The 56596-nt window shown below is 43.2% G+C and carries 62 protein-coding genes and 1 pseudogene (2 of these 63 cut by a window edge); 52 read left to right on the plus strand and 11 right to left on the minus strand.

All coding sequences use genetic code 11. The annotated features are described in order from the left end of the window. The 3 genes in view from ACED59_RS07175 to ACED59_RS07185 are tightly spaced (at most 2 nt apart) and all read left to right on the plus strand, a layout consistent with a single transcriptional unit that may run on beyond the window. Positions 1-497, plus strand: the final stretch of a protein-coding gene (locus ACED59_RS07175) for a hypothetical protein (protein WP_017097454.1). The gene continues 1063 nt to the left of window position 1, outside the view; only the last 497 of its 1560 coding nucleotides appear in the window; the start codon falls outside the window, past its left edge; it ends in the stop codon at positions 495-497. Between the two features lie 2 nt (positions 498-499). Beyond that, positions 500-1210 (plus strand): OmpA family protein, encoded by a 711-nt coding sequence (locus ACED59_RS07180; protein WP_009846879.1) that lies wholly within the window; start codon positions 500-502, stop codon positions 1208-1210. Then, the gene (locus tag ACED59_RS07185) at positions 1210-2058 is read left to right on the plus strand and encodes an HNH endonuclease (protein ID WP_009846878.1); all 849 of its coding nucleotides are present in this window, start codon (positions 1210-1212) and stop codon (positions 2056-2058) included. The genes ACED59_RS07180 and ACED59_RS07185 overlap by 1 nt, the downstream gene beginning before the upstream one ends. Before the next feature lie 212 nt (positions 2059-2270). Here ACED59_RS07185 and ACED59_RS07190 read toward each other — a convergent pair whose 3' ends face one another. Next, positions 2271-3530 (minus strand): adenylosuccinate synthase, encoded by a 1260-nt coding sequence (locus ACED59_RS07190; RefSeq protein WP_009846877.1) that lies wholly within the window; start codon positions 3528-3530, stop codon positions 2271-2273. Positions 3531-3649: 119 nt separating this feature from the next. On the opposite strand from ACED59_RS07190, the gene ACED59_RS07195 reads away from it, so the two are divergent. Beyond that, positions 3650-4561 carry a LysR family transcriptional regulator gene (locus tag ACED59_RS07195; RefSeq protein WP_017097453.1) on the plus strand — a complete coding sequence of 304 codons (912 nt, stop codon included), beginning with the start codon at positions 3650-3652 and terminating at the stop codon, positions 4559-4561. 193 nt (positions 4562-4754) lie between these two features. After that, complete coding sequence (locus ACED59_RS07200) at positions 4755-5669, plus strand: LysR family transcriptional regulator (RefSeq protein WP_017097452.1); 915 nt, start codon at positions 4755-4757, stop codon at positions 5667-5669. A 67-nt stretch (positions 5670-5736) separates the two neighbouring features. Here the strand turns inward: ACED59_RS07200 and ACED59_RS07205 are convergent, their stop codons facing one another. Further along, entirely contained in the window at positions 5737-7254 is a 1518-nt protein-coding gene (locus tag ACED59_RS07205; protein WP_032499727.1) for an arylsulfatase, read from the minus strand. 373 nt (positions 7255-7627) lie between these two features. Between ACED59_RS07205 and dmeF the strand changes: the two genes are divergently transcribed. From dmeF to ACED59_RS07235, 6 genes are all read left to right on the plus strand, one after another. Then, positions 7628-8554, plus strand: a complete 927-nt coding sequence (gene dmeF / locus ACED59_RS07210) for a CDF family Co(II)/Ni(II) efflux transporter DmeF (RefSeq protein ID WP_017097450.1) — start codon at positions 7628-7630, stop codon at positions 8552-8554. Then, a complete protein-coding gene (locus ACED59_RS07215) occupies positions 8532-8948 on the plus strand; it encodes a MarR family winged helix-turn-helix transcriptional regulator (protein WP_017097449.1) in 417 nt (138 codons plus the stop codon). The genes dmeF and ACED59_RS07215 overlap by 23 nt, the downstream gene beginning before the upstream one ends. Positions 8949-9561: 613 nt before the next feature. Next, on the plus strand, positions 9562-11286 hold the full coding sequence (locus tag ACED59_RS07220) for a methyl-accepting chemotaxis protein (RefSeq protein ID WP_032499726.1): 1725 nt from the start codon (positions 9562-9564) through the stop codon (positions 11284-11286). A 259-nt stretch (positions 11287-11545) separates the two neighbouring features. Next, the gene (locus ACED59_RS07225) at positions 11546-12544 is read left to right on the plus strand and encodes a hypothetical protein (protein ID WP_017097447.1); all 999 of its coding nucleotides are present in this window, start codon (positions 11546-11548) and stop codon (positions 12542-12544) included. A gap of 219 nt (positions 12545-12763) precedes the next feature. After that, positions 12764-13684 (plus strand): LysR family transcriptional regulator, encoded by a 921-nt coding sequence (locus ACED59_RS07230; protein WP_029223872.1) that lies wholly within the window; start codon positions 12764-12766, stop codon positions 13682-13684. A 253-nt stretch (positions 13685-13937) separates the two neighbouring features. Further along, positions 13938-15932 carry a TonB-dependent receptor domain-containing protein gene (locus tag ACED59_RS07235; RefSeq protein WP_050546543.1) on the plus strand — a complete coding sequence of 665 codons (1995 nt, stop codon included), beginning with the start codon at positions 13938-13940 and terminating at the stop codon, positions 15930-15932. Positions 15933-16072: 140 nt separating this feature from the next. On the opposite strand, the gene ACED59_RS07240 is transcribed toward ACED59_RS07235, so the two are convergent. Next, positions 16073-16816 (minus strand): class I SAM-dependent methyltransferase, encoded by a 744-nt coding sequence (locus tag ACED59_RS07240; protein WP_102248871.1) that lies wholly within the window; start codon positions 16814-16816, stop codon positions 16073-16075. 126 nt (positions 16817-16942) lie between these two features. Continuing rightward, positions 16943-18268, minus strand: a complete 1326-nt coding sequence (locus ACED59_RS07245) for a sensor domain-containing diguanylate cyclase (protein ID WP_017097443.1) — start codon at positions 18266-18268, stop codon at positions 16943-16945. A gap of 226 nt (positions 18269-18494) precedes the next feature. Between ACED59_RS07245 and ACED59_RS07250 the strand changes: the two genes are divergently transcribed. From ACED59_RS07250 to ACED59_RS07280, 7 genes are all read left to right on the plus strand, one after another. Further along, positions 18495-18953: a GNAT family N-acetyltransferase gene (locus ACED59_RS07250; protein WP_017097442.1), complete on the plus strand. Its 459-nt coding sequence runs from the start codon at positions 18495-18497 to the stop codon at positions 18951-18953. Positions 18954-18967: 14 nt separating this feature from the next. Beyond that, positions 18968-19564, plus strand: coding sequence for a LysE/ArgO family amino acid transporter (locus ACED59_RS07255; protein WP_029223870.1), 597 nt, complete (start codon positions 18968-18970; stop codon positions 19562-19564). Positions 19565-19856: 292 nt separating this feature from the next. Further along, positions 19857-20513 carry a glutathione S-transferase family protein gene (locus tag ACED59_RS07260; protein ID WP_017097440.1) on the plus strand — a complete coding sequence of 219 codons (657 nt, stop codon included), beginning with the start codon at positions 19857-19859 and terminating at the stop codon, positions 20511-20513. Between the two features lie 238 nt (positions 20514-20751). Then, positions 20752-22005: an exonuclease subunit SbcD gene (gene sbcD, locus ACED59_RS07265; protein WP_004733922.1), complete on the plus strand. Its 1254-nt coding sequence runs from the start codon at positions 20752-20754 to the stop codon at positions 22003-22005. Between the two features lie 5 nt (positions 22006-22010). Then, the gene (locus ACED59_RS07270) at positions 22011-25727 is read left to right on the plus strand and encodes an AAA family ATPase (protein ID WP_017097439.1); all 3717 of its coding nucleotides are present in this window, start codon (positions 22011-22013) and stop codon (positions 25725-25727) included. Positions 25728-26121: 394 nt separating this feature from the next. Further along, positions 26122-26265 (plus strand): DUF2256 domain-containing protein, encoded by a 144-nt coding sequence (locus tag ACED59_RS07275; protein ID WP_017078065.1) that lies wholly within the window; start codon positions 26122-26124, stop codon positions 26263-26265. 93 nt (positions 26266-26358) lie between these two features. Next, a complete protein-coding gene (locus ACED59_RS07280; RefSeq protein WP_029221996.1) occupies positions 26359-27243 on the plus strand; it encodes a PA4780 family RIO1-like protein kinase in 885 nt (294 codons plus the stop codon). 148 nt (positions 27244-27391) lie between these two features. On the opposite strand, the gene ACED59_RS07285 is transcribed toward ACED59_RS07280, so the two are convergent. The 4 genes from ACED59_RS07285 to ACED59_RS07300 all read right to left on the minus strand — a co-directional run bounded on the left by ACED59_RS07285 (position 27392) and on the right by ACED59_RS07300 (position 31730). Continuing rightward, entirely contained in the window at positions 27392-28132 is a 741-nt protein-coding gene (locus ACED59_RS07285; RefSeq protein WP_017097438.1) for an SDR family oxidoreductase, read from the minus strand. Further along, on the minus strand, positions 28132-29691 hold the full coding sequence (locus tag ACED59_RS07290) for a cryptochrome/photolyase family protein (RefSeq protein ID WP_017097437.1): 1560 nt from the start codon (positions 29689-29691) through the stop codon (positions 28132-28134). Before ACED59_RS07290 ends, ACED59_RS07285 begins: the two co-directional genes overlap by 1 nt. Next, the gene (locus ACED59_RS07295) at positions 29688-31070 is read right to left on the minus strand and encodes a DASH family cryptochrome (RefSeq protein ID WP_017097436.1); all 1383 of its coding nucleotides are present in this window, start codon (positions 31068-31070) and stop codon (positions 29688-29690) included. Before ACED59_RS07295 ends, ACED59_RS07290 begins: the two co-directional genes overlap by 4 nt. Before the next feature lie 237 nt (positions 31071-31307). Beyond that, complete coding sequence (locus ACED59_RS07300; protein ID WP_017097435.1) at positions 31308-31730, minus strand: universal stress protein; 423 nt, start codon at positions 31728-31730, stop codon at positions 31308-31310. 243 nt (positions 31731-31973) lie between these two features. On the opposite strand from ACED59_RS07300, the gene ACED59_RS07305 reads away from it, so the two are divergent. The 4 genes from ACED59_RS07305 (at position 31974) to ACED59_RS07320 (ending at position 34284) form a co-directional block, all read left to right on the plus strand. Beyond that, positions 31974-33104 carry a PcfJ domain-containing protein gene (locus tag ACED59_RS07305; protein ID WP_017097434.1) on the plus strand — a complete coding sequence of 377 codons (1131 nt, stop codon included), beginning with the start codon at positions 31974-31976 and terminating at the stop codon, positions 33102-33104. A 24-nt stretch (positions 33105-33128) separates the two neighbouring features. Next, positions 33129-33263, plus strand: a complete 135-nt coding sequence (locus ACED59_RS07310; RefSeq protein ID WP_009846853.1) for a hypothetical protein — start codon at positions 33129-33131, stop codon at positions 33261-33263. Between the two features lie 64 nt (positions 33264-33327). Beyond that, positions 33328-33786, plus strand: a complete 459-nt coding sequence (locus ACED59_RS07315) for a GNAT family N-acetyltransferase (protein WP_029223869.1) — start codon at positions 33328-33330, stop codon at positions 33784-33786. Between the two features lie 243 nt (positions 33787-34029). Further along, on the plus strand, positions 34030-34284 hold the full coding sequence (locus tag ACED59_RS07320) for a DUF3297 family protein (RefSeq protein WP_029223190.1): 255 nt from the start codon (positions 34030-34032) through the stop codon (positions 34282-34284). Positions 34285-34389: 105 nt separating this feature from the next. Here ACED59_RS07320 and ACED59_RS07325 read toward each other — a convergent pair whose 3' ends face one another. Together ACED59_RS07325 and ACED59_RS07330 are read right to left on the minus strand one after the other, a co-directional pair. Beyond that, on the minus strand, positions 34390-34890 hold the full coding sequence (locus ACED59_RS07325) for a hypothetical protein (protein ID WP_017097433.1): 501 nt from the start codon (positions 34888-34890) through the stop codon (positions 34390-34392). A gap of 177 nt (positions 34891-35067) precedes the next feature. After that, on the minus strand, positions 35068-35787 hold the full coding sequence (locus ACED59_RS07330; RefSeq protein ID WP_029223868.1) for a membrane lipoprotein lipid attachment site-containing protein: 720 nt from the start codon (positions 35785-35787) through the stop codon (positions 35068-35070). Positions 35788-36341: 554 nt separating this feature from the next. Here ACED59_RS07330 and glpT point away from each other — a divergent pair. From glpT to ACED59_RS07380, 10 genes are all read left to right on the plus strand, one after another. Next, positions 36342-37715, plus strand: a complete 1374-nt coding sequence (gene glpT / locus ACED59_RS07335) for a glycerol-3-phosphate transporter (RefSeq protein WP_017097431.1) — start codon at positions 36342-36344, stop codon at positions 37713-37715. A gap of 78 nt (positions 37716-37793) precedes the next feature. After that, positions 37794-38849 (plus strand): glycerophosphodiester phosphodiesterase, encoded by a 1056-nt coding sequence (gene glpQ / locus ACED59_RS07340; RefSeq protein WP_017097430.1) that lies wholly within the window; start codon positions 37794-37796, stop codon positions 38847-38849. 262 nt (positions 38850-39111) lie between these two features. Continuing rightward, on the plus strand, positions 39112-39576 hold the full coding sequence (locus ACED59_RS07345; protein ID WP_017097428.1) for an ASCH domain-containing protein: 465 nt from the start codon (positions 39112-39114) through the stop codon (positions 39574-39576). A 96-nt stretch (positions 39577-39672) separates the two neighbouring features. Further along, the gene (locus tag ACED59_RS07350) at positions 39673-40617 is read left to right on the plus strand and encodes a D-2-hydroxyacid dehydrogenase family protein (protein ID WP_029223866.1); all 945 of its coding nucleotides are present in this window, start codon (positions 39673-39675) and stop codon (positions 40615-40617) included. Between the two features lie 38 nt (positions 40618-40655). After that, a complete protein-coding gene (locus ACED59_RS07355) occupies positions 40656-41156 on the plus strand; it encodes an N-acetyltransferase family protein (RefSeq protein WP_371704825.1) in 501 nt (166 codons plus the stop codon). Between the two features lie 43 nt (positions 41157-41199). Then, positions 41200-41706 (plus strand): HAD family hydrolase, encoded by a 507-nt coding sequence (locus ACED59_RS07360; RefSeq protein WP_017097426.1) that lies wholly within the window; start codon positions 41200-41202, stop codon positions 41704-41706. Next, positions 41699-42295, plus strand: coding sequence for a class I SAM-dependent methyltransferase (locus ACED59_RS07365; protein WP_012604039.1), 597 nt, complete (start codon positions 41699-41701; stop codon positions 42293-42295). The genes ACED59_RS07360 and ACED59_RS07365 overlap by 8 nt, the downstream gene beginning before the upstream one ends. A 113-nt stretch (positions 42296-42408) precedes the next feature. Continuing rightward, positions 42409-42789 carry an STAS/SEC14 domain-containing protein gene (locus ACED59_RS07370; RefSeq protein ID WP_017097425.1) on the plus strand — a complete coding sequence of 127 codons (381 nt, stop codon included), beginning with the start codon at positions 42409-42411 and terminating at the stop codon, positions 42787-42789. A 164-nt stretch (positions 42790-42953) separates the two neighbouring features. Next, a complete protein-coding gene (locus tag ACED59_RS07375; RefSeq protein ID WP_017097424.1) occupies positions 42954-43547 on the plus strand; it encodes a hypothetical protein in 594 nt (197 codons plus the stop codon). 165 nt (positions 43548-43712) lie between these two features. Continuing rightward, on the plus strand, positions 43713-44114 hold the full coding sequence (locus ACED59_RS07380; protein WP_017097423.1) for an NUDIX domain-containing protein: 402 nt from the start codon (positions 43713-43715) through the stop codon (positions 44112-44114). A gap of 53 nt (positions 44115-44167) precedes the next feature. Here the strand turns inward: ACED59_RS07380 and ACED59_RS07385 are convergent, their stop codons facing one another. Continuing rightward, complete coding sequence (locus ACED59_RS07385; RefSeq protein ID WP_004733901.1) at positions 44168-44569, minus strand: YkgJ family cysteine cluster protein; 402 nt, start codon at positions 44567-44569, stop codon at positions 44168-44170. A 208-nt stretch (positions 44570-44777) separates the two neighbouring features. On the opposite strand from ACED59_RS07385, the gene ACED59_RS07390 reads away from it, so the two are divergent. From ACED59_RS07390 to ACED59_RS07485, 20 genes and pseudogenes are all read left to right on the plus strand, one after another. Beyond that, the gene (locus tag ACED59_RS07390; RefSeq protein WP_012604036.1) at positions 44778-44939 is read left to right on the plus strand and encodes a hypothetical protein; all 162 of its coding nucleotides are present in this window, start codon (positions 44778-44780) and stop codon (positions 44937-44939) included. Further along, positions 44912-45637, plus strand: a complete 726-nt coding sequence (locus tag ACED59_RS07395) for a pseudouridine synthase (RefSeq protein WP_017097422.1) — start codon at positions 44912-44914, stop codon at positions 45635-45637. Before ACED59_RS07390 ends, ACED59_RS07395 begins: the two co-directional genes overlap by 28 nt. A 65-nt stretch (positions 45638-45702) precedes the next feature. After that, the gene (locus tag ACED59_RS07400; RefSeq protein ID WP_017097421.1) at positions 45703-46077 is read left to right on the plus strand and encodes a VOC family protein; all 375 of its coding nucleotides are present in this window, start codon (positions 45703-45705) and stop codon (positions 46075-46077) included. 307 nt (positions 46078-46384) lie between these two features. Beyond that, positions 46385-46798 (plus strand): GFA family protein, encoded by a 414-nt coding sequence (locus ACED59_RS07405; RefSeq protein ID WP_009846835.1) that lies wholly within the window; start codon positions 46385-46387, stop codon positions 46796-46798. Between the two features lie 229 nt (positions 46799-47027). After that, positions 47028-47279 (plus strand): hypothetical protein, encoded by a 252-nt coding sequence (locus tag ACED59_RS07410; protein WP_009846834.1) that lies wholly within the window; start codon positions 47028-47030, stop codon positions 47277-47279. A gap of 323 nt (positions 47280-47602) precedes the next feature. Next, positions 47603-48349 (plus strand): hypothetical protein, encoded by a 747-nt coding sequence (locus tag ACED59_RS07415; protein ID WP_017061792.1) that lies wholly within the window; start codon positions 47603-47605, stop codon positions 48347-48349. A gap of 118 nt (positions 48350-48467) precedes the next feature. Continuing rightward, complete coding sequence (locus tag ACED59_RS07420; protein WP_017097420.1) at positions 48468-49328, plus strand: NAD(P)-dependent oxidoreductase; 861 nt, start codon at positions 48468-48470, stop codon at positions 49326-49328. 263 nt (positions 49329-49591) lie between these two features. Next, positions 49592-50210 (plus strand): annotated as a pseudogene (locus tag ACED59_RS07425) (RraA family protein). Between the two features lie 80 nt (positions 50211-50290). Then, entirely contained in the window at positions 50291-50779 is a 489-nt protein-coding gene (locus ACED59_RS07430) for a GNAT family N-acetyltransferase (RefSeq protein WP_017097419.1), read from the plus strand. Between the two features lie 18 nt (positions 50780-50797). Continuing rightward, a complete protein-coding gene (locus tag ACED59_RS07435) occupies positions 50798-51643 on the plus strand; it encodes an MBL fold metallo-hydrolase (RefSeq protein ID WP_371704826.1) in 846 nt (281 codons plus the stop codon). Between the two features lie 56 nt (positions 51644-51699). After that, the gene (locus tag ACED59_RS07440) at positions 51700-52113 is read left to right on the plus strand and encodes an NUDIX hydrolase (RefSeq protein WP_017097417.1); all 414 of its coding nucleotides are present in this window, start codon (positions 51700-51702) and stop codon (positions 52111-52113) included. Between the two features lie 49 nt (positions 52114-52162). Then, entirely contained in the window at positions 52163-52570 is a 408-nt protein-coding gene (locus ACED59_RS07445; protein WP_017104348.1) for a VOC family protein, read from the plus strand. A gap of 77 nt (positions 52571-52647) precedes the next feature. Next, positions 52648-53082: a GNAT family N-acetyltransferase gene (locus ACED59_RS07450; RefSeq protein WP_017097416.1), complete on the plus strand. Its 435-nt coding sequence runs from the start codon at positions 52648-52650 to the stop codon at positions 53080-53082. An 89-nt stretch (positions 53083-53171) separates the two neighbouring features. Beyond that, a complete protein-coding gene (locus ACED59_RS07455) occupies positions 53172-53528 on the plus strand; it encodes a hypothetical protein (protein ID WP_029223863.1) in 357 nt (118 codons plus the stop codon). A gap of 36 nt (positions 53529-53564) precedes the next feature. Then, positions 53565-54035, plus strand: a complete 471-nt coding sequence (locus ACED59_RS07460; RefSeq protein ID WP_017097414.1) for a GNAT family N-acetyltransferase — start codon at positions 53565-53567, stop codon at positions 54033-54035. Between the two features lie 49 nt (positions 54036-54084). After that, on the plus strand, positions 54085-54699 hold the full coding sequence (locus ACED59_RS07465) for a LysE family translocator (protein WP_012604019.1): 615 nt from the start codon (positions 54085-54087) through the stop codon (positions 54697-54699). 110 nt (positions 54700-54809) lie between these two features. After that, positions 54810-55226, plus strand: a complete 417-nt coding sequence (locus tag ACED59_RS07470) for a VOC family protein (protein ID WP_017061801.1) — start codon at positions 54810-54812, stop codon at positions 55224-55226. A gap of 53 nt (positions 55227-55279) precedes the next feature. After that, a complete protein-coding gene (locus ACED59_RS07475; RefSeq protein WP_017097412.1) occupies positions 55280-55861 on the plus strand; it encodes an HD domain-containing protein in 582 nt (193 codons plus the stop codon). Between the two features lie 121 nt (positions 55862-55982). Continuing rightward, a complete protein-coding gene (locus tag ACED59_RS07480) occupies positions 55983-56375 on the plus strand; it encodes a hypothetical protein (protein WP_017097411.1) in 393 nt (130 codons plus the stop codon). Positions 56376-56562: 187 nt separating this feature from the next. Beyond that, positions 56563-56596 carry the start of a hypothetical protein gene (locus ACED59_RS07485; RefSeq protein WP_009846818.1) on the plus strand. 224 nt of this gene lie beyond the right edge of the window, so only the first 34 of its 258 coding nucleotides appear in the window; the start codon lies at positions 56563-56565; its stop codon lies beyond the right edge, outside the window.

A 56596-nucleotide genomic window follows, 5' to 3' on the forward strand; every position in this document is an offset into this window, starting at 1 on the left:
TTAACGATGCGCATAGGCAAGTAGCGACGATTAGTCACGAGTTCTCTTCAGCTGCTGAGTCGATTAAGAATACGCTAAAAGATTCGGTTGATGATCTAAATAGCCAGCTGAGTTCATTAGTTAAAGGTACAAAGAGTGATGTTAAGAACATTGGTGACACATTAGTACACGTTGACAAAGAACTTATGAAAAAGCATCGAGAACAGCTTTCCAAAAGTAGCGACTTTGCAAGTGAGCATCACGAGTTGTTAATTGAGCAAATCAAACAGTTAGTGGAGATGCAAACCAAATCTGCGTTAAAAGTGGGTGAGCACATCAATCAAAGTTTGCTTGATAACTCAAAGGAGTTTGAGCAAGGGATTCAGGATAAGCTGAGTCGAGTGTTGACGGATTTAGGTAGTGGTTTGGTTCAAATTACTCAGCAATTTTCTGAAAACTATCGCCAATATGAGCAAGAATTCACTCGTAAAAGTATTGAACATGAAGAGATGGTATAGCCATGCATCAAGATTTATTTAGTCCAGACGCAGAAAGTTCAGAATCGAGTCATTGGCTCTCGGTATCTGATCTAATGGCAGGTTTGATGGTGATCTTCTTGCTTATTAGTGTCGCCTTGATGAATCGTATTGATGTGGAAAAACGCGTGATAAAGGCAATGGACATAACTATTAGTGAAGCCCAAGTTCGTATTCACCAAGCTCTAGAAAAGGAATTCACGCAAGATTTCGATAAATGGCAAGTGGAGCTTGCGGCGGATAAATCGCTTAGTATTGATTTTTATGCTAAACCCTATCACTTTGTATCTTCAGAATCCGAATTATCTCCCGCGTTACTGAGTACTCTGAAAGTGTTCTTCCCTCGTTACATTAATGTGCTAGAGCAATACCAAGATGATATTCAAGCAATTCAGATTGAAGGACATACTTCTTCTTATTGGGAGGGTTTGAACTCATTTGAGGCATACAAACAGAATATGATGTTATCTCAGAATAGAGCGAGTGCTGTATTCGAAAAGGTAGTGAACTTTGACGGGATATTGGAGCAGCATGGCAGTTGGGTGATGAAAAAGCTCGCGGCATTAGGTTATGGGCCTGCTCAACTGCGTTTTCATGCAACTGGTAAAGAAGATTCAAGTCGTTCTCGAAGAGTGTCATTTAAGGTCATAACTAAATCGGAAATCAAAGCCAAAGAGATTTTGGAGAAGCTATAATGCTGGATTTGGATTTGAGAGAGTTTAGTGCCCTCGTTGAAGGAATTACTTCTTCACCGCCCAAAAAGTTAGTATCGATAAGCTTTGAGCCTGTCGATTATTCGAGAGTATTAGAAAACTATCAGCACGCGCGAGTGATCGGAGAATTTGATAAAGAGGTTTCCGTTTACAACGACTTATTTCATTACGATGGACATGGAGTAATTGTTTATATAAAGGAGCATGTTGATCTGGAACTTGTAACTAAAGACCCCTATACGCATGGAAAAAAATACCATTTAACTAATTGCTCTACAGTCCAAATCGAAAAAAAACAGAATCGATTTGGTCGATTTGTTGCGTTGCAATATACCAACGAGCTTATGCCAATTTCTGATAGTAAGGGGAAACAAGCTGAAGCCATGCTTTGCGTGTGTAAGTCGTGTATGAGGGAGTTAAAATTCAGACCTTATTTGTTAGCGAAAGGTGAGAGTGAAAAGGAACGTATTTGTCGCGAGTTTGATCTTGTTGAGTTTTTAAAAAAGCGTGATTGCTACTTTCCCGATGAATATCTACCGATAAGGCTCGCTGAATACAGTTCATTCTCTTATGCGGGGAATTGGCGCGAGATGAGCATTAGCTATAGAGCGAGCCAGCAATACTGCTGTGAGCAATGTAGAGTCTCTTTAGTAACGCGTAAAACGTTGCTGCATACCCATCATATCGATGGTGTGAAGTCGAATAATTCTGTTAGAAATCTGATGGCACTTTGCAAGGAGTGCCACAGTAAACAACCTAACCACGGCAATATAAAGCTTTCAGAGGAAGAGTTGTCTGACCTGAAAGAACTAAGGTGCGCAAGTACTTAGGCCTTTCTAGTTGGTTTTATAAGAGGGTTGATGCGGACTTTTTAGTGAGGAAGTGCAAACTCTATGAATGCAGTGCCTATTTCGGCGACGTGTATAAAAAACTGTTAAATCGAGCTTTATCGTTCAGAAAAGTTAAAATTGGTGATACTTGATTTTTATCAATGAGTATTTCAGCCTAAACAACCGCTTTAGCTGAAATACTCGATAGAGCTCTAACCTCGAATGATCATTTGTTCGCGCTCTGGACCTACTGATACCATCACGATTGGCACGCCCATCAACTCTTCGATACGCGTAACGTAATCTTGTGCTGCTTGAGGAAGGCTCTCAAACGTGCGGCAGCCAGTGATGTCTTCATCCCAGCCAGCCATATCTTCATATACAGGCTTTAGTTCAGCCGTTTGTGGCCAAATCGGGTTTTCAGTGTGCTCACCAGAGTAAGCGGTACAGATCTTAAGTTCAGACAAACCAGACAGGCAATCAATCTTAGTCAGTGCGATTTCCGTTGCAGCTTGCAGGTCAACACCGTTGCGAGTTGCTACTGCGTCGAAGTAACCCATATCACGTGGGCGGCCTGTTGTTGCGCCGTATTCGTTAGAGCTTTCGCGGAAGCTATCTTGCTCTTCCATTGCAGTCACTAGCGTACCAGTACCTACAGATGAGCTGAACGATTTAGCCACAGCAATAACGCGCTCAGGGCGAAGGGCAGGTAAACCACTACCGATGCCTGCGTATGCAGCGGTTACATTTGAAGATGTCGTCCAAGGATATTCACCGTAAACAAGGTCGCGACCTGCCCCTAACTGAGCTTCGAACAGTAAGTTCGCGTCTTGCGATTGCAGTGCTTTAAGCGGCTCAGTTACGTTGCAAATGAATGGGCGCCAAGCTTTAGTCACTTCAAGTAACCATTCTGTCATTTCAGAAGCAGTCTGAGAGAAGTCACATTGTGGGTATAGCGCTTTAAGTTGAGGCATCTTCCAATCAAGTAAGAATTGAATGCGTTGCTCCAAAATTTCAGGTTGATTCAACCAGCCAACAAGAATGCCTTTCTTCATCACACGATCGCCGTAAGCGGGTGCAATACCTTGACGTGTTGAACCGTAAGCACCATCGCCTAAACGTTCTTCTTCAAGTGTGTCTTCAAGCGCGTGTAAAGGTAGACAAAGTGTCGCACGGTCTGAAATCGCCATTTTCACTTTGATGCCAGCTGCTTGTACTTCTGCAATCTCTTGAGTTAGCGCAGCAGGGCTGATCACCATGCCAGGGCCAAGAACTGCCGTACAATCAGGATTAAAAATACCACTAGGCAGTTGATGCAGTTTGAATGTACCGAAGTCGTTTACTACGGTATGGCCGGCATTGTTTCCGCCTTGAAAGCGAATGCTAGCAGAAGCTTGGTCTGCTAAAAAATCAACGATACGGCCTTTGCCTTCGTCGCCCCAGTTTGCGCCTACAACAACAATAGATGGCATAATTTTTCTCCTGACTGATTGAGAAATCATGTTAGGCCTACACAGTGGATAAGAGAAATTAATTATCTTTATTATCTTGATAAGGATTTCATATATCATGTAAAAAACCTGGGAGGGATATGATGCTCGATATTAATTTGTTGAAGACGTTTGTGACGCTAGCGGAATATAAGCATTTCGGAAAAGCAGCCAACGCACTGCATATGACACAACCCAATGTGAGTTTGCACCTAAAACAACTGGAACAACAAACACGCATCAAGTTGATAGAGCGAAGTCCGTTTCAACTGACTCAAGCAGGTGAAAGGTTACTAGAGACAAGTCAAAGAACATTACTCGAACTGCAGATTTGTCAGGCCGATCTCAACGCCATTAACGACCTTAAAATAGGCACGTTAACTATTGCCGTGAGCGACATCATCTCTCGATTCTTGCTAATTCGCCCGTTCCAGAATTTCAAAGCGCAGTATCCGGGTATCGACCTAACGCTACTGAACACTACGTCATCTCAAGCATCGAGTTTAGTTAAGAACGCTCAGGCGGATCTTGGTTTTGTGATTGCGAAAGAGCAACACAACGAGTCGCTCTATTTTACTAAGCTTCAAGAGCTTTCATGGTGTGCGTTAGGCGATGGCCTAGACATGCAATACTCTGATAGCAAGACAGGAAACGAGGTTAAAGGTGACGATATAGAGACAGAACTCACCTTGATTCTACTTGGCCACGATACGAGAACCCGTGACTTCATTGATGAAGGTTTACCAAGCCTTAATCTACCCAATCATAGAGTCATGGAAGTAGGGAGTGTCGATGCTCAAATCGACTGGGCAGAAGCTGGGTTTGGTGTCGCCATCATTCCTGAGTTTGCGATATCCACTAAGCAGCATTTGAAATCAAAAGTGACTCCATTAACCAACTTCTCTAGCACCAGCCTTGGCTATATCGTGAGGCAGAACCAAGTCTTGTCTAAAGCGACCAAGCAGTTATTAGGCTGGGTGAATGATGAGATTACTCTGTTACAAAACAAATAAACGCCATCACTGACTTTGAGTTACCTGAGCCTGCCAAGTCTGGGCTTTTTGTGTTCTGTTAATCATCGTTTCTAGCATGTTAATTTGTAGGTGACTTCCCCAAATAAAAGGGTCGCTAATGAAGTGCTTGGTTGATACGGTATAATTCAATGATATGAAAGTTAATTTAGTACGCTAGTTTGGTAAATAGAACATGAAAAACACTGATTTTAGTCTGATCCCGTATTTTGTTGTCATGATGGAAGAGCTCTCTATCTCGAATACCGCGAAACGTTTTGGCGTTACTCAACCCGCAATTAGTAAGGCGCTTAACCGACTAAAAGAAACCTATGATGATCCGTTGTTTGTGAAAACAAAGGAAGGTTATAGACCGAGCAGTTTTTGTTATGACATCTACCCTCAGATAAAACAGGCCTACGACGCCTTTGAATCGACTTTCCCGAGTAAGCGAAAGTTCGACCCAACAAAAATTGAAAGGTCGTTTAATGTCGCTTGTATTAGTGGGGCAACTTATTCATTGATGAAGCGTGTATCCGATATCCTCTATGCGGAAACGCCAGATATCGGTCTTCATATTGACCCTTACTATACCGCAGACATCGTTCTAGACCTTCGCCAACACCGATATGATTTGTGTATAGTCCATACGCCTATCAACGATCCGGCAATGGAATGTATTCAGCTCTCTAACGAACCTATGGTGGTTGCTTATGATAAAAACCACCCTAGATTAGCGGACGAGATTACGTTGGAAGAATACCTTGAAGAGAAGCATGTTCTTCATAGTATGTGGGATACCAAAGAATCGCCGTTAACCAAAACCAGTAAGTATGCGAAAAGTAGAAAGGTTGCACGAAAGGCGCCTGGCCCATTTGAAATGCTTGATATGGTAAGAGGGACGGATTGGCTTTGTATTAGTCAGAAATCGATACTTGAAAGGTATGGCTTGCTGGATGATTTTAAGCTGTCGCCTTTACCGTTTGAATCGGATCTTGGTACTGAATATCTGGTGTGGCACAAGAGTCGTAATGCAGATATGGCGCATTCATGGTTTAGAAAAAAGATTGTTGATGCCTCACAAAAAAAGCCCCAGTGGGGCTTTAATTAGTCAGTTATCTTTAATGGTCGTTAGCCGGGTTATCTAGCTGTTGCTCCGCTGTTTAACCCTTGCTCCGCTATTTGGCGTTTTGTGCTTGCATTTGCTGAATTAGCTTTTGCATTTTTAGCGTGTTGTAATTGATCTCTGCGGCACTGAAGCCTTGGCCTTGTTGCATTGGGTAATCGTTTAGAGAGCCCATGAACTTAATCACTTCTTGAGACATTGGTACGAATAACCACATGTTGTCTACCATCCAACGAGTGTACATACCAGATTCTTTCGCTGCGGTTTCAAACGGGTCCATACGTAGGTTTGTAATTGAAGCCCAAGCAGGAGCTTGACGGATAGCCGATTGCATTGTGCCTTCCATCATCGCGAAGCTTGCTTTCCAATCGTTCCAACGAAGCGCATTGAAGTCACCGTTTGCAGAGAAGTAGAAAATAGTTTCACGAGGTGATTTTTCTGCCTCTCCTTCAAAGTATGGCATGAAGTTCGAGCCATCTAGGTGAACACGCCAATCTTTATTATTTAAAGAAACACCTTCTTTAAGGTCTTCAACGATAGAGTCATTACCGGCCGCTGCCGCTAGTGTCGGTAACCAGTCTTCTTGAGACATTAGCGCATTAACCGCAGAGCCAGGTTCGATTACACCAGGCCATTTCACGATTTGTGGAACACGCATGCCGCCTTCGTAAGTTGTGCCTTTCTCACCGTGGAAAGGAGATGTACCGCCGTCAGGCCATGTAAACTTTTCTGCACCGTTATCGGTAGAAAGGATAACAATCGTGTTGTCTGCAACTTCTAAGCGTTCAAGAGTATCAAGCAACGCGCCGACGTTGTCGTCTAATTGAGCCATACCATCAGCGTAGATGCCTTGACCTGAAATGCCGCTGTAATGCTCGTTCAGACGAGTCCAAACGTGCATACGAGTCGAGTTGTACCAGATAAAGAACGGCTTATCTTCTTTTACAGATTTCTCCATGAACGTGATAGCCGCTTCGGTAAAGTCCTCATCGATGTTTTCCATACGAGCACGAGTCAGTGGACCTGTATCTTCGATTTTGCCATCAGAGGTTGCTTTGATAACGCCGCGAGGCCCGTAGTTCTTTCTGAATTCTGGGTCTTTTGGGTAAAAGTAGGTTTCAGGCTCTTCTTCCGCGTTTAAGTGGTAAAGGTTACCAAAGAACTCATCAAAACCATGGTTTGTAGGAAGGTGTTTGTCTTGATCGCCTAAGTGATTTTTACCGAATTGCGCAGTCGCGTAGCCTTCTTCTTTAAGAGCATCACCAATGGTAGGAGCCCAGTCAGGAATTCCGTGTGCAGAACCTGGCATACCGATAGTAAGTAGGCCGGTACGGAATGGGTGTTGCCCCGTCACGAACGAAGCACGGCCAGCCGTACAAGATTGTTGTGCGTACATATCCGTAAAAATAGCACCCTCGTTGGCAATACGGTCGATGTTCGGCGTTTCGTAGCCCATCATTCCACGGTTGTATGCGCTCGTGTTGTAGTAACCAAGATCATCTGCCCAGATAGCAAGAATGTTCGGTTGGTCTGCCGCAGCGACGCCTTGAGCAACGCTGAGTGCGCTCATTGCTAACACGGTTTTGGTTAATTTAGTCAAGGTAATGTCCTTTCTTTAGTTTCTATTTGTTTAGAAAGAAAATACCAATTTTGTATTAACTCAGAGGACTACTGGGTATGAATTCTAGTTACTTAGAAGAATAGTGGAGCCGTGATTAGGGCTAGTGTTTTACTCAAAATCAGAGACCTGCTCAGAGTTTATTTCTTGATTAAGTGAGCCTTATTGATTTTCGTCCCATTTCGAAAATCAAATTCGCCGTTGACAAAGTTTGATGATCAAACTAAATTTCAACCAATTGCTTTGATTGTCAAATTACTTGTCAATCAAAGGGCTTTTATTAACAACGATCATCTAACCGCAAACACCAGCTAAGGACGCCATTTTGAGTTTTCCAACACGTCATCAACACAACTTCTCTTCACACAATCAGCAAGGTGAAAAGCGTACTTTCTACGTTCTCTTGTTAACTATAATCACCATGGTTGTCGAGATCGTTGCGGGTACTATTTACGGCTCTATGGCGTTACTTGCCGATGGTTGGCACATGGGGACGCATGCTGCGGCGTTTGGCATCACCTTATTTGCATACCGATATGCGAAGAAACATGCCGAGAGCGAACGTTTCTCTTTTGGTACTGGCAAAGTCAGCGTGCTAGGGGGCTATACCAGCGCGATTGCGTTGGGGATTGTGGCATTGTTGATGCTGGTGGAATCGGTACATCGCTTGTTTAACCCACAAGCGATTCAGTTCAATGAAGCGATCATCGTTGCTTGTATTGGTTTAACCGTGAATGTAGTGAGTATGTTTTTACTCGGCGATCACCATCATGATCACGACAGCGACCATAATCATATGCATGGTGAGCACCATCATGACCATAACCTACGCGCAGCCTACATGCATGTGTTGGCGGATACGTTGACTTCACTGTTGGCCATTGTTGCGCTGCTGTTTGGTAAGTTTTACGGTTGGAACTGGTTAGATGCAGCAATGGGAATGGTTGGCGCATTTGTGATTGCTAAGTGGACGATGAACCTTATGAAACAAACCAGTCCAATCCTGCTTGATGAGAATATCCACCAAGATTATCGCGACTCAGTGACCGAAACCTTAACGCCTTATGCGTCGGTCACCGATTTCCATATGTGGAAGGTGAGTGGGCATCACTATTCAGCAGCAATTACTCTTGAATCAAACAGTGATAAAACCGTGTCTGAATATAAACAAATGCTCTCCAAGTTTGATAAGATTAATCATCTTACTCTTGAAGTGCATTCAAACGACCATGCGAAATATAGAACAGCTTAACCAAATACTGACTGAGTTCTACGATAAAATGTCTTCGTGGGAACAGTTTGTAGTCAAAGATACGGGTTACTCCCTGGCTCAAGTACACACTATTGAAGTACTTGGTATGCATGGCGCGTTAAGAATGAAAGAGCTCGCTGAAAAGCTGGGCATCACCACGGGTACATTGACCGTTCAAATCGAAAAGCTGGTTAAAGCCGAATTGATTGAACGCCATGAACATCCAACGGACCGTCGTGCAATCGTGGTTGCTCTAACTGATGAAGGGCAGAAGATTCACGTTCACCACAATCAGCTTCACTTGAACCTAGTTAATGAATTAACGCAAGACATCGAAGAAGATGAGAAAGCGGTATTACTAAAGTGCCTATCTAAGATGGTAAAAGCGTTTTAGTCAGCCTTAAGTTCGAACCCTAACTTATTAGCTGCAAAGCGATTGATTAAGAAATCTAAAAATGGGCCTGACTCGAATTGAGTAGGTTCATTTTTTCGCCGTTTTCTCTCGACTATACAATCACTAATCGATGGACTCACCGTTTCAAAAACAAGTCAAAACCTCCCAATATTGCTCTTCGTTCTTGCTCCGCTGATGAGCCAAAAAAATGTCATTCACAGCCATCAGATCAATGATTGCCCAAACTGTTTTAATTCAAAGCCTTAATAGCAAGGCGTTCGGCTATTTATACCCCGTCAAATATCTGTCTCTCAGTTTTATAATTCTATTAATGTACATGTAGCGAAAATGTGTTATTGATTGATCTGTCGTTAATGGGTTGGGTCTTCTTTGTTTGAATGTATTGATGATGTCACTACTGGCGGGCAGGGCCGCTGCAAAAACTCAACCCCATTACTGATAAAAAATCATAACAATAACTCGATCGCACTAGCCGTATATCCATGCTTTGATGCGATCAATTAGACACTTATAGTTAATTTAGTAAAGACGAGCCATGTATATGAATATAAAGAAAAAGCTCTATTCGTTGGGGGTGTTCTCCATCTTCGGCATGATTTCATTGTTGTTTACCACCTCTCAATTTGCGGACACCACCGCTAAAATGAGCGAAGCCAAACAAATTACCAAAGAACTTGAAGTGCGACTGCTCAACCTTCGTCGTAACGAGAAAGATTTCTTACTTCGCAGTGATCTGAAATACCTCGACAAGTTCGACGTAAATTACAAAAAATTCTTAGCGTCTGAATCTGAGCTTAATGCTGTGCTGAATGATCTGGGTTTGGCCAACAGTACGCATTTGCGTGAAGATATCGAAACGTACCACACAAGCTTTGTTAACCTTGTTAAAGCCAGCCAAGTGTATGGACTAGCACGAGACAAAGGCTTGTTAGGGGAATTTCATGCTGTACTCGATAACATCAGTGCCACCGCGAGTGCTGAACAAAAAATTGAGCTGTATCTCTTCAATGATCTGATCGAGAAGGGTGAGTTCGACCCAAGTGTTCTGTCTATTACTTCTAATGCGGGTGGCTCAGCTGCTTTGATAGAAGCAGCTCGTCAAGTCGTAGATCAGAAACGAGTGATAGGGTTAAAACATAACGAAGGGTTACTAGGGCAAGCGCGCACAGGTTCGCACGTTATCGAGACTCAATTCAAAGAATTCTCGGCCGTGTTAGATCAACAGGCACAGCAAGAGATGGATAAACTATCGCTGATCAACAACACCCTTTGCGTCACACTGTTAGTGGCGATCATTCTATTCAGCTGGTTAATCGTACGTTCAATCATCGGTAAGATTGAATCTCTACTTACTGTGATCCGTAATATTGTCGACTCGAACGACGTGTCTATTCGTGCGACGGAGAATGGCAAAGACGAACTCGGTAAGCTAGGCGAATACTTCAATCAACTGCTAGATCAGCTTGAAGGGTTGATAGCAACGTCTCAATCTAAGTCGCATCAGTTGACACAAAGTACGTCGAGCATGCATGACGAGCTTGAATCGGTCATCAAACAGTTCGAAGTTCAAGCAAACCACACCTCAACAATGACAACTTCAGTGCAAGAGATGGTACTGACTATTGGGGAGATATCAGAAAGTACATCGGTTGCCGCTGAAGGCGTTCATCAAGCGAAAGTGAATGCCGACAAAGGTCGTGAAGTGGTGGTTGATACCATCAATAACATTACCCAGTTGTCTGAACGCCTTTCAAGTAGCCAAGATTCGATTAGTTCTTTGAATCACCATGTCGATCAAATTGGTAGTGCCGTTAACATTATCCAAGGTATTGCGGAACAGACTAATTTATTGGCATTAAACGCAGCCATTGAAGCCGCTCGTGCTGGTGAGCAAGGTCGTGGCTTTGCCGTTGTTGCGGATGAAGTCCGAGCGTTAGCAAGCAGAACGCACCAATCAACCACTGAAATCACCAGTGTAGTCACTGCAATCCAGAGCCAAATGAATGCTTCTATGACAGAGATTGGCGAGTGTAATCAACAAGGCCAGCTGACACTTAAAGATTCAGAAGAACTGGATGCAAGCTTGCAACTGATCTTGAGTGATATGGAAAGCATTCAAGGCAACTCAGAACGTATTGCTTCAGCGATTGAAGAGCAGGGTGCCGTAATGACACAAGTGAGTGACTCAATTACTGAGTTGAATACCATCTCGAATGATAACAACGCTTCGGCGCAGCATTGCTTGGTCGAAGTCGATAAAGTAGCCGAGCAAGCGAACGATATGGACCAAGCGGTAGCGCAGTTCAAGACGTCATAAGACTTCTAGAGCAAGTTATAAACCAAATACGTTAAGTATTTGAAACCCAAGGCGTGAATTATTCGCGCCTTTTTTGTGCCTGAAGAATAGGCAAGTGCCTGAATCGATAGAAATAAGAATAAGGCATTACAAAATAGACTTAAGTATCTGTGGAATAAAACTAAAATAATGACAGACTAACGATGAACGAACGCATTGACGTGAGCCATATCTTTGGCGCGTTTCAAATAAACGTTAAATCTTACGGAAGAGGAACAGCATGCACTACGACGTATTCAATGGAGACGCAGACGGCATCATCGCGTTGCTACAACTGCGATTAAGTGAACCAAGAAAAAGCGTACTCGTTACCGGTGTAAAGCGTGATATTAAGTTGGTTTCTCAAGTTGCCAGTCAAATCATAGAGCCGGGCAATCCAAATGATGTCTCTTCCGTTACCGTTCTTGATGTGTCGATGGAGAAGAACCTGCCAGCATTGCACTCACTGTTAGATGCCAACATCGATGTGTTTTACTGCGATCACCATCGAACAGGGGACGTGCCAACCTCTGAGCATTTAGACACTCTGATAGACACCTCGGCAGAGAGTTGCACGAGTTTATTGATTAACCGGAAGCTAAATGGTGCACACGTAGCTTGGGCAATCGCGGCGGCCTTTGGTGATAATTTAAAAGTAGTGGCCGCACAGTTAGCTGATGAAAATGGATTCGAACAATCACAAATTGAGTTCTTAGAAGAGCTAGGCACCTTGGTTAATTACAACGGCTACGGCACATCATTGAGCGATCTACATTTCACGCCAGTTGAGCTCTACCAAACCCTTTATCAATATCCGAATCCGTTCGATCTTATGGATGACACAGACTCGGTGTTTTATCGACTACGAGCTGCTTACCAAAATGACCGCCAGCAACTATCAAACCTTGCCGCTGTTTATGAAAGTAAAGTCGCACGTGTGTTTGAACTGCCCGGTGAGACTTGGGCAAGACGTATCAGCGGTGTATTTGGCAATGAGATCGTGAATCAAGATCCAAACCGAGCGCAAGCAGTATTAACGAAAAACCAAGATGGCGAATCTTATACTGTTAGCCTAAGAGCACCACTATCCAATAGAACAGGCGCAGATGAAATTTGCTCTAGCTTTGTAACTGGTGGAGGAAGAAAAGCAGCGGCTGGCATTAATCAACTTAGCGAACTTGATAGAGGGAATTTCATTTCACTGTTGGACGCTTATTATTCGCCGAGTGTTGAGCGCTAACTAAAATAGTAGCGAGAGTGAATAGGGTAAAGAGAGGCCATTTGGCTTCTTTTTTTGTGTCTAAAGTCACCAAAATAAGCCTTTCAAAAACTTAGTTAGCATCAAATTCGGCACTTCACATTGTATGACATCAAAGTAAGAGTGATTATCAATTGTATTAATTTGGGGGAAACTGCACTATACGCATATTGAATCTTCAGTATATTGAATATCCTTATAATGAATCTTGCCCAGGTCGACCTTAACCTACTCGTTATTCTTAAACACCTTCTTGAAGAGAAGCACGTATCAAACACAGCCTTGGCGTTGGACATGAGCCAACCGACGGTGAGTCGTTCACTACAAAAACTACGAACGGTATTCAACGATGACTTGTTAGTCCGCGCAGCCTATGGTTATGAGTTAACCCCGAAAGCAGAAGTCATTAAGCAAGACCTCAACTCTGTGCTCACACGCCTTGAGAAATTGGTCCATGGAGACGTATTTGAACCGCAGACGAGTAATAGTACCGTTCGGTTCTTTGGCTTGGTTCCTCAGGTTTCACACCTTTTGCCAAAAGTCGTGGCACAAATCCGCCAACAAGCGCCGAATATGGTTGTCGATATCGACTCGATTCCTAAACGACACTTTGAACCTCTGTTATCAGGTGATGCGCACTTTGTATTGTCGACGCATGAACCATTAAGTTCTGAACAAAACCTGTATCGAATGTTCGTAATCAGTCGCGATTATCGGTTATTAATGAGCAAAGACCACCCTCTGGCGGATAAAGAGATCACCGTTGATGATTTATTGAGTAGCCAACTCGGCCAGATCTCACTGCAAGGGGATAAGAAGCTCTCGATTGAAAGTCGTTTCAAAGATTTGGGCTTGATCGATAAGCAGCGTCAGCTATCGATACCGATTCAACTGTCTAACTTTAACGTCGCTCCAGATATGGCTGAAGCGACCGATATCATCTTTCACCTGCCGACACCTTTTGCTCAACAAGCAGCAAAACAGAGAAACCTTGTTTGTAAACGCGTACCCAAAGCGATCAGGAGCCCATCAGAAGACGTATATCTCTACTGGCATAAACGTTTCCACAATGACCCTATGTGTCGTTGGATTCGTGAACTATTTAAAGAGACATACTCCTAAATTATCTGGCACATGAATGTTACTGGCTTAATGCTAATGAATTGAATATATGTTGCCTGCATTATTTGATAGGTGAATAATCATAATGAATTTTCAGCATGAAACTTTCGTTGATTGGAGTGATAACTGGTTGTTTAATGCAAACCATTATCATTACTAATTACATATAAGAATAAATATCATGTCTGAGAAATCTCTGTTGATTCGCAAGCCTCTTTTGGCTCGCAAGCACCTTATAGTTCGCAAACCTCTTATGATTCGTAAACCCCTTTCGGTCGCAGTAGCTGTTATTTGCACCTCACTATCGGCTAACGTGTTAGCGCAAAAAGAAGCGCAAGCGACAGATGAGCAAATGGTTGTTACGGCAACTCGTACTGAAATGGCTCTAAAACAAGTGCCAGCTTCAATGTCGGTTATCACCGCTCAAGACATCGAAGACAGCCCTGGAATCACTTTGGCTGACATCGTTGCAGAATCAACGAGTGTGGAATCTGATTTTGATAGCACACGTGCTGGCCGTCAGATGATCTCTATTCGTGGTATGGATTCAGACTATACGCTTATCATGGTGAATGGCCGTCGCTTAAGCTCTGCAAGTGCCATCATTCGTGGTAACGATTTCGATCTCTCGACTATTCCAGCTGAGTCAATCGAACGTGTTGAAATCATCCGCGGCCCAATGTCTGCACTTTACGGTTCAGATGGTATGGGTGGCACAATCAACATCATCACCAAAGCTCCAGAAAATGATTGGAGCTCAACGATTAACATGGACACTTCATCTCCATTAGACGGAGATGGTGGCGAAGAATATTCTGTTGGTTTTACTACGTCCGGTGCATTGATTGATGATGAGTTGTTTGCGCGTTTTTCTTTAAATCAAACCTCGCGTGACGCATGGCAACCATATACAGGTAATGGTCGTGAAAATATTACCGCTCTAGAGGAACGCGACACTTTAAGTTTGCTTGCCAACCTGACATGGAATATGACAGACAATCAGACGATTGATTTAGACCTTGGCTATAGTGACGATAAACGTGATGGTTTAGCAGAACATGCTACAGGTTCGAACCTAGTGGATAGTAATGTTGTACGTAACAGTCAAGCGATTACACACAGCGGTTTTTGGAACTGGGGTGACACACAAGTTCGTTACTCTCGTGAAAACGTGACAGACAACGATGCCGCTGATCTAGGTAACAATTACAGTAGCGATGTAGAAGAGCTAACTCAAATAGTAGAAACGTCAGCAACGACTTATCTCGGTGATAGTCACACCGTAACTTTTGGTATGGACTACCAGTTGAGCGAATTAACCAACAAAGAAAACTTGATCAACGGTACATCAGAAGCGTATCAAGGTGCTTTGTTTGTTCAAGACCAGTGGTTGATGACTGAACAACTCACCGCAACCATTGGTGGACGTTTAGATAAGCACGAATTGTACGGTGAAGAATTCAGCCCGCGTGTGTACTTAGTTCACCAAACGACTAATGACCTCATCATCAAAGGTGGTGTGGGTAAGGCGTTTAAAGCGCCTTCGTTAACTCAAAACCAAGCTGACTACACTGTTAATAGCTGCAAAGGGAAGTGTGATTTGTATGGCAATGAAAACCTGAAGCCTGAAACGAGCTTGAACTATGAAATTGCAGCAATATACAACCAACCACGTTGGAATGTTGAAGGTGCCTTGTTCCGCAACGAAATCAATGACCTTATTGATCGCGATGAAACGTACTGCGAGAACGGCGGAGTGTTTGAATCGGGTAAAGGGTGCGCAGACAGTTCTAGCTCTACTGGCTATGTGAAAGGGAAGCGTACTTATACCAATGTATCTGAGGCGGTGGTTCAAGGTGCCGAACTTACGGGTCAATTTCAGATTACCGATGAGTGGGGCGTGTCTGGTAACTACACGTTCTTAGACACAGAAGATAAGTCAACGGGTGAAGAACTGCTTGAGCGTTACAAGCATTCAGGTTTAGTTAAACTGAACTGGAGCCCAACTTTCGATCTGAATACCTTTATTAGTGCGCGTTACCGTGGTGAACGTAATATCGAAACTGATTTGACTCAAGATGCATACACTACTTTAAACATTGGTGGCGTATACAACATTAATGATTCGGTTAGAGTACGTGCAGGCATTACTAACTTGACTGATGAAGCTGTATCACAAGAGCTAGAGAGTATGGGTTATGTTGAAGAGCCACGTACTTACTACGTAGGTATGACAGCGGACTTCTAATCAATCTGTGTTTGATTTGGTAGCAAGATACATATAGAAACGAAGAACCCACATTGGCTCGATACTCTATAAAGAGAACGGCGAGTGTGGGTTCTTTTTTGTGTGCTTGTATCGGTTTAATTCGTTTGGAATTGGCTTACCTAGATTTTTACACAAGTGACCAAAGCATTACCTGATTTGGTATCCCAAGGCAGCAGCTTGTCATAATCGTGCTCAAAAATATGAACCTCAAAGTAGGGCTTCAATATCTCGATCAATTCCTTAAACGAGAATGCCACCATAGGGTGTTCGTCATTCCATACTTGAGTTTCACCCGCAGTCGTTTTTTCGATACTTAGCTTTAACATTTGCTTACTACCTTCGCCGGAGTAGTACCAACCTGAACGAAAGGTAAAGTCATCATGTTCTTTGTTGGCTGTATGTCGAACAAACAAGTCATTGCTTATCTTCTCTTTATCAACCACGTTGAAGCAGAAGACACCTTCGTGTTTCAAAGCTCGGTGCACGCTTGCAATGCACTCTTTTAGTCTCTCAATACCGTCGTTGTAATGGATGGAATACAAGAAACAAGTGATAAGATCGAGCGGTTCTGAGACCTCAAAGTTACTCATGTTTTGTACTGAAAAGTTAGCTTCAGGGCAACGAACTTGAGCAATGTCGAGCATTGGTTTATTCAGATCAAGGCCACTACTTTGATAGCCGTAATCAATAAAATGGCGAACGTGTGGTCCAGTGCCACATCCAAGGTCGAGGTGTGTTTTTCCTTCATTTCCAAAAATCTGATGTAACCTACGAACGCAGTCACTCTGCGCTTGGTAGTCAATATCGACACACATTAAATCATAGTAACCGGATAGGTCGGTATAGAGTGCGTTGGCGGACATGTTTGCCTGCAGCATTTGCTGAAAAAATTGGGGTGGCGCATAGTAAACTAGAACTTAAAAATAACAAGAAAATCTTGGGTCAACTTATAGGCTTAAATGACCTTTTCTTGATGCTTAGCAATTGTTTCACGAGCCACACTCTATACATGCACCTTCGTGGTTTACTGAGACTCTATTTTTTCCGTTGGATTTAGCACGATAGAGCGCGTCGTCTGTAACTCGAATCAACGTATCTAGGGAGTTGTTGGTACGAACGATGCAGCTGTCGGTAATGCCAATACTGACGCTTGATTGAAACTTGGTGCGATTAAATCCCAAGAATTGATGGGTTCGAAATTCTTCGCAAATACGTTGACCAACAATTTTTGCTTGTGAGTATGCCGTGTTGAGAATGGTTCCATGAGTCGTTCGGTTTTTTGGAAAGAAGACGATAAACTCTTCACCTCCCCAGCGGCCAACCACGCCGTTCAAGGCTTTGACGTGCTTCTTAATGGTATTCGCGAGAGTGCGAATCACATCGTCACCAACACTGTGTCCAAATTGGTCATTAATCTTTTTGAAGTCATCAATATCCAATAGTAAACAAGACATCTCAGTTTGTTCTTTTAACGGCTTTTTTAACCAATCGTAAATGGCACTGCGGCTGAACACTTGTGTTAGATCGTCGTGAAGTGCGCGGTGCAGTAGCTCTTGTTCTAATATCACCTTGTCGGAAACGTCTTCTATCACCACTTGAATCGCTTTCTCGCCTTCCCAATTAATGATGTTGTCGTAGATGTTGAAGTGTTTTTTACTCCCGTCAAAGCATTGGTTTTCAACCACAGAACTGAAGCTTGGTGTATCACCGGCAAGAATACTCTGGCTGCGTCTCATGGCATTGATACGACTGTCCGGCGGAATAATTGAAATGATTGAGTCCATGGCGAGCACTGCTTCTATCGATTTGGCACCCTGCATTTCAACCCAGGCTTGATTAACCATTAGAGGCTTGAAATTTTGGTGGACGAGCACGCCCTGTTTCGAACTATTGAGTAAAGTCCGGTACATACGATCTTTTTCTTGATGTTTACGCTCTGAAGCAACAACTGAGGTAATATCTATGATCATTACACGAAGAGCGGGGCGGTCGTTGACTCTGACCGCTTGAGCAAGGCTAAACAGCGAGAGAAGGCGGTTATTCACCGGAATATCTTTATAGAGCTTTCCCTTTCCCAGTTGGCCTTTAATCGCAGAAAGGTAACGTTCACGGACAGAGCCGTGATAATCTTTGGGTATTAATGAGTAGACAAAATCGACGTTGTTGAGAAGTGCTTCACGGCAACTGTAACCGAAGATTTTTGCAATGTTTTCGTCGACATCGATGACACGGTGGTCTTGCAGCGTAATATAGCCCTGTGCAGAGTCGAAATTCTGCCTAGGGGTGGCTGTGGTTAAATCTAGTTGGATGCTCATATAGATCTGACTACATATCCTCTCACCAAAAACAGGTGCTTTAAATAAATGGTGGTGTCGTAAATAAATTGTGACTGCTGTATATCGACAAAGCTATCAGATACCTAACACGGCAAGCGTCACGAGACTATGTGATTAAAGTGTGCCGTACGCAACTTTTTGAGGGTAGCGTAATTTTACTGTATCTAAAACGGATAAAAAAATTATTAAGGATAATTAAAGAGTTATGGAAATAAAAATTGATGATTTGTCGGGTGGAGAGGTTATTGAGCTACTCGAAGAGCATTTAGCTGATATGTATGCGACATCGCCAGTCGAAAGCGTTCATGCACTGGATCTAGAGGGGCTCAAGTCGCCAGAGATTACTTTTTTCAGTGCTTGGAAAGACAGCCAACTGCTTGGGTGTGTCGCCATTAAAGAGCTTGATACACAACACGCTGAACTGAAGTCAATGAGAACCTCGCAGTTTGCAAGAAAGTCCGGTGTCGCAAGCAAGCTATTGCAGCACGTTTTGGATACGGCAACCGCTCGCCAATATCGACGTATTAGCCTAGAAACGGGATCGGAAGACTACTTTAAGCCAGCGCGTAATTTGTATCAAAAATTTGGCTTTGGTTACTGTGAACCTTTTGCTAATTATGTGTTAGACCCGCACAGTCATTTCATGAGTATTGAGTTACGTTAAGAGGCTAACCTTTGATGCCGACTTATTTTGCAGGTTTTACTCTCGGGCTTTCGCTTATTCTCGCGATCGGTTCTCAAAATGCGTTCGTTCTTAAACAGGGCTTAAAGAATCAGCATGTGTTTGCTATTTGTGCTGTCTGCGCGATTTCAGATGCATTACTGATCAGTTTTGGTGTGATGGGCTTTGGTGCAATCGTTGATCAGTTTCCACAAATTGAGCAGTTTGCTCGTTACGGTGGGGCTATCTTTTTAGGGGTTTACTCATTCTTGAGCTTTCGCTCAGCATTTACCGAAAATCATGCCTTAGAAGCCGGTGTCGAAACCAAAAACTCTTTAACCAAAGCAGTTACCATGTGCTTAGCGTTTACTTGGCTTAATCCGCATGTGTATCTGGATACTGTGGTATTGCTGGGTTCTATCTCTACACAATATCAACCAAATCAAATGTTGTTTGGTGCAGGTGCAGTATCGGCTTCATTCGTGTTCTTTTTTTCACTTGGCTATGGTGCTCGCTTCTTAGCTCCAATGTTTAAAAACCCGAGATCATGGAAGATGTTGGAGTTTGTTGTAGGAGTGATCATGGCATCAATTGCACTATCTTTGGTTGTTTAGTTTTGCTCTGCTTTCGTTAACTTCTCCTCATCAGTTGAATGCTGGTGGGGGAAAGTACGGCTTGTTAGCTTGTTAGCTCGTTAATTAGTAATTAGTACTGTATCCCTCCGTCTCGCCTCCCTAGCTATTAACTATTCTTTGCAAAGATTTCGCATTTCTTTGTTGGTTTTAAACGCCCTGATAACAACAAATTAAATTATTTCGTGAAATAACGAATTATTCTTCGTCTTTTGAATTTTGGGTTCGTCTTAGGGGTGTAACAAGAAATTATTAACCCGATTCGGAGCCAAAAATGACTAAATTGATTAGCTTTAAAAACTGCCCATTTGTTCAACGTGTAATGGGTTCACTAGTAATGAAAAACGTCCCGTTTGAAATTGAGTACATTGAACTGAATAACAAACCACAGTGGTTTTTGGATATCTCACCGAACGGGCAGGTACCTGTATTAATTACAGAGAACGACACCGTCCTTTTTGAATCTGATGCAATTGTTGAATATCTAGACGATAAATATACGCCTATTGAAGAGGTTTCACCCGAGCAGAAAGCACTCGACCGTGCTTGGTCTTATCAAGCGAGCAAACATTACATGCCACAGTGCGGCACCATGGCGAGTAAAGACAAAGAGACATTTGAAACACGCTTAGCCAATTTACAAAAGGCGTTCCTAAAGGCAGAGAAAAAACTGGGTGATACTGAGTTCTTTAAAGGGGACTACATCTCTAACGTCGACATCGCTTGGTTACCACTGTTACACCGAGCATTTGTAATTAAAGAGCGTTCAGGCTTCGATATGCTAGAAAGCTTCCCGAAAGTACAGAGTTGGCAAGCGGCTCTGATTGAATCTGGATTGACCGATAAAACCGTTCCAGCGGACTTTATTGACAAGTTCAGCGGATTTTATTTAACGAATAACTACTTGGCTAGTCTCGCTGAATCTCGCTAAATAAAGATTAAGTAATTTACGGCGTATAGTTTAGGCCAGAGACAACTAAAACCGCTCTAACGTTGAGCGGTTTTTTTATGTCAAAAATAATGATTGGTCACGCTATGGGCATAGTTGATCCAAAGCCTGAAATTAGTTGGTTTTCACAAGCTTATAAACGGTAAATAATGCTAACTCGTTTGGTAGTTGATCGGTATTTTGATAAATTAAAGGGATTACAGACTTCCAGTGAGCAGCAATGAAGATTCTTCACACGTCCGATTGGCATCTTGGCCAAAACTTCTACAATAAAAGCCGTAAGAATGAACATGAACGGTTTTTACAATGGTTACTTGAGCAAGTTACAGAGCACGACATCGACGCGATCATTGTTGCTGGCGACATTTTCGATACCAGCACACCGCCGAGTTACGCTCGTGAGATGTATAACAAGTTCGTGGTCGACTCGAACAAGATCGGCTGTCAATTGGTGTTGTTAGGTGGAAATCACGATTCGGTGTCTGTGCTAAAAGAGACACAACAGCTGCTCAAATACATGGGCGCAGACGTGATTCCTAATACCAATGAAGATCATGCGACTCAGGTTGTTGAACTAAAAGGCAAGAACGGCGATGTAGAAGCGCTGGTTTGTGCTATTCCTTTTATTCGCCCTCGCGATGTGTTGACCAGCCAGGCGGGCGTCACAGGCGTTGAGCGTCAGAAGCAACTCGGAGATGCAATCAAACAGCACTACCAAAGTGTTTATGATGCCGCTGTAGAAAAACGTGCGGAGTTTGAAAACAGCGAGCACATGCCGATTATCGCTACGGGTCATTTAACGGCGATGGGTGTTCAACAATCGGATTCGGTACGCGACATCTATGTCGGTAACCTTGATGGTTTTGCCGCTGATGGCTTCCCAGACGCAGACTATATTGCACTTGGTCATATCCACCGCCCACAAGTGGTGGCAAAGCGTGAATACATTCGTTACTGCGGCTCACCAATCCCATTAAGCTTTGATGAACTTAAATCTCAAAAGCAGGTATGTGTGGTTGAGTTTATTGAGGGCGAGCGCACCATTTCTCAATTGCCAGTTCCAACGTTCCAACCCCTAGCTGAAATCAAAGGCGACTTGAGCGAGATCGAATCTCAACTGAATCAATATATAGGCTTAGATAGCGACCAAAGCGTGTGGTTATCGATAGAAGTGCAAGCGCAAGATTACTTGTCGGATCTTCAAGAACGTATGCGCGCACTAACCGAAGGTTTGAATGTGGAAGTGCTGCAACTGCGCCGCGCAAGAGAACGCCGTAACCAAGCTTTAGAGCAAGAGTCGGCAGAAACCTTATCTGAATTGAGCCCGATGGACGTGTTTACGAAGCGTATTGCCTTAGAAGAATTTGAAACCGATTCTGAAAAAGCACGTTTAGAGCGAATGACGGTGAAGTTTAAACAAGTGATGGTTGAAGTGTCCGAGAGCGCTCAAACACCAAACAAAGTAGAAGAGTAACCAGTATGAAGATTTTAAGCCTAGAATTTGAAAACCTGAACTCTTTGAAAGGGCGTTGGAAGCTCGATTTTACCCAATCACCGTTTGCAGAAAATGGTCTGTTCGCGATTACTGGCCCAACAGGGGCAGGTAAAACCACCATTCTTGATGCGATTTGTTTGGCATTGTTCCACCGCACACCGCGTTTAAAGAGCATCGCTAAAGGCAACAACGAATTAATGACGCGTGGCACGGGTGAGTGTTTCGCTGAGCTTGAATTTGAAGTGCAGGGCAAAACGTATCGCTCTAACTTCCACCAAAAGCGAGCTCGCGGAAAGCACGATGGCGCATTACAAACGCCAACGTGTGAATTTGCGGATGCGGACACCGATAAAGTCTTAGAAACCATGCTGACCAAGAAGACCAAGTTGGTGGAGCAGGTAACTGGTCTCGATTTTTCGCGCTTCACTAAATCCATCATGTTGTCTCAGGGTGAGTTTGCAGCGTTCTTAAACGCCAATGCTAACGACCGTGCCGAGCTACTTGAAGAGCTGACGGGCACAGAAGTCTATAGCCTGATCTCTGAGCGCATCTACGATCATTTCAAGTCGAGTGAAGAGTCGCTTAATCACCTTAAAGCGAAAGCCGATGGGGTGAGTTTACTGTCTGAAGAGCAAATCAAAGAGCTAACCGCAGAGCGTGAAACGTTAGAAGCCGAGCAGAAGCGTTTAGCCGAGCAATTAAAAGAGTGGCAAGCGCATCTAAGCTGGTGGAAAGACGTGACCAAAGCTGAGCAAACTATTGCGACCAGTGAGCACGATCTTAAAACAGCTCAAGATGAACTAGACCGTAATCAACCATCACTAGAGCGTTTGGCATACAGTGAACCGGCTGAAAAGCTGCGCCCAATGCACAAAGATTTAAAGCGTTGCGAACAAGAGGTGAACACTACTCAAGCTCATTTAGATAACAGCACTAAGTTACTTGCCGTTCGTGATGCAGAGAAGCAAGACGCGCAAACTAAACTGACTCAAAGCAGTGCAATTGTCGAACAGGTTAAAACCGAGCAACAAGAACAAGAGAAGATCATCGATCTTGTCCGCCCGCTAGATAACCAAATTGCCGTACTCAAAGATAAGCAAACTGCGGCCGTTACTGCAGCGAATACGCTAAACGAGCAACATACGCAGCAGCGTAATCAACAAGTCGTTTTGGTCCAAAAAACAGATGCACTGAAGCAACAAGATCAACTCAGCACTGAGTACTTAAATACACATCAAGCTGACCAACATCTGGAAAAATACTTAGGTCAGTGGCAAGCAAAGGTAGAGCAAGTTCGTACTCTAGAGCGTCAGCATGCAGAACAGTTAAACTCAGCGAAGCAAACTTTGTCTGCGGTTGATACTCAGCTAACGATCATCAAATCTGCGCAAGACGCTAAAGCAACGCAAGACAAAACTTTAAGTGAATTGGTTGTGTTAGAGAGTAGTGCAAAGCAACAGTGGGAAGCATTGCAAAGCAACACCAGCGAACAAGTGTTGAATTCGCAAAAAGATCTGTTGGAGTTTTGGAATCGCAATACGCACTCATTACTCGAGATCAATCGTGGTTTCCTAAATGCCCAACAACAGCTGCACGCAAAAACACAGGCACATCAGACCAACACCCAATTGGTCGACAAGCTTTCAAAAGAACGTGAAGTGCTGGTGGAGCGATATAAAGAGAAAGAGACTTCGCTTGAGCGATTAACGCGTTTGATTGATCAAGAAGGCGAGCTGGCGAAATACCGTGCAGCTCTAGAATCTGGGTCTGAATGCCCACTGTGTGGTTCAACAGACCATTCGATTGAACAGTCGCAAGACACTGCAAATTTGGTTGCTCAAAAAGAAACGGAAAACCTAGAGCTAACGGCTATCAAAAAAGAAGGCCAAGAGCATCGTCAGCAGTTAGATTCTCTTGCCCCTATGGTTGTCGCGCTTAACGATGACATTCAACGTGCGCAAGCGGATATTCAGCAGGCTCAATTGAATTGGCAAGGCGTTGTCGGCAAGCTTCAACAGAGCTTATCGGATTTCGTTGGCACGGCTCCTGAACTGGCGCTACTAACGATTAACGATTTAGGTAATGAAGCTATAGTCGCGACCTTTACTCAGCAGTGTGAACTTCAACTAAGTCAGAGCTCGCAGCAACTCAAAGCGTTGGCTGATGCTAAAGCGCATTACGCAGAAGCTGAGAAACAACGCTTGTCTGTAAGTGTTATGGCTGACAAGGCGCAGTCTAATCTCGAGTTGGCCGAGCAACGCTTAGCGGATCTGAATAAGCAAAATCACAGCACGAACGAACAAGTGGCTCAGATAGCTCTAGCAAAAGAACAGCAATGGAACACTCTGAAAGAGAGCATTGTTCAAACGGCTATCGAAGCGCCTGAACTTGAACATATTGATGATTGGTTTACTGCTAAATCACAAGCATCAAGCACATGGCAGCAAACTAAACAGCAACAGGCTGATATTGAGAAGCAACTGATTACTCAAACTGCCGAACTGAAAACTTTAGATGACAAGCTAAGCAGTGTTGAGAAAGAGCTCACGACACTGACGCAAGAGAGTGAGTCTCTAGTGTTAGAGCTGACTCGTGTAACGGCTGAAAGAACAGAATTGTTTGGTGATAAAGACATTCAAGCCACCAGCAATGCGATGAAGCAAAAAGTCACTGAAGCGGTAAATGCATTTGATGCTGCGCAGTTAGTGCTTAACCGTTGCGAGCTGGAACATCGAACCGAGCAAACCAAACACACTGGTTTCTCGGACGAGTTAGTCAGTAAGCAATCGAGCTACATACAAGCGTCGAATGCTTGGTTAGCAGCGCTGAAAACCAGCCCATTCGAAGATGAGGCTAATTTTGAAGCAGCGTTGTTAGATGAAGAGGTTAGAACTCAACTTCAAAGCTTGAAGAAGTCTTTAGACGAAGCGATTGTCAGTGCGCAAGCTAGGTTGAACACCGCCACAGCGACACAAGTGGAGCTACAAAATCACGAAAATGCGAAAGCATGGCAAGAGCAAGACCAACAGCAAGTTGAAGAAGCGACTACTGAGTGTCAAAACGCACAGCAAAGCCATGCGACAAAGATCGGTGCAATTTCTGCCAATCTTGAAACGGATAGCCAGAACCGCAGTAATCAGCAAGATCTGTTCAAGCAGATCGACGAGCAGCAGGTCGACTTTGATGATATTTCACGCCTGAATTCACTTATTGGTTCTAAGAACGGCGACAAGTTCCGTAAGTTTGCTCAAGGTTTAACGTTGGAAAACTTGGTGTACCTTGCGAACAAGCAGCTACAGCGTTTGCATGGTCGTTACGAGCTAAAACGTAAAGCCGACGATGGTTTAGAACTGCAAGTGCTCGACACATGGCAGGGCGATGTGATGCGTGATACCAAGACGTTATCAGGTGGCGAAAGCTTTTTGGTGAGCTTGGCGTTGGCATTAGCGCTTTCTGATCTTGTAAGCTACAAAACCAGTATTGATTCTCTGTTCTTAGATGAAGGTTTCGGCACGCTCGATAGTGACACATTGGACATTGCTCTAAACGCGCTCGATAACTTGAATGCATCAGGCAAGATGATTGGTGTCATTAGCCACGTTGAAGCACTGAAAGAGCGAGTGCCTGTTCAGCTTAAAGTAACAAAACACTCTGGCTTAGGTGTGAGTGAGATGGAGAAGCAGTACAAGGTTGTTGCTTAGCTTCTAGTCATATTATTCATCAGTGCAGAAATAGAAATAGAAATAGAAATAGAAATAGAAATAGAAATCGAGCTAGATGAAGCAGATCCCCGACTCAGTCGTTCCTCCTTCTCGAGGATGACGGAGTCGGAAGTTGTCATTAATCACTTCGCCGTCATCCCTTAATGTCAGGATCGAATAAAAAGCAGCTGTCATTCCCTAAAGTGAGGCACGAGCGTAATAGGGAATCTGGGCTTGTTGGTATTACTTTCTTCATTTCCTAAAGTGAGCTACGAACGTAGTAGGGACTCTAGGTTTGTTGGTTTTACCTTCGTCATTCTATGAAGCGAGAATCGAGCGTAATAGAGAATCTTTAGTAGACGCGAGAAGTGGACTCATCAAAAAGGAAACGGCCATGCACAAGAAGCCCCATTTACCAACTAAGACATGTCCTATTTGCCAAAAGCCTTTCTCATGGCGTAAAAAGTGGCAACGTTGTTGGGATGACGTGATTTACTGTTCTGAACGTTGTCGTCGTCATAAGCCAACTTTGGCGTAATTTCTGTTCGTTTTTAGAACACGTTAATAGTTTCGTCATTCATTTCTTAAGTTAATATTTCTATCTGTAAGACAACTAATGTATAAAGGCGGCATGAAGATACCTAAAAGAATACAGCCCTTAGTTGACGATGGTTTAGTCGACGAGGTGACAAGCCAATTAATGAGTGGCAAAGAAGCGTCAGTGTACATAGTACGCTGCGGCGATACGATCCGTTGTGCCAAGGTATATAAGGAAATAAGCCAGCGCAGCTTTAAAAAAGCAACGGCGTATCGTGAAGGCCGAAAAGTACGTAATAGCCGCCGTGCCAGAGCGATGGAAAAAGGCTCTGGTTTTGGCCGAGAACAACAAGAGAAAGTGTGGCAAAGCGCTGAAGTGGATGCCTTGTATAAACTGGCCGAAGCGGGTGTTCGTGTGCCTGTGCCTTATGGCTGTTTTGATGGTGTGCTGCTTATGGAGCTAGTCACTGATGATGACGGTTATGTGGCTCCTAGATTGAACGATGTTGTGATGCCACCAGAACAAGCGATTGAAGATCATGCGGTGATGATGACTTACGTGGTTAAAATGCTTTGCGTTGGTTTGATCCATGGTGACTTGTCTGAGTTTAACGTATTGGTTGATGAATACGGCCCTGTGATTATCGATCTACCGCAAGCTGTCGACGCTTCGGCTAATAACAACGCTGAGTGGATGTTGGCTCGTGACATCAATAACATCCGTGATTATTACGCTCAATTTGCCCCTGAATTGGCGAAAACCGAGTATGCCAAGGAAATGTGGGCGCTGTACGAGAAAGGCGACTTAAAGCCAGACAGCAAGCTGACGGGCGAGTTTACAGAAACTGACGATTTGGCAGACATCGAAGCCATTATGCAAGAGATAGACGCTGCGCGAATTGAAGAGCAACACCGACGCGAGCGTGTTAAAGAAGAAAAAGAAGGTGTTGACGACAGCAAGTTCAATTGGGCTGAGTAATCGTAATGATCTGTTTTGATCTTTCGTAAAATGTCAGTCATAACGCCTTAAAAAACTAAGGCGCTCTTTCAAAAAAATAACCCAATAGAGCCTCAACTCTGTTGGGTTTTCTTTTTTAGCACTCATGAAAGACGGCCACTGATATTAACTACCACTTTAACTGCTCACCATCGTAAGCGTAGAAGTGCCCACTTTTGTCCGGCGTGGCAGTGCGAATAATATCGACCAAGTGATGGGCGACATAGCTCGACTCAAACAACTTACCCTCAGGGACATTGGTCTGAAAAGGCTTCGATAAAGCCGTGTCTGTTGTGCCCGGGTGTAGCGCTAATACTGTGCCTTTCTTTATGGTGCGTTGCCATTCAATCGACATGGTTTTGATGAACATGTTGAGTGCCGCTTTCGATGAGCGATAGCTATACCATCCACCTAATCGGTTGTCTGAAATGCTGCCGACTTTGGCTGATACCACGGCAAATTTTGGATTGTCACTGGCTTTGAGAATCGGCGTGAAGTGCTTGGCCAGTAACAAGCTAGGCAGGGTGTTTACCGAGATGTTTTTCAGAAAGAATTCTGGGTCGATAGAGGACAAATTCTTTTCCGGACCAAGGTCTGGCGTATGAAGCATACCCACGCAGTTTATCAACCAGTCCAATTTTTCAAACTGTTTGCTGAGTTGCTCAATATCAGCTTCATTGGTTGCATCGACTTTGTGCCAGTTCAAACGACTGTTTTCTAGTTCTGGCTGTTGAGAGTGGTAAGTCGCGTCTACATGCACATCAAGAAAATCAAAGCGAGACAGCTCAGACAGCAGGTGCTTAACCACAGCGAAACCAATACCGCCACTCCCACCAACAACTAGTATGTGTAATCTGAGTTGCTCAACCATTATAAATTCTCCAAGTTTGTGATTCGTTGCTCTGCGGTCTCGAGTATCGCTTGTTGGTCTTGTTCATCCATATTGTCCCAAGAGCGATATAACATGCCCATGCGTGGGTTACGGTTTAACGCATCGCGGTGCTGGTTCATAAAGCGCCAGTACAAGCTATTGAAAGGGCAAGATTGCTCTCCGCTGCGTTCTTTTATCTTGTAGTGACAGCCTTTGCAGTAGTCACTCATACGGTTGATGTAAGAACCGCTGGCAGAGTATGGTTTGGTTCCGACGATCCCGCCATCAGCAAAAAGTGCCATACCTCGCGTATTCGGCATTTCGACCCACTCAATCGCATCAACATAAATACCAAGGTACCAACTATCAACTTGATCCGGAGCAATGCCCGTAATTAAGCAGAAGTTACCGGTGATCATGAGCCTTTGAATGTGGTGCGCATAAGCAAAGTCGAGGGATTGATCAATCGCGTGCTTCATACAATTCATCTTGGTTTGCCCATCCCAAAAATAATGAGGCAACTGACGGTCTGCTGCGTAATGGTTTTTGTTGGCGTAAGCAGGCATGTTCGACCAATAAACGCCACGTATGTATTCTCTCCAACCTAGAATTTGGCGTACGAACCCTTCAACTTGCGTAATATCGATAGTGGGTGCGTTTGGCTTAGAAGAGGACTGATAAGCCGACAGCGCTGCATCAATCACTTCTTTGGGGCTTAGCAGTTTGCTGTTCAACGAAAAGGAGAGGCGACTGTGATACAAACTCCATTTTGAATCGTGCTCGGTCGTCATTGCATCTTGAAACTGGCCGAATAGCGGCAAACAGACTTGGCAGAAGTGAGCAAGAAGAGAAAGACTTTGCGCTCGGTTGACTGGCCATAATAACTGATCACCAACTTCACCAATGGTTTGAACTTGATGATGCTCGATGCGTTTTAAAATCTCAGAAATATCGTTGGAAAACATTAATGGTTGCGGCAAGTTGTCGATGTCTTGCTTCTTGAGTTTCTTGCGATTGTTTGCATCGTAATTCCATTTTCCGCCAACCGGTTTGCCATCGTCGAGCAGGATGTCAAAGCGCTTTCTCATTCGACGATAGAAGTGTTCCATCATGATGTGTTTGTCTTTAGGAAACTGGGTTTCAATCTCGTCAAACGGAAACAGGAAGTGCTCGGAATCGCTACAGCCTTTGGTTACCCCAGTTAACTTCAGCTTTGCCAATTGTTGGAGAAGTCGATATTCGTCTGGCTGTTGGTATTCAAATTTTTCAGCAGCAAACTCGTGGACATAGTGTTGCAATAGAGCATCGAGATTTTCAAATTGAGTCGTGTCATCCAGAGTTAGGTGGAGTACCTGATGACCTTGTTGTTTGAGCTCGTCGGCAAAGTAGTCCATCGCAGAGAAAAAAGCGGCCACTTTTTGGATGTGCGATGCAACGTAGTCAGTCTCTTGCTTGAGTTCGGCAATGATATAAATGACGTCGTCATCAACCTGTTGAAACCAAGAGTGCTGGACATTGAGTTGGTCGCCTAAGACAAGGCGCACGGTTTTGAAGTTCATAACACATCCTGATTGTTAGTTAAGACAGGTTCTTTGTTGCTCGTATTCCACTTGTTTATAAATATATGGTCTGGGTCATACATATCGGTCTGCCTAGACAAGTCGAAATGGTGTGATTTGGGTTGTGCTTGGTTAGCATTCTTTTGTTTCTTGGTTTGGGTGTTTACTTGAGAGTTCAGGGCTCCGGCTATATATGCCCAATTACCCCAGTTTGATGCCACGTCATAGTCGATAAGTTGGCTCTCAAAATAGGCTGCGCCGTGTCGCCAATCGCCACATAATTCGTAGATCAGACAGCTGGCTGTTAGTTGTCTTCCTCTGTTCGACATGTAGCCGGTTTCGTTAAGTTGACGCATACACGCATCGACAATCGGATAGTTGGTATTGCCACTTTTCCATTTGGCAAAATTCAGGTTCGATGTTCCCGAGGAGTTTGGGGTGTTGAGTTTTTGGTCTGAAGAATCACCGAATAACGATGAGCCCAGAGATAAGCATTTCCAATAGAAATATTCGCGCCACAACAACTCAAAGTAGATCCAATAGGTTGAATCGTTACAGCCATGTTCGGTTTCGAACTGTTTCAAATGGCGATAAATCGTTTTAGGCGAAACGCAGCCGAGTGCCAGCCACGGCGAGAACTTGGTTGAGTTTTCGATGCCGTCAAATGCGTTTCGAGTCTGCTTGTAGTTAAGGGCGTAATCATGTGAAAAGTAGTTTTCTAAATGCGCTAGTCCTCCGTCTTCGCCACCCAAATAATCGTTTGTTGCTGCTCTTTCGATATTTGGAGAACTGGATAATGGGATTGCTGTTGTTTGTGCTGGTGTCACTGCTGGTGGAAGCTGCGCAATAACCGTCTCGTCGCTATTAAGGTTCAAGTGTTCGACTAGCTTTCTAAATTTGGTAAACGAGCTCGGGACTTTTGATAATTCAAACGGCAGATCATGCGAGTCAAACAAGGTGGAGTTATGCGGCAAGCATGTTATCAAGTCAGGGTGACGACGGTGTACTGAATGAATCAATTGTCGCTCGTCGTGACCGCAGTGTGCATTGGCGAAAAAGTGGGTGACGTGTTGTGTAGCAATGATTTGGCTGAGTGCATGCTCGACTACGTCTGGTTCTAAATGATTACTGTGAATCACGACAAGTTGCTGCCCAAGCCTCACTAAATTCGATTCTAAATTGTCTAACGATTGTGAAACAAAACTCTGGCGATGTACGCCATAATTTTGCTCTTGCGCGAAATCAGCAGAGAAACGAACCAAAGTGGGTTCGACAGTCACGCAAATGAGTTTATCGACGCTCTGTGCAGCGCAATCGAGCAATTGATTGTCGTTGATTCTTAAGTCGTTTGTAAAAAGATAGAGACCAATCTTTTTCATTACTTACACTCGTGATTTGTTAATTATTAGACGCTTACGAGTTGATAAGCTGACAAGATCACAAATGATTTCAGCAAGTGAGTGATAGTTGGATTGGGGTAAACAAGAAGATTGAAGAGGGGATGTAAGCCAACCAATAATACCGATAGAGGCTGGCTATTGAAGCCTGGCTTTAAAAGCCAAAACAGCTATTTTTTAAGAGCGATAGTCTTTAGGAACCGTGGGGCTCTAGAAGCTCTAGTCCATAGGAACGACGAGTATGTCGACGGGAGAAGAGTCTATCAATTGCTTTGAGTGCGAGATGATCTTATGCCAAAAATCATGGTGATGACCACAAAGCATTAAGTCAATGTTGTGCGTTTTCACGGCATCCTTGAGTTTGTCATTCAAATCACCTGTACCTACAAAAATATGCTGAATCGGCTGTTTAGCGTAAGCCTCAAACTCTCTTAAGTGTTTTATCGCATCTTCATTGACAGGTAAGTCACCATTATTTTGCTGAATATCAACGAGTTCTGGGTAGATTTCTCCGTGAGTACCGTCGATATAAACAAACGAAAGTTCCGTTTCTAGTTTGTTCGCGAAGAAGGTTGCTCTATCAATGAGTATTTTCGAGTCATCAGACATTTCAAGTGCGACCAGAATATGTCGGTATTCCATAATTAAAGCCTCTTGTTATTAGTGATGTTACAAGCATAGTTTCTATCTAAGTAAATGATATCGAAGAGGTCTCATATTGCGTAAAATCATCATTCAAAGATCTTCTAAGTACTCTCGTATTTATATCGCTTTGATTGATAAGAAATTTACAAAAGGTTGTTATAGTGACTTTAGACCGAGCTTTGTTTTTTTTGCTATTAGATAAGCTCGATAGTTCAACGCGCCATTAACGAAGAGGCATCAATGACAGCACTACTTACCATTCCCACTCGCACATTAGGCTTTGATTACGATATTGAGATCAGTGATTGGTCGCAAAAGCTCGTGGGCTTTCATGTGTTTGAAGATGGTAGACGACCGCTCGATGGTGGTATTGGTTTAAGCCTCAACCTCGTTGAGCAGTTTGATGTGAATGGTCGTTGGTTAGATTCATTGCCAGCTCGTTATCGTGAGATAACCGATGATTTCCCAGAGTATCAATACCAGATGTTGTGGCTCGCGGCGAACACTTATGAGGCGGCTCAATTGCTTGAATTAAGGCCGGTTATCTTGGCGTTAATCTGCATGAAACACAGTGTCGATAACAAGAAAGCATTGGAACTGAGTCGTCTAGGGCAGAAGAGAATCTTAACCAAACTGGGCTTAGACGGCAGTAAAGCGACCCTAAAATTCATCGATAAGCTAGAGCTTCATTACAACGTCGGTGATGAGCTTGACCACATTGTACGAATTCTCGAACCCCTGCAAAGACGTGTTCTTAAATTCAAGCATTACTCCAAAGTTGGCTACACAGCGCTGCGTTTGGATCAGGTTCATCCGTTTCTAACCGGCAGTCGATTGGGTATTGCGATGGTGGAAGAGGGCAGGCTTAATGCGCCTTCAAAAATGGCAATGTTCCAAGATGCGATATTGTTAGGACTAGATTTGGAGATGGATGATCCATTACGCGCCATTACCAGCCAGAACTCATTTGCGATGTTCGAACAACTTCACGATAGATGGACAGAGCAACGTCAACTGCGTCGTTTAGAGGGTAACCGCCCAATGGATAAAGACATTCCTTATCCGGTTCCTTTGCTAGGTAACGACAATATTCATCCGCTTACTGATTACTACGACCTTGAAAAAGAAGGCATGGAGCAAAAACACTGCATTGGTGTTTATCACAATCGAATCATGAGCGACCGCTATGTGGTATTCCGCATGTTCAAACCTCAGCGTTTAACCATAGGTTTACGTCGTGTCCCGAGCAAAGCGTTTCCGTTTGAAATTGACCAAATTTGCGGAAAACGAAATGCACCACCGTCGGAGTCGGCTCGCCAAGTCATCCATGACTGGTTAGAAGCGAGTAAGCAAAAGTACCCTAAGCAATAGCCATGAAGTAGAAGGAATAGCAGGATGTTTCAACAAGGCGATTTATGTCCGCATTGTGGTTTGATTATTGTGATGCCAACAGATTTGCAAGCCGAATGCTTAGGGTGTGGCGAAGAAATCAATCAAGACCCTGCAGACGATTACGACGAAGAAGAGTAACTTTACCTACACTAATATAAACCAAGGTTAGGATGGCCGTATTAGCCCTTCAAAGGATGGACAAATGCAGAAAGTAATCTTTAGAAATTGCGATGAAAACTCACCTTATTGGAGTGAGTTAGAGGGCTTATTTCAAAGCGAATGGTGTAATTTCAAGTTTAAAGATACCTATAAAGAAAACGTAAAACTCCCTCCAGTAATAACAGTACTTCGCGATAATGTAGTCATTGGTGGCTTGGCATATTCCCATTTTCAGGAACCTCATCAAGTTCGGGATGTGGTTTGGATTAATGCTGTTTATGTTGATGCTCAATGGCGTGGCCAAGGTATTGCAAGTGAATTGATTAATCGTGGTGTTGAACAAATGCCAGACTATTATCAATCCCAACCCTCGAAAGATTCAACGTCTAAGTTGTACGCCTACACCAATATTGCGCCTTTGTATCTTTCTCTCGGTTGGTCAATCGTCGATATCGAATCAGAACCGAACCATAAAGTGATGAGTATTGAACTTAATCGATAAGTTCGGAATAAAAACTTTGATATTAGGTTATCTGCCTTTCGAGTAATGAAGCTCTCTCTTTCATCAACAATGCATAACTCTGTTAAATTTTCGTTGAAACTCATGCCTATATCGCCTTTAAATCAAACAACTCGCTGTTGATTAAAACGATCTCTACGATTTATTGCACCAGTTGTTGAGCACTAAGCCTATATTGACTAGAATGACGCACTTTTTTTATTTACGTACATACAGGTAATGAACATGAGCGATACTAATTCAAGACCAGCTTTACCAGATCATCTTGCAGGTAACCCACGCAGCCCACACCACGTGGCTGAGTGTTTCGAATACCCAATCGGCATTCGTCTAAATGGTAAAGAGCGTACTGATGTTGAAGAATACTGCATCAGCGAAGGTTGGGTTAAGATCCCTTCTCCAAAAGCGCTAGATCGTTTTGGTCAGCCAATGCTTATTACTCTTAAAGGCACAGTAGAAGCTTTCTACATCGAAGATTGATCACTTCGTGTAACTCGATAATGTCGAGTACAAAACGCTGTTTATATAGAAGGGTCTAGAGAAATCTAGGTCCTTTTTGTTTGCGTATGATTCCTTAAGTCGACTTTACCATGCGATACCTGCACCAATCGAAAACTCGACGTCTTCACCTTCTGCTTTATCAAAACCTGCGGTTACAACAAAGCCACTGTCCATAATATAGGTTGCATCTAAGCCACCGACTTGTTTGGTTGAGCTATCAGAGAACTCGCGGCTATCTAAAGTGACGTCCGTGTGGGTACGCTTGATCCCGTAACCTGGCGTGATGTACAAGTTTTCGGTGATACCAATAGGGGCGTGAAACTGATATTCGTTGTCGCGTTGTTTGTATTCGTACGATTCTTCATCTTCGTTATAAGCCGAGCGAGTAAACTCGATGCCATAACCTATGCTTCCCGGACCACGATATTTGATGTAAGAAGCAGACCAATCTCTCCACCCTCGTTCAGCTGATAGGCCAAATGTTATCGCAGTTTCTTCTTGGCTTTGTTCATTGGCTTGTGCGTTAGACATAGTGAACAGCAAGACAGCGGCTAATGTCAGAAGGGGGAACTTTTTGATGGTCATTGGATCTCTCGCTTATGTATACAAAATATCGGCGAATTCAAAGTACTGAATGCCAGTAAATTAGTAACCTAGTCCGGATCTTCCTTGAGCTTTTTAGTTATGTATTCTTGGTTGATGCTTGATCGGCATCCTCTTGGATTTGAGGATGCCTTTTTGATATGGGATTGGTGATAAGTATTACTTCAAAGTACGTAGCTTATTAACCTGCATTTTTGCTCGCACTTTGGTGGCTTGTGCTTGCGACGGCAAGTTGTCTTTAACCTTGTTTTTAATGTCTGCGACAGGGATGAAGTTCCACTGACCGTCGTGATACTTAACCACAAATGTTTCACGGTTCATTTCTTCACGGAACACCCAAACACCATCGTCGAGACGCTTAAAGTCACCAACTACATTGCCGTTCGTACCTCGAATAGTCCAAAAGGTATGTTCAGTATCAAGATAAGACTTCTGCTCACCTGAGATCATCTTGTCTCCAGAGCTAACTTTGACATAGTTATCACGAATGATGATTTCACCAACACGCTTATCATCCACGTAGATGCTGTATAGCGTTTCGTTATCATCAGAACGTTGTTTTACGGCGCTTATATGAGCTTCACCTGTGTCTTTATTAAAAAATGGTACATCACCGATATCTGGGATGTAGACGAAGCCTAGATCAGCTTGTTCAATGGTATCAGCAATGTTTTTTGAATCATCTTTGCCATATCCAGGGTCGATATTCTCAAACCCATTGTCGACATCACTATCAGAGTCGCCGTTTCCAAAACCTGGGTCAATGTTTTCGAAACCATAGTCACCATCAAATTGAGGTTGTGCCGGTTCAGAACCACTGCCAGATGAACAACCTGCTAAAACAGCAGTAAGAACGAGTGCGATAAGTGATTTGTTCATGATATTTCCTAACGTTTGTTGAATTCGTAAGATGCTCACTGACTAACCTCACTACTAGGTGATGGGTACACACCTTGTGTATAGACATTGCTGCATCGCTTGAGATGTACAATAAACAACCTTGGTAATTCGATAAATAAACGGAAAGAAATACAAAACATCACCATTGGCTATGTATTGCTAGTTATACGCATTGCCGATTGCGATGTGCGACTTATCTATTCACATTAATTGGGCGCAAAGAGGTTGATTCTGTTTACAATTTTTTAACTTAATTGCATATCCTTGTTTGAAAAGTTCGATATTTGCTCACTCGAAAGATAGTTTTCTATACAAGCGCACTCTGCACTCAAGAACAACACAAACAAAAACATGAAGCGCAGTCTAATTAAATGAAACTAATGTGCTGTATTTAAAGTTATTTTTTGTTAATAACCACCTCTATCACAGAAATTAATTCTGAAGCACATACAATTCCCTTGATTTCGAATGAGCGCTAAATTTTTCGTTCGAGCATTTAAATTCTTCCTTCGCCCAATAATTATGAGGTTCCTATGTTTGGAATATTCAAACCTATGGCGCATATCGATCGCTTGTCATCAGATAAGATCGATAGCACCTACACACGACTACGATGGCAGCTGTTTCTCGGCATCTTCGTTGGCTATGCGGGGTATTACTTAGTCCGTAAAAACTTTAGTTTGGCGATGCCTTATCTCATTGAACAAGGTTTTAGCCGCGGAGAACTAGGGGTTGCATTAGCGGCGGTATCTATCGCTTACGGCTTATCTAAGTTCTTAATGGGCAGTGTTTCTGACCGTTCTAACCCCCGATACTTTCTCAGCGGTGGCTTGTTAATGTCGGCATTGGTCATGTTCTGCTTCGGCTTCATGCCATGGGCGACAGGCAGCATCACTGCGATGTTTATCCTGCTGTTCTTGAATGGTTGGTTTCAAGGCATGGGCTGGCCAGCTTGTGGGCGAACCATGGTTCACTGGTGGTCACGAAAAGAACGTGGTGAGATCGTATCGGTATGGAACGTTGCTCACAACGTGGGTGGCGGTTTGATTGGCCCAATGTTCTTGTTGGGGCTGTGGGCTTTTAACGACGATTGGCGAACCGCTTTTTATGTTCCTGCATTTTTTGCCACTCTCGTTGCTGTCTTTGTTTGGTTTACTGTAAGAGATACACCTCAATCTTGCGGCTTACCACCGATTGAAGAACACAAAGATGATTACCCAGACGACTACGATACGTCTCATGAGAAAGAAATGACGGCGAAAGAGATCTTCTTTAAGTACGTTTTCTCTAACAAGCTGTTGTGGTCAATCGCGATTGCTAATGCGTTTGTTTACCTTATCCGTTATGGCGTACTCGATTGGGCTCCGGTTTACTTAAAAGAAGCGAAAGACTTCTCTGTAGATAAATCCTCTTGGGCCTACTTCCTGTATGAGTGGGCAGGTATTCCTGGCACGTTATTGTGTGGTTGGATTTCAGATAAATTATTCAAAGGTCGACGCGCTCCAGCAGGGATCCTGTTTATGGTTCTCGTAACTGTCGCAGTGTTGGTGTATTGGTTGAACCCTGCGGGTAACCCAACGGTTGATATGTTGGCACTGATTGCGATTGGCTTCCTTATTTATGGTCCAGTAATGCTAATCGGCTTGTATGCACTTGAACTTGCACCAAAGAAAGCGGCAGGTACGGCGGCAGGTCTTACTGGCTTGTTTGGTTACTTAGGTGGCGCAGTTGCTGCCAATGCGGTGCTTGGTTTCATGGTTGACCATTACGGCTGGGATGGCGGCTTCATGATTTTGGTCGGAGCTTGTGTTGCTTCAATAATTTGTCTGCTTTACGCCTTCCTCGGTGAGCGTGCGCACCATAAACAAAAAGATCTCGAACGAGAAAAAGAAGCGCTAACTCAGTAGTTTATTAGCTGAACCACACCATACTAATAACAACAGAGACAGGTATATCCAGCTTCTGTTTTATCAAGGGAAACAATAATGAAAACAACGTCACTGTCTCTGACCTTATTAGCCCTAAGTTTATCTGCAAATACGTTCGCCGATCCTTTAGTGATTGCGCATCGCGGCGCTTCTGGTTATTTACCTGAACACACATTACCCGCTAAAGCGCTCGCTTATGCGATGAAACCCGACTACATCGAACAAGATGTAGTGATGACTAAAGACGACCAATTGGTGGTTTTGCATGATCATTATTTAGATCGCGTCACTGATGTTGCTGACCGCTTTCCAGACCGTGCACGAGCAGATGGCCGTTACTATGCGATTGATTTTACGCTTGCCGAGATCAAGTCATTAAAGGTGACCGAAGGCTTTAACTTAGATGAACAAGGCAACAGAGTTGCAGGGTACCCAACGCGCTTCCCAATGTGGCAGTCTGATTTCCGTGTCGCTACATTTGCAGAAGAAATCGAACTGATCCAAGGCTTAAATAAGACCTTAGGTTATGACGTGGGCATCTATCCTGAAATTAAAGCACCTTGGTTCCATCGTCACGAAGGCAAAGACATCTCCAAAGCTGTGCTTGCGACCTTGCATCAATATGGTTACCTATCAAAAGACGACAAAGTGTATTTGCAGTGTTTTGACGCCAATGAACTCCAACGCATCAATGATGAACTCATGCCTGCGATGGAAATGGATCTTAAGCTCGTTCAGTTGATGGCTTATACAGATTGGAATGAAACCATGACGTACCAAGGCGACAAAGCAACGCCGTACAGTTACGACTGGATGTTTGAAGCTGGTGGCATGAAAAAAGTGGCGACTTATGCGGAAGGAATAGGCCCTTGGAAGCCAATGTTGGTGGATGATGCATCGACCAAAGATAACATCATTATTAAACCGTTAATGAAGTCAGCAAAAGACGCGGGCTTAGATGTTCACCCGTACACGTTCCGTGCCGATCCGGGAAGAATCCCAGCTTATGCTGATAACTTTGATGGCATGTTGGATGTCTTCTACAACCAAGTCAAAGTCGATGGTGTGTTTACTGACTTCCCAGACAAAGCGGTCGACTTCTTGAACCGTTAATATCCTGCTAATTACGAGCGACTAGTAACGAGATATTCAGAGCCAAAAGCATACTCTAAAGCTGTTTTTGGCTCTTCTTTTGATTTTTTAGCTTTCTTGTATTGGCCTCGAAATCCTTCCGATATTCTTCTTTCTCAGCCCACATTTTGATATTCACTCGGTTTACAGCAATAACCTGGCTTGATAGGTTACTCCCAATGCAGCCAGATGCTTAATCTATGAGTATTTATCGGCTCAACCTAATATTGAATTTGGAAAGATCATGGAAGAAAGAAGCAAAGCTTATCTCGATAGCTACCTCAACACATTGCCAGCAGAGGTTGCCTCGCAATACACCTCCTTTAGTGCCGACTATTACTGTGCTGATGAATATAACGCCAACCTATGTGCTCAGTTAATTCTCAAGGGTGAAAAACAAGCGTCTTGCAGCCTTGAATATTGGTACAGCCATGAAGGCGAGACGAGACCAGTAGTTGGTCACTTGCAAGTCGTCACTGACTGGGATGGCAAGCCAGTTTGCATTGTAGAGATCACTTCAGTCTCACAGTGCAAATACAACGAGGTGACGGCGGAGTTTGCTGCTGCAGAGGGCGAGGGTGACAAAACACTAGAATGGTGGAGAGAAGCTCACTGGAATTTCTTCTCAAGTGAATGTGAAGAGCTCAAGATCTCACCAAGTGAAGACATGTTACTTATGTTGGAGCGTTTCAAAGTGGTTTATCAATAGTGAAGTCCCTGTGAGTGCTATGTTGAATCTCGAGGTATGGCACTTTAGTCTTCATTTGAACAATACAAGATAACTAACAATCACAAGGAGAGTGATGTGAAAATAGCGATATTGGATGACTACCAGAACGTTGTAAAAGACCTCGATTGCTTCAACAAACTCGAACAACACGATGTGACTGTATTTACCGAGACTTACTCAGAGGAAGAGCTCGTCGCTAAGTTGGTCCCGTTTGAAGCCATTGTGCTCATTCGTGAAAGAACCGAGATCACCGAATCTTTGTTATCGCAGCTCCCAAACATCAAGCTGATTAGCCAGACGGGCAAAGTGAGTAACCATATCGACCCGCAAATGTGTGAACGATTTGGTGTTACCGTGTTAGAAGGCCGGGGCTCGCCAGTCGCCCCCTCTGAATTATGCTGGGCGTTGATTATGGTTGCATCGCGCCACATTCCTACTTACGCGTCAAACCTTAAGCAAAACCAGTGGCAAGATTCTGGCTCACTAGGGTTAGGTCGAACTTTAAAGGGCTTGAAGCTTGGTATTTGGGGCTACGGCAAAATCGGCAAATGCATTGCACAATATGCGCAAGTATTTGGGATGTCTGTCGTAGTGTGGGGTAGCCAAGCTTCACGCGATCAAGCGCAAGCAGATGGTTTTGAAGCAGCAACAACCAAACAAGACTTCTTCCGAGAAGTTGATGTGCTTTCTTTGCATTTGCGTTTGAATGATGTGACCAGAGGATGTGTTACGGCACACGACCTCAGCTTGATGAAGCCGAACTCACTGCTTGTGAACATCAGCCGCGCGGAGTTAGTCGAACCGATGGCTCTGTATCATGAACTACGCGAGGTACCGACCAAAACAGTCGCTATTGATGTGTTCGATTGTGAGCCAGTAACAACAGACTCCGAACCGCTATTGTCCTTACCAAACGTCACTGCAACTCCACATTTGGGCTATGTTGAACAAAATAGCTACGAACTCTATTTCGATATCGCCTTCGACAACATTCTGTCCTATCAAAAGGATGACATATAGCGATAGAATCTGCCCAAAGCAAAAAAAGGTAGAGAAGTATGAGCTTAACAATCAGAGAAGTCGCGGTAGAAGATGCACAAGGCATTATTGATGTATTGAATCCAATCATTATCGAAGCGCGTTATACTATCTTGGATCAGACTTTTACTGTTGATGAAGAAAAGGGATTCATTGAGTCGTTTCCAGAACGTGGTGTATTTAGCGTTGCAGTCAACGAAACGACCAACCAGTTACTTGGCTTTCAGAATGTAGAACCATTCGCGACTTACACCAAGGCCTTTGACCACGTTGGTATTATTGGCACTTATGTTGATGCAAATAGCCGTGGGCAAGGCGTTGCAAAACAGTTGTTCGATTACACATTCAAATCAGCCAAAGCCAAAGGTTACGAAAAGCTGTTCGCCTATGTAAGAGCAGACAACGAGCGCGCGTTAGCGGTATACCTTAAGCAAGGTTTTGAAATCGTCGGAACGGCTAAGAAACACGGTAAGATTGGGGGCCAGTACTTCGACGAGATCCTGATCGAGAAGTTTTTATAGGCTCGCTTAAACATTAGAGAATTCATCGTATTCAGGAGGCAAGATGACAAAGCTAATCGAATTAACAGAAATAGTCTTATTCGACTGGGGCAATACGCTGATGGTCGATTTCCCAGACGCACAAGGGAAGATGTGTGACTGGGAAACCGTACAAGAAGTGAGTGGTACTCGCGCATTACTTGCTGATCTATCGAAAACTCAACAAGTTTATGTTGCCACCAACGCTGGTGATTCCAGTAAAGACGACATCATTCGAGCCTTTGAGCGTGTTGGCCTTTCTCAATATATATTGGGTTACTTTTGTAAGGCGAGCATTGGCTTTTCTAAGTTCGATTCGGGCTTTTATCCTGCCATCATTTCCAAACTCGGTGTAGCACCACAAGATATCACCATGGTGGGTGACACCTTAGACAAAGACATTTACCCAGCACTTGAAGCGGGTTTGAAAGCGGTGTGGTTGAACACGGAGGGCGCTGATCTTAAGTCAGGGCATCCGAATGTCATGCAAGTTCAATCCCTAAGCGAACTGTTGGAGAAGTACCATGGATGATCACTCTGAGATCTGGCGTCAGTATTACCAAAAGGCACTAAGCAAACCTCATTTAAAGAGAACTGAGTACGCAATTAAACTGAATGAGTCAGGCTTAAATGTTGCGATTGATTGTGGTTGTGGAACAGGTAGTGACATCGCCTTTTTAGAACAGCAAGCGTATCAAGTGTATGGCTTCGACGTTAATCCTGATTCGATTGCACTATGTCGGGATCGTTTTGGTCGCAAATCTTTGGTCGAGATATCTGAAAGTGGATTTGAACACTATGATTACCCGAAATCTGGCGTAGTGATTGCCAATTCGAGTCTGTTTTTTGCTGATCCAACCCGTTTTGACGAGGTTTGGCACAATATTGAAAACTGTCTTGAAGTGGGAGGCGTGTTCGCGGGCGATTTCATGGGCGTCGATGACAGTTGGGCACATGGCTATCGAACCCCAACAACGCCGTTAACAAAAGCCAAAGTACTTAGCTTATTCAACGACTTTGAGATAGTACGATTCCATGAGCGAGACGAACAAGCACTCACGTCGCTGGGTAGGATGAAGCATTGGCACACTTATTCGGTTGTTGCGATTAAGCGCTGTTAAAATATCAGTATTTAAAACTCGTTTGGATGCATGTCTGTTTTGACGCCAACCTCTCATCTCTTTGTTATTTAATCCTCTAAGCTAACTCTAGTTTCCACTATGAGGGCTAGGTTATGAGTATCGAACGTCACGGAATATCAGTTGGAATTGAACGTCTTAGCAGTGAAACTATCGTTGTGTTCAAAGCGAAAGGTAAACTCACACACGATGACTATCAAGCAATGATGCCAATTCTAAATACTACGCTAGAAGAACTCGATTCATCTAAACTCAAGATGCTGGTCGACATCTCTACCTTAACGGGTTGGGAGTTACGTGCTACTTGGGATGATTTCAAACTGGGATTAGAGCTCAATTCGAAGATAGACAAAATCGCGATTTATGGTGATAAAAGCTGGCAAGAATTCGCTTCAAAAGTAGGGAGCTGGTTTGTGTCTGGTGAGATAAAGTCATTCGAAGTCCATGACTCTGCGCTTAAGTGGCTAATCGATTAGCGGTTTGATTATTACGAGTGATTAACGTGATGGTTGAGATGTTGTGGTTAACCGTCACGGCTCTATAGCTTATGATTGGCTATTTTAGTCGTAACGATACAAATATATTGTTTCAAAGCAACAGTTTACGTTTGTACTATGCGTTCTTTTTTGAATAAATTAATATGAAAAAAGTTGTTGTAGCTCTTATTGCTTTAGTTGCGTTGAATGCTTGTGTAACGCGAAAAATTCCTGTTGTGAAAGAAGCCATGTCTGTCGGTCAGATATCTGAAATTGCTGTACATAACTTAAATTGTACAATGTTCGATACTTATACACTTGAAGATTCCCATCCAAATAACGTGATTCCGGCTCTCAAAAACCAAGCATATATGTCCGGCGGAAATCGTTATCGAATAGCGGATGTGCTTGATACTCGCCGTGGACGACCAAGCAGTGTAGTTGCAGAATTTTATCTTTGTCCGACGAATTCATATCAAGTGAAGCCATCGGGAGTAGTTCAATTGTTGCCAGGCGCTCATGAAGTTAAGCCTATTGCTTTTGCTGAGATTGAAAACACAGCTTGTAACGTTATTGGCAGCCACGTAGTGCAAGAAACTAATCCTAAGTCAGTGTACACAGAGCTAGCCAATGAAGTATTTATGCGAGGTGGAAATCGCTACCATATTACGAATATTATAGCGACAGACGGGTCAAATCCGACTTCAATTTCCGCTGATGTCTACCGATGTAAGCATCGTTCAGTTGCATTTAACTAAGTTAGCGTTAAGCGACTAGTTGTGCCGTTTGGAATTCCACTTATAGCAACTTCAATCGGCACTTTTGTTTTCTTTGCTACTTGTTCACATTCGTTATTGTTTAACGGTTTAAAGTTCGTTAGTGTTCGGAAATAACAAATTGTTTAAATAACAAGGTCTAAGAACATGAATAAGGTAATTGATAAGCTGGCTTGGATATTCATCAAAGACGGCAAGTTGTTGATGGTGAGATCAAAAGGCAAAGAACTGTTCTACCTACCGGGTGGTAAGCGTGAAGCTGGCGAAAGTGACGAGCAAGCACTGGTTCGCGAAATAAAAGAAGAGATCTCCGTAGATTTAGTGCCTGATTCAATCAAATACGTTGAAACGTTTACAGGCCAAGCTGATGGCAAAGCGGAAGGCGTATCAGTGCAATTGACTTGTTACCTTGCTGATTATACTGGCGAACTGTCTCCAGATGCCGAAATCGAAGAGCTTAAGTTTGTTGATGGCAACGACAGAGCGGTATGTTCATTGGCAGCACTGGTTGCGCTTGATTGGTTAGAAGCGAACCAGTATTTGGCTTAAGGTTTTAGCGGCTATTAGCTAACGCTGAAGATTGATCTTCAAAAGATCATCGCTTACGAATAGCTTGAAGGGCGGCTGTCTTTCATCAACAGGTCGAGTTTCCTTTGAGCTTTCTTCGTGTCTTGTAAATCCACCACCTCAATCATTTCACACTCATCTCGTACCATCTCATTAATCAGGCTTGGATAGTGTCGGCAATCTTCTGGTCGGTCTAAGTAAATGCTGCATGTGTACTTGGCTTGAGCCTTGGTGTCTTTCGTCGGAACCAGCTCTAGAAAAGGGCAGCGAGTTAAACGTTCGCCAGATTCAGGGTCGAACCAGATCTCGCTTCCTCGAACATATTCAAAGATGTCTGGGTTGAACAACTCCCACAAATCGATCTCTTCTTGAGTTGCGGCAAGGTCACCATCTCCGTATTTGATACAGCATTTCCCGCATTGATTACAATTTTTCATTAGTGACTTCATTGGTTGGTGAGCTTTTATCATTTTACCACTGATAGGCGTGGCACGTTGACTTTGTTGTTCATGGTTAAGCCGTTAAGGGGCGAGAACATGGAATGACGGCGCTTAAAATCAATTTATCTATGCACCACCACTCCAATCAAAGCTGTAAACAGTGATACAATTTGCGCCTAGCAAGTTATTAAAACAAGGCATAAAAATGAGAACCGTATACACCACCGAAGGCGACATCAACGCAAAGAAACAGAAAGACGCTTACCCAAAATTGGCGCTATGTGATAACTGCGTTAGAGACTATGTGGTGATTGCTCAAGGCGAACGTACTTATAAGCCATGCGCAAAATGTGGTGCCGACGATTAATGCGCCTTGATAAATACCTATGTAAAAGCACTGACCTAACTAAGCCTGAAGCGATTGAACGCATCCATAATGGCGAGGTGAACGTAAACAGCGAGACGGTCACCGATGAATCAGCTCAGGTTCATGAAAGCAACACCATCTTGTTGAATGGCACGCCGCTTAAGTTGCGTGAATTTCGATACCTCCTAATGCACAAGCCTGCGGGTACTATTTGCTCCAATATCGATGAAGTTTATCCCTCGCTGTTCAACCACATTGAGATAGACAAAGCATCAGAACTGCACATAGCAGGGCGCTTAGATGCCGACACCACAGGCTTAGTCTTGATTACCGATGATGGGCGATGGTCATTCAACATCACTCTGCCAACCAAGTCATGTAAGAAGGTGTACCGCGTGACATTGTCACGAGATATCAAAGATGATGTCGCAGACAAGTTCAAAGCGGGTATTCAATTGCAGGGCGAACAAAAGCCGACGCGTCCGGCAGAGCTTGAAGTGATTACCAGTAAAGAAGTGCTGTTGACCATAACTGAAGGCAAGTTTCATCAAGTGAAACGAATGTTTGCTGCGATAGGGAATCGAGTTGTTGGACTACACCGTGAGCAGATTGGTGATGTTCGTTTAGATGTTGAAGCAGGCCAGTGGCGTTATCTAACTAAAGCCGAAGTCGACTCATTTCAGCAAGACTCTGAATAAACGCCGTAACTACTTAAAGCGTTAAGCGTGTCAGCACAAGAATATCAACACTATAAGGATGTAGGATGGAAAACCTCAAAGTCTCAGAAATTAAGTCTTTCGTACCCGCGAAAGACTTCGATTTATCCAAGCGCTTTTACCAGTCAATCGGCTTCGAAGTGATGTCTGAATTTCACGATATCGCCTATCTACGACACGGCGGTTGTGCGTTCCTTCTGCAAAACTTTTATGAACCTGCGCACTGTCACAATTACATGATGCACTTGCTGGTTGAAGACGTAAAAAGTTGGTATCAACACATCCAGAACTCTAATGTAGTGTCGGAATTTGAAGTTACCGTTTCCGAGGTTGTTGAACAGCCTTGGGGAATGCTTGAGTTTTGTATCACTGACCCAAGTGGTGTGCTGTGGCGTGTGGCTGAAAACATCAGGCCGCGTTAATTCATCCAACTTGCATTGATAGTATGTCTAGGTTCACGGTGCTTTTCTGTCCTATTTGCGAGAGTGACAATTTAATGAGCATGGAGGTTTTGTAATGGGAACTGTAATCGGTTTGGTGATTCTAGCTGCTATAGATTTGTATCTTGTTCGTAAAACAGGGCTTCATATTCATAAATGGATCTCTAAAAAGTATGCCGCGTATCTGTCGGATAAGGGAAACAAAAAATAGCCTTTTCTTATTAAGTCATCGGTATAAAAAACGTTATCTGCTATTCATTTTACACACATTGCAAAGGTTGGAGGATTCATGAAAGGTAAAGGAAAGTGCCTATGTGGCTCGGTTGAGTTGGAAGTAGAGTACGCCAGTAATGAATTGGGGGCTTGTCATTGTAGTATGTGTAGAAATTGGTCTGGCGGTCCGATGTTAGTCATTGATTGCGCTGACTCAGTTAAAATATCAGGTGAATCAAATGTAGTGAGATATAAGTCATCCGAGTGGGCTGAGAGAGGGTTCTGCGGTAAATGTGGTACTCACTTGTTTTACTTTTTGGTGCCGAATAATCAGTATCACCTTCCTGTCGGTTTATTGATGTCTGGGGATGACTACAAATTAACTCATCAGATATTTATCGATGAAAAGCCCGAATACTACGAATTTAAAAATGAAACACAAAATATGACTGGCGCAGAAGTATTTGCCCACTTTGAAAGTGGAGAGTAGCACTTAGTTTTTATTAGCTTAAGACTAATTCACAACGCTCGGCATTTTTTAGTTGCGTCGAGTTTTGTGTTTGCAGTGTAATGGTTTCGGTTAGGTGTTGCTCACGCTTAACGTCCCAGCATCAACCCCCAATTTGAAGTGACTCGAAACTCGATTGTGTGAACTGCTAATAGTTGAATGGTTACTCTAAAGTACACTGAGTTTTCTAACGGCTCTTAGGGGGGCAGAAATGACAGATATGGCAATATCAAGCTACCTTGGCTGGTTGTTACTTCTTATAGGTTGTTATCCTTTCTGCCTTGTTGGTGTCAGTATGTTTTTCTATGATGCAGAGCGTAAACAAGCATTAAGGTGGTTGAACGGCGTTAGTTTTCTATTGGCTGTATTCCTTCTTTATATGCATATGCAAACAGAAGTTATCTATGGTCGGGAACTGCTCGAAGCCTGGTATCGTGATAACCCAGGAGATAGCCCTCAATAGAAAGCACATAACAAGCGCTTATTATCTATATCAGCATGATGCTAAACGATTGGCATTTCCAGTTCGAATCAACTTTAGTGTTTTCGGTACAATGGTTGAGGTTAGGTGGTTGCTATGTCAGCCACTTAAAGCGGCGATAACTCGTCTATCCAATTATGCTTATCTGAGTGAACCATGTTCTCTTAACAAGTATAGCTCACCATTTTTGGCATCAACTACGTACGGTTTTTGACTGGTAAAAAGAGTTACTTAATGTTGGTAATTACTTAGGTTACTATTTAGCAAAGTATTGATTTGATATAAAAAATTTTTGGACGAAGGTTATGAGAAAAATAATATTAAACATTGTCTTACTATCGGTGTTTGTTGCGTCTTTATTTCTAACAATTTCATCAGCAATAGACATTTCAAAAGAAGTGACCGTAAAGCTCCATGAGTTTGATTGGAGTGGTGTCTCCGGTGTAATGGACATGGTCATGGTTATTTTAACTTTCGTCTTACTGGTTGGACTGAAACAAGGTTCGAAATCTATTGAGGAATCGACCCGAAGTCGTAACGCCGAATTGTTGAATTGGGCGATGGAAGAGATGTCAGCATTAAAACCTGCGATTAGGTTGGTGACAGACGCTCACAAAAGAGAGCCTTATAGTCAGGTAACTAGTGACGTTAGTGTGGATTATGTATCGACATGGAGCAAAGAAGAACTACAAGCAGCTCAAGCTGTAAGTGTCGCGTTGCAGAGAATGGGGTACTTTGCTACTCATGATTTGGTATCAAAAAAGCATTTTCTGAATCTTTGGGGGCCTTTATATCTATCATGTTGGTACTCACTCGAAGGTTGGGTTAAACATAAGCGACTTCAACTTGATGAACCTTTTGATATCGCTGATGGTGCATACTCGAGGCTGTACTTTGAAAAATACGCCATGTACTGTGAAGAAAAGTTACCGCCTTTGTTATTGAATAATACAAGAAAGCAGTTTGGCTTAGAGCCAATGGTTCAACCCAAAGCCCACATTAAGTTGGGCATAAAATTGAAAGCAAGGCTCACAGAAAAGGTTGATATCTAACTACTCACCACACAATACTTTTTGGAATCAAAGGGGCTTGTTAGCTTGATCAACACATAAATGCTAAGAGTGTATTGGCTGATCGTATATTGAAGAATGTTTCTTCAAAGGGAGATGCATGTCATTGGTTATGTGTAATGGAGAGAATAAGGGAATAACGAAAGTATTAATTGCGGGGGCTAGTGGATACATTGGTCGTCACGTTACATCGCTATTCACAAAAAGTGGCTTTGAAGTTTTTACATACGGTAGAGACAAAGTCGTCACACCTCCTATAGTTGGGTTAATAGAAGATAGAGCTGACTTTGAAGGCTTCTTTGACGTGGTTGTGAATTGTGCGCGTCCACATTGGTCACAATTCTCCGCACATGAAATAGCCGATGTGGAGCAGAAATTGCTCTCTGAGTTAGACCTACTTGCCGCTAAAGGCGCAACAAAGATACATACATCAGGTGTTTGGCTTTTTGGCAACGCATCTAGCGCTGATTTGAGACAGTTTAGACTGAAACCCTTAGACGCCGTTAGATTAGACGTAGAAACGATACATAGCGCTATTAGAAACAGGTGGCACGTCGTCTACTGTCCTAGTTTGGTTTATGGCGGTGAGGATTGTCAGCTAAAACGAATTGTAGAATCTTTCTCTAGCCAAACGATTGAAGTACGTATGCCGTCTATCGGCTTTAACCAATATGTTCATGTTTACGACATTGCGCGGTTCTATCTACTTTTGGCGCAAGGCCGGACGTTAGAAAAGCAGCATTTTATTGCTGAGACGCAAGGCTATAGCCCTGCAGAGTTCGCTCGACTCTTACTAGCTGCAAAAGCGGTAACAAAAGTACGAAAGATCCGTTGGGAAGAGTTTGAGGTAGAAAACGGTTCGTTAGCTGTAGAAGTCGAGAAGATGAATCTTACACTTCCAATTAGTTATTCGTTTGAGGCTACTGAGTCAATTAGTGAATATATTGAAAATTACATATAGTTGAGTGCTTATTTCTAATTACCAACCCTAGGTACTTTTAGTTGAGTTTAGTCTCTCCGGCGTCTGTACTTAAGTTAATCGGTAGCGTCACAATAATTTCCTTTCGTAACAGATATGAAGCTACCGAGTCGCAGGAATAGATCTTTTTGTAGAGCTGAGTCCGAGGTCAACGTTATCTTTGAGTTAGCTCTATATCATTGAATGACAAGCGTGCGTCACACCTTTGTTTGGCGTGAGGATTAGTTCAAACATGGAGTGAAAATATGAAGTCAGACTTTTCAAAACTTGCGACAACCGATTACGGAAACATACTAAGTAACGACCACTTTATTAATTTTAGTATTGGTCCTCTTTGGCAGGGAATGCCGCGAATTTGTGGAGAAGCATTTACTGTCCAGTTAACGTCTGGTGATAATTTAATGCTTCATTCAGCCATATACGAAGCACCAGAAGGTTCCATCATTGTAGTGGATGGAGTTGATAGCGAATATGCAGTAGCCGGCGGTAATGTATGCGCAGTCGCGAAGAGTCGAGGTATTAAAGGCTTTATTATTGATGGTGTCATTCGAGATTTGACTGAAATTTCAGATATGAAGTTTCCAGTTTTTGCGAAAGGTGTTCATCCAGTTCCGGGAAAGAAAGAGGTCTATTCTGAATTGGGCGCTCCAATCACTTGCGGGGGAGCAAAGGTCTCTGCGGGAGATATCATTGTTGCTGATGCAGATCAGTATTGTCGTTATTCCTAAATCAAAGAAAGACGAAGTGTTTTTAATGGCTTCAAAGAAAGCAAGTGACGAAGCTTCATTAACACTCGCTGAGTGGGAAACGAGTCATAGGGCCAAAATAGCCCAAGCAATAACGTCTGCGAAACAAATATCTTAATTGATGCAGCAAGTTGATTTGTAACGCGTGGCATTTTTCATCAATTAACAGGCGTTAGGCGACAACGAATAAATTCATCCATGGAGAAGAGAGTGATCGTACGGACTGCGACGAAAGAAGACTCAAGTGTCTTGTTAGAGTTTATTGAACAAAAAGCTGACTTTGACCGGAGTATGAAAGGGTTTAGTGGCGAAATCTCGACAACTATAGAGAAAATCGAACGCACATTATTTGGTGATTACGCATTTGCCCATGCATTAATATTGGAACGGAATTGTGAGCCTTTTGGCTTCGCACTGTATCACTATCGATATTCATCCTTCAGTGGAGAGCCATCAATCTGGCTTGACGACCTATTGGTTACAGGAAATCAAAGATCAAAAGGGTATGGCCGTGAACTTATGTTGGCTTTAAAGTCACAAGCGGAGTCATCATATGCCTCTCACATCTCATGGACGGCAAGTCCACATAATAAGAAAGCGCATGATTTCTACAAAAGGTTGGGTGCAGAGGTTGAGCGAATGGATGATCAAAGACCTTATTTCCGTTGGGCAATGTGCGATTCGTAAATGAATCAAAAGGGAACTATGAAAATAACGACGCTGGTTGACAACTCTCGACTGGATAACAGGAAAGATTTAGCCGTTGAGCGCGGACTATCACTGCATATTGAAACTGAATCGCTAAAGATCTTGTTCGATATGGGAAGTGGCGATACGTTTTGTCAAAACGCACCATTACTGGGTATTGATATCAAAGATGTAGACCTCGCTGTCATATCACACAGGCATCATGATCATTGTAATGGCACCGCTGATTTTGTTGCTCATAACTCTAAAGCCAAAGTGTTTCTGAAAAATTGCGAACAGAAAAGCTATCATTTCCGAGCTTTCGGTTTTAAAAGTGATGTCGGGATCAATACGGACTTGCTAGAAAACAGCAACGATCGGTTAGTCTTCGTCAATCGTACGACTGAGATCGCACCGAATGTCTTTGCTATTACTGATATTAGTGCGAAACACGAACAACCTAAGGGCAATAAATACCTATATACACAGTCGAAGAATCAACGAGAGAGCGACTCATTTGATCATGAATTACTGTTAGTGGTTAAAGAGTCAGACGGTTTAGTTATATTTACTGGTTGTGCGCATAGTGGCGTTCTCAATATGGTTGAAACAGCGGTTGCTATGTTCCCAGGAGCGAGAATAAAAGCCGTTGTCGGGGGCTTTCATCTAGTGGGGTTACCATTATTGAATAGTATTGGTGGCACAAAGCAAGACATTAGAGATCTTGGATTGACGTTGTCTCAATACCCCATTGATAAACTGTATACAGGGCACTGCACAGGCAAGAAAGCTTATGGCCTGTTGAAAGAAGTATTAGGCGAGCGTTTGGAAGCAATGCCGACAGGTCGGCGTATTCATGTGTAGCGTTGGTCAAACCTTAGCTGTACGTTTGTCTTTTGGTAAGAATTAAGGAGTTTTAAGTGAGTCATGAAGTAAGAGTAGGTGTCGCTGCGGTTATTCTACGTGAAGGACGAGTACTACTTGGAGAGCGAATTGGTTCTCATGGGGCTCATACGTGGGCAACGCCGGGCGGACACCTTGAATGGGGTGAGAGCATTGAAGAGTGTGCCAAACGTGAAACACTTGAAGAGACAGGCCTAGTTGTTAGTGGATTTGAAAAGCTCTCTTTTACCAATGATATTTTTGAGAAAGAGAACAAGCACTATATAACGCTGTTTGTTGTTGCTTCTGACGCTAGCGGCGAACCACAGATAACAGAACCTGATAAATGTAAGCAATGGAAATGGTTTAAGTTAGATGAGTTACCAGAGCCATTGTTTCTTCCTCTGACGAATCTGTTGAGCGATCCAGTCATCTTTGGGAAGCTGGCTTAGTAAAACAGATTCTCCTCATATCTCTAATTGAATGACTAAAGGATCAATGATGACATTACGAGTAGTTCCAGAGCTTTATTGTTTCGATATTAATGTGAGCAAATCCTTCTTTGTCGATGTGTTGGGGTTTGAAGTGAAATACGAGCGCCCAGATGAAGAGTTTGTTTATCTAACGCTTGATGGTGTTGATGTGATGCTTGAAGGGATTGCGGGCAAAAGTCGAAAATGGCTTTCAGGTGATCTGGCGTTACCTTTAGGGCGTGGCGTTAACTTTCAATGGGATGCTATCGACATCGAACCTCTATATCAGAGAGTTAACGAAAGCGCCGCTGATTCTATTTACTTAGCGTTAGAGTCGAAGTCTTATCAATGTGGAGAGTCCATAGCGATTCAGAAGCAGTTCATCGTTCAAACTCCAGATGGTTATCTCTTTAGGTTCTGCCAAGATATTCGTTAACACATAAGTATTATTAGCTACTCATTTATTACGAGAAACACGGCTAACTAAGTACCCGTATAAACAAGGAGAGTAGAGTGGTCAACATTCGGGAAATGGACATTTCAGACTACGACTCAGTGATCGCGTTGTGGTGCCAGACAGAAGGCATGAGTATTCGCGATGCCGATTCGAAAGAAAGCATTGCGAGCTATTTAGATCGTAACCCTGGTCTGAGTTTTGTGGCTGAAAGTAACAACGAGATCATTGGCGCTGTGTTAGTCGGAACGGATGGACGTCGTGGGTATTTACAACATTTAGCTGTCTCGGCCAACTTTAGAGGGCAAAAGTTAGGTTGTAAGCTTGTCGCAGAGGCGGTCAACGCTTTTGCAGGGTTAGGCATCCCGAAGACTCACTTGTTTGTCTATAACGACAACATCAACGCTCAACAGTTTTACGAAAAGTTGGGCTGGTTTCCTCGAGATGAAGTTCGAATGTACTCGTTTAATAGCTCGAATAATAGTAACGTTTAGCCTTAAAGGTTAGTGCTGGTTGAGCTTGAATTTGTAACAGATTCGCGCCCATCTTCCCAATATCAAAACAATCCTTGGAGTATTTAGGAATGTTGTTTTTTAGTCTGTCTAAACCATTGATTCAAGGCTCCGAGTTATGTTCTGAGCTGCTCAATTTCTTAACCGAGCATAAGAGTGATTTCGAAGAAAAGTTAATCCCAGATCTGTCATACATCGATGATATGGCACATGTGGTGAACGGTATTAAAATCAAAGACGTTCTACACATCAGTAGCAATCAATACCGACTTCAATATTCGTTTGATTGGGAGTTGTTTCTAGGTTGTTCAGATAGGAACGAAACTGGTGTAGAGAATGGAAGTGTTCTATTCACGCTTGAGGACGATAACGTTCTTAATATCAACTTCCCAAACTACGGTTCTCGAGACACTAGCGATGAGCTCTAGTCGGTTTTTCGTGCGTGTTATACAGAAGGAACAACAATGATAACTATCGAAAGGCTTGAAGAATCACATGTGGCGTCAGTTCAGGCCATCCAACTCGCCGATGAACAGGTTAAGTTCGCTGGTACAGCTGCAGAGTTTTTATTAGACGGGAGTGAAACCACGCACTTGCACGTGATTAAGTCTGATAACGAAGTTGTTGGTTTCTTTAAGCTGGATATCGCTTACGCAGAGCACTACGAATTCTGCCCTGAAGGAAGTATTGGCTTAAGAGCTTTTGTGCTTGATAAAAACCAGCAAGGTAAAGGTTTAGGAACGGGCACGGTCAAAGCTTTGTTTCCATATTTAAAAGCGAATTACTCAGCGTATGAGTTGATTTACTTAACCGTGAATTGCAAAAATCCCGCAGCATTCAACTGTTATAAGAAAGGCGGCTTCGAAGATACCAATGAACAGTATTTAGGTGGCGCAGCAGGCCCGCAATTTATCATGCGCGGTCAAATCGTTTAGTCACATAAATAGGTTAATTGTCGAACGACAAACGATCTAGGGAGGGATCATGTCAATTACATCAGGAATTGCTCTATTTGTTGCGATGTTACTATCTGCAGCCATACCGGGACCCAGCGTTCTCGCAGTTCTGTCGAGGTCTCTAAGCTTTGGTTGGAAACAAGGCTTGTTAGTGGTGCTTGGCGTACTAATCGCGGATTACATTTTTATATTCTTAGCTTTGTCTGGTTTATCAGCTTTAGCTAGCGCAATGGGTGAATTTGCTACGGTAATTAAATATGTAGGCGTTACCTATTTGTTTTGGTTGGCTTACACAACATGGACGTCAGATGTTAGTGAATCATCGAGTACATCTTCGGAGCAAGGAACGAAAGCCTCAAGCGTGACTATCGGCTTATTGATGACAGTTTCAAACCCAAAGGCGATTTTGTTTTACATGGGTTTCTTTCCCGCATTCATAGACCTAAAAACATTTACCACAACAGATGTGATGATGATTTTGGTGATTTCAACTGTAGCTGTAGGTGGAGTATTGAGTCTCTATGCTTGCACTGCCTCTAAAGCTCGTTTTGTATTTCAAGGGCGCTCAGCAAAGATGCTATTGAACAGGTTATCAGGTGGCTTTTTGGCGACTTGCGGTGCTTTGCTAGCAACTAAAACATGAGTACTCTTAGGACTGTTTTAACCATAACACCAAACTAAGTGTTAACTCCTAGTGTCTTTGCCTGCTTCATGGCATCATTCCACGTAGCTAAAACCCCAACAAGGTATGTTATGAAACAGAATATTGTCCACATTGCACTCGTGGTAAAAGACTACGATGAAGCGCTTGATTTTTATGTAAACAAGCTTAAGTTTGATCTCATCGAAGACACGTATTTACCAGAAGAAGATAAACGCTGGGTTGTTGTTGCTCCACCAAATTCAACCGGTGTGAGCCTGTTACTTGCTAGAGCTTCCAAGCCAGAGCAACTTGATTTCATCGGCAACCAAGCTGGTGGACGCGTATTCCTATTCTTAAACACCGATGACTTCTGGCGTGATTACGAACGCATGACGTCTTTGGGCATTAACTTTGTCCGAGAGCCTAAAGAGCAAGGTTACGGTACCGTTGCTGTGTTTGAAGATCTTTACGGTAACTTGTGGGATCTGCTTCAGTTAAACCCTGAACACCCTATGGCTAACAGGTAAATAAGCTAAGGCTCATTCGTGTGTTGCTCAAGCTCAATTAAAGGAAGCTCATCGTGGAAGAAATCAAAGGCATTCTGCAATTCATGGTCGAGATTGAACAATTAAAGGATGTTCATCGACAGACAAAACCGGTTGGATTGGATCGATATGAAAACTCCGCTGAGCACAGTTGGCACGTCTGTTTGAGCGCTCTTATGTTGAAAGACTATGCCAATGAACAAATCGATATTACGCGAGTGATGAAGATGTTACTGATACATGACCTTGGGGAAATCGATGCAGGAGACACCATCATTTATGCCAGTGAAACCGAAGAAAACAAACTCAAAGAGAGAAACTGTGTTGAGCGCTTGCTGAAATCATTGCCAAGCCATTTAAGAACCGAGTATTTGGATTTATGGCTTGAGTTCGAAGCGGGTGAGTCACCGGAAGCCAGATTTGGTAAGGCGATCGATAGAGTGCCGCCTTTGCTTCATAACATCCATGGTGGGGGTCATAGCTGGAAAAAGCACAACATATCTAAAGATAAAGTACTGACCTTTAATGGCGAGCGTATTTCTAAAGGCAGTCGTGCTCTATGGAAAGAACTAGAAGTGCAGCTTGAAGGTGCTGCGGACAAAGGGCTATTAAAGTAAAAGTTAGCTATCTTGCCAAGTAATGGCAAACAAGTTTCACCTAACAACGTTTAAATTAAACCCGGGAATTCATAGTGTTACTTCAGAGTAGCAAGCCCATTGTTGAAGGAATAAGAACCACATGAAAACCACTGCTTTAGCTGTATTGTTACTTGGCGTTTCCGGTTGTGTATTTGCAACCGATAACAATATTGAAGCTATCGATTACCAAGTGTCGATCACTGTCGAGGATTCTGAATCAAAACTCAACTTCCCAACCTTTAAGTTCGACTCTTTCGGACAGGAAGTCTCATCTCAAACTGAAGAATGCATTTATTCGGGTGTTCTTTCTAAGCATGAAGCTAACGCTATTCTACTGGAAGCCAAAATGTCATGCGATTATGAAAATGGAGAGTCTAGCGGACAGATGCCTGTTTTTATTCTTGATAAAGATGGTGGAGAAGCAAGTATCGAGCTCGGAGAAAATGAAGCAAACCTGTGGAAATACACGGTTCTAATTAAAGCGCTTAACTAAATTTCAAACGATACACGGTTACTCTTTTTGTTGTGCGCAATGCCAATAAAAGTAGATACATGGCACATGGTGTTATCTCGTGTCTCATTTCTTTCTAATAAAACTCTAAAGGACAACAATGAGTTCGAGAACCGAGTGATAAGTTGTTAGTATTCGTCAACTTTATAAATGTTAGATGGCTATATAAATGCTTGATAATAAATATATTAAACACCCTTATC

It is taken from the genome of Vibrio sp. FF266, assembly GCF_041439695.1.
Lineage (GTDB): Bacteria > Pseudomonadota > Gammaproteobacteria > Enterobacterales > Vibrionaceae > Vibrio > Vibrio tasmaniensis_A.

Coding starts and splice junctions, on each gene's coding strand:
- ACED59_RS07315 (WP_029223869.1), top strand. CDS start 33,328: ATGCAGAAAGTAATCTTTAGAAATTGCGATGAAAACTCACCTTATTGG.
- glpQ (WP_017097430.1), top strand. CDS start 37,794: ATGAAAACAACGTCACTGTCTCTGACCTTATTAGCCCTAAGTTTATCT.
- ACED59_RS07435 (WP_371704826.1), top strand. CDS start 50,798: ATGAAAATAACGACGCTGGTTGACAACTCTCGACTGGATAACAGGAAA.
- ACED59_RS07280 (WP_029221996.1), top strand. CDS start 26,359: ATGAAGATACCTAAAAGAATACAGCCCTTAGTTGACGATGGTTTAGTC.
- ACED59_RS07320 (WP_029223190.1), top strand. CDS start 34,030: ATGAGCGATACTAATTCAAGACCAGCTTTACCAGATCATCTTGCAGGT.
- ACED59_RS07370 (WP_017097425.1), top strand. CDS start 42,409: ATGAGTATCGAACGTCACGGAATATCAGTTGGAATTGAACGTCTTAGC.
- ACED59_RS07375 (WP_017097424.1), top strand. CDS start 42,954: ATGAAAAAAGTTGTTGTAGCTCTTATTGCTTTAGTTGCGTTGAATGCT.
- ACED59_RS07420 (WP_017097420.1), top strand. CDS start 48,468: ATGTCATTGGTTATGTGTAATGGAGAGAATAAGGGAATAACGAAAGTA.
- ACED59_RS07215 (WP_017097449.1), top strand. CDS start 8,532: ATGCGAAATATAGAACAGCTTAACCAAATACTGACTGAGTTCTACGAT.
- ACED59_RS07200 (WP_017097452.1), top strand. CDS start 4,755: ATGAAAAACACTGATTTTAGTCTGATCCCGTATTTTGTTGTCATGATG.
- ACED59_RS07455 (WP_029223863.1), top strand. CDS start 53,172: ATGTTGTTTTTTAGTCTGTCTAAACCATTGATTCAAGGCTCCGAGTTA.
- ACED59_RS07345 (WP_017097428.1), top strand. CDS start 39,112: ATGGAAGAAAGAAGCAAAGCTTATCTCGATAGCTACCTCAACACATTG.
- ACED59_RS07245 (WP_017097443.1), bottom strand. CDS start 18,268: ATGAGCATCCAACTAGATTTAACCACAGCCACCCCTAGGCAGAATTTC.
- ACED59_RS07270 (WP_017097439.1), top strand. CDS start 22,011: ATGAAGATTTTAAGCCTAGAATTTGAAAACCTGAACTCTTTGAAAGGG.
- ACED59_RS07330 (WP_029223868.1), bottom strand. CDS start 35,787: ATGAACAAATCACTTATCGCACTCGTTCTTACTGCTGTTTTAGCAGGT.
- ACED59_RS07355 (WP_371704825.1), top strand. CDS start 40,656: ATGAGCTTAACAATCAGAGAAGTCGCGGTAGAAGATGCACAAGGCATT.
- ACED59_RS07460 (WP_017097414.1), top strand. CDS start 53,565: ATGATAACTATCGAAAGGCTTGAAGAATCACATGTGGCGTCAGTTCAG.
- ACED59_RS07295 (WP_017097436.1), bottom strand. CDS start 31,070: ATGAAAAAGATTGGTCTCTATCTTTTTACAAACGACTTAAGAATCAAC.
- ACED59_RS07410 (WP_009846834.1), top strand. CDS start 47,028: ATGACAGATATGGCAATATCAAGCTACCTTGGCTGGTTGTTACTTCTT.
- ACED59_RS07430 (WP_017097419.1), top strand. CDS start 50,291: ATGGAGAAGAGAGTGATCGTACGGACTGCGACGAAAGAAGACTCAAGT.
- ACED59_RS07470 (WP_017061801.1), top strand. CDS start 54,810: ATGAAACAGAATATTGTCCACATTGCACTCGTGGTAAAAGACTACGAT.
- ACED59_RS07385 (WP_004733901.1), bottom strand. CDS start 44,569: ATGAAAAATTGTAATCAATGCGGGAAATGCTGTATCAAATACGGAGAT.
- ACED59_RS07360 (WP_017097426.1), top strand. CDS start 41,200: ATGACAAAGCTAATCGAATTAACAGAAATAGTCTTATTCGACTGGGGC.
- ACED59_RS07395 (WP_017097422.1), top strand. CDS start 44,912: ATGCGCAAAATGTGGTGCCGACGATTAATGCGCCTTGATAAATACCTA.
- ACED59_RS07300 (WP_017097435.1), bottom strand. CDS start 31,730: ATGGAATACCGACATATTCTGGTCGCACTTGAAATGTCTGATGACTCG.
- ACED59_RS07235 (WP_050546543.1), top strand. CDS start 13,938: ATGATTCGTAAACCCCTTTCGGTCGCAGTAGCTGTTATTTGCACCTCA.
- ACED59_RS07365 (WP_012604039.1), top strand. CDS start 41,699: ATGGATGATCACTCTGAGATCTGGCGTCAGTATTACCAAAAGGCACTA.
- ACED59_RS07250 (WP_017097442.1), top strand. CDS start 18,495: ATGGAAATAAAAATTGATGATTTGTCGGGTGGAGAGGTTATTGAGCTA.
- ACED59_RS07310 (WP_009846853.1), top strand. CDS start 33,129: ATGTTTCAACAAGGCGATTTATGTCCGCATTGTGGTTTGATTATTGTG.
- ACED59_RS07180 (WP_009846879.1), top strand. CDS start 500: ATGCATCAAGATTTATTTAGTCCAGACGCAGAAAGTTCAGAATCGAGT.
- ACED59_RS07380 (WP_017097423.1), top strand. CDS start 43,713: ATGAATAAGGTAATTGATAAGCTGGCTTGGATATTCATCAAAGACGGC.
- ACED59_RS07225 (WP_017097447.1), top strand. CDS start 11,546: ATGCACTACGACGTATTCAATGGAGACGCAGACGGCATCATCGCGTTG.
- ACED59_RS07260 (WP_017097440.1), top strand. CDS start 19,857: ATGACTAAATTGATTAGCTTTAAAAACTGCCCATTTGTTCAACGTGTA.
- ACED59_RS07220 (WP_032499726.1), top strand. CDS start 9,562: ATGATTTCATTGTTGTTTACCACCTCTCAATTTGCGGACACCACCGCT.
- ACED59_RS07285 (WP_017097438.1), bottom strand. CDS start 28,132: ATGGTTGAGCAACTCAGATTACACATACTAGTTGTTGGTGGGAGTGGC.
- ACED59_RS07230 (WP_029223872.1), top strand. CDS start 12,764: ATGAATCTTGCCCAGGTCGACCTTAACCTACTCGTTATTCTTAAACAC.
- ACED59_RS07205 (WP_032499727.1), bottom strand. CDS start 7,254: ATGAGCGCACTCAGCGTTGCTCAAGGCGTCGCTGCGGCAGACCAACCG.
- ACED59_RS07195 (WP_017097453.1), top strand. CDS start 3,650: ATGATGCTCGATATTAATTTGTTGAAGACGTTTGTGACGCTAGCGGAA.
- ACED59_RS07415 (WP_017061792.1), top strand. CDS start 47,603: ATGAGAAAAATAATATTAAACATTGTCTTACTATCGGTGTTTGTTGCG.
- ACED59_RS07445 (WP_017104348.1), top strand. CDS start 52,163: ATGACATTACGAGTAGTTCCAGAGCTTTATTGTTTCGATATTAATGTG.
- ACED59_RS07290 (WP_017097437.1), bottom strand. CDS start 29,691: ATGAACTTCAAAACCGTGCGCCTTGTCTTAGGCGACCAACTCAATGTC.
- glpT (WP_017097431.1), top strand. CDS start 36,342: ATGTTTGGAATATTCAAACCTATGGCGCATATCGATCGCTTGTCATCA.
- ACED59_RS07305 (WP_017097434.1), top strand. CDS start 31,974: ATGACAGCACTACTTACCATTCCCACTCGCACATTAGGCTTTGATTAC.
- ACED59_RS07240 (WP_102248871.1), bottom strand. CDS start 16,816: ATGTCCGCCAACGCACTCTATACCGACCTATCCGGTTACTATGATTTA.
- ACED59_RS07405 (WP_009846835.1), top strand. CDS start 46,385: ATGAAAGGTAAAGGAAAGTGCCTATGTGGCTCGGTTGAGTTGGAAGTA.
- ACED59_RS07185 (WP_009846878.1), top strand. CDS start 1,210: ATGCTGGATTTGGATTTGAGAGAGTTTAGTGCCCTCGTTGAAGGAATT.
- ACED59_RS07275 (WP_017078065.1), top strand. CDS start 26,122: ATGCACAAGAAGCCCCATTTACCAACTAAGACATGTCCTATTTGCCAA.
- ACED59_RS07190 (WP_009846877.1), bottom strand. CDS start 3,530: ATGCCATCTATTGTTGTTGTAGGCGCAAACTGGGGCGACGAAGGCAAA.
- ACED59_RS07480 (WP_017097411.1), top strand. CDS start 55,983: ATGAAAACCACTGCTTTAGCTGTATTGTTACTTGGCGTTTCCGGTTGT.
- ACED59_RS07390 (WP_012604036.1), top strand. CDS start 44,778: ATGAGAACCGTATACACCACCGAAGGCGACATCAACGCAAAGAAACAG.
- sbcD (WP_004733922.1), top strand. CDS start 20,752: ATGAAGATTCTTCACACGTCCGATTGGCATCTTGGCCAAAACTTCTAC.
- ACED59_RS07400 (WP_017097421.1), top strand. CDS start 45,703: ATGGAAAACCTCAAAGTCTCAGAAATTAAGTCTTTCGTACCCGCGAAA.
- ACED59_RS07255 (WP_029223870.1), top strand. CDS start 18,968: ATGCCGACTTATTTTGCAGGTTTTACTCTCGGGCTTTCGCTTATTCTC.
- ACED59_RS07465 (WP_012604019.1), top strand. CDS start 54,085: ATGTCAATTACATCAGGAATTGCTCTATTTGTTGCGATGTTACTATCT.
- ACED59_RS07325 (WP_017097433.1), bottom strand. CDS start 34,890: ATGACCATCAAAAAGTTCCCCCTTCTGACATTAGCCGCTGTCTTGCTG.